41 protein-coding genes and 2 tRNA genes are annotated in these 55,171 nt (G+C 72.5%); 11 read left to right on the top strand and 32 right to left on the bottom strand.

The features are described 5' to 3' along the window. Positions 1-476 precede the first annotated feature (476 nt). The 3 genes from HCJ92_RS02825 (at position 477) to era (ending at position 3,516) form a co-directional block, all read left to right on the top strand. The gene (locus HCJ92_RS02825) at positions 477-1,196 is read left to right on the top strand and encodes a hypothetical protein (RefSeq protein ID WP_167931774.1); all 720 of its coding nucleotides are present in this window, start codon (positions 477-479) and stop codon (positions 1,194-1,196) included. 500 nt (positions 1,197-1,696) lie between these two features. Further along, on the top strand, positions 1,697-2,044 hold the full coding sequence (locus HCJ92_RS02830; protein WP_209310658.1) for a cytidine deaminase: 348 nt from the start codon (positions 1,697-1,699) through the stop codon (positions 2,042-2,044). 518 nt (positions 2,045-2,562) lie between these two features. Continuing rightward, positions 2,563-3,516 carry a GTPase Era gene (era, locus tag HCJ92_RS02835; RefSeq protein ID WP_420824661.1) on the top strand — a complete coding sequence of 318 codons (954 nt, stop codon included), beginning with the start codon at positions 2,563-2,565 and terminating at the stop codon, positions 3,514-3,516. A 365-nt stretch (positions 3,517-3,881) separates the two neighbouring features. On the opposite strand, the gene HCJ92_RS25740 is transcribed toward era, so the two are convergent. The 3 genes from HCJ92_RS25740 to HCJ92_RS02855 form a co-directional block, all read right to left on the bottom strand. Beyond that, positions 3,882-4,922: a ribonuclease Z gene (locus HCJ92_RS25740; RefSeq protein WP_420824662.1), complete on the bottom strand. Its 1,041-nt coding sequence runs from the start codon at positions 4,920-4,922 to the stop codon at positions 3,882-3,884. A 9-nt stretch (positions 4,923-4,931) separates the two neighbouring features. Beyond that, positions 4,932-5,291 (bottom strand): histidine triad nucleotide-binding protein, encoded by a 360-nt coding sequence (locus HCJ92_RS02850; protein WP_167931776.1) that lies wholly within the window; start codon positions 5,289-5,291, stop codon positions 4,932-4,934. A gap of 268 nt (positions 5,292-5,559) precedes the next feature. Next, the gene (locus HCJ92_RS02855; RefSeq protein WP_167931777.1) at positions 5,560-8,874 is read right to left on the bottom strand and encodes a S41 family peptidase; all 3,315 of its coding nucleotides are present in this window, start codon (positions 8,872-8,874) and stop codon (positions 5,560-5,562) included. A 183-nt stretch (positions 8,875-9,057) separates the two neighbouring features. Here HCJ92_RS02855 and HCJ92_RS02860 point away from each other — a divergent pair, with 183 nt between their 5' ends. Next, entirely contained in the window at positions 9,058-10,728 is a 1,671-nt protein-coding gene (locus tag HCJ92_RS02860) for a sodium-dependent transporter (RefSeq protein ID WP_167931778.1), read from the top strand. Next, positions 10,728-10,880, top strand: coding sequence for a methionine/alanine import family NSS transporter small subunit (locus tag HCJ92_RS02865; protein WP_167931779.1), 153 nt, complete (start codon positions 10,728-10,730; stop codon positions 10,878-10,880). Before HCJ92_RS02860 ends, HCJ92_RS02865 begins: the two co-directional genes overlap by 1 nt. 277 nt (positions 10,881-11,157) lie before the next feature. On the opposite strand, the gene HCJ92_RS02870 is transcribed toward HCJ92_RS02865, so the two are convergent. The 3 genes from HCJ92_RS02870 to hrcA form a co-directional block, all read right to left on the bottom strand. Next, the gene (locus HCJ92_RS02870; RefSeq protein ID WP_167931780.1) at positions 11,158-11,901 is read right to left on the bottom strand and encodes a 16S rRNA (uracil(1498)-N(3))-methyltransferase; all 744 of its coding nucleotides are present in this window, start codon (positions 11,899-11,901) and stop codon (positions 11,158-11,160) included. 197 nt (positions 11,902-12,098) lie between these two features. Beyond that, positions 12,099-13,226, bottom strand: a complete 1,128-nt coding sequence (gene dnaJ / locus HCJ92_RS02875) for a molecular chaperone DnaJ (RefSeq protein ID WP_167931781.1) — start codon at positions 13,224-13,226, stop codon at positions 12,099-12,101. Then, positions 13,227-14,243, bottom strand: a complete 1,017-nt coding sequence (hrcA, locus tag HCJ92_RS02880) for a heat-inducible transcriptional repressor HrcA (protein ID WP_167931782.1) — start codon at positions 14,241-14,243, stop codon at positions 13,227-13,229. Between the two features lie 221 nt (positions 14,244-14,464). Between hrcA and HCJ92_RS02885 the strand changes: the two genes are divergently transcribed. Both HCJ92_RS02885 and HCJ92_RS02890 read left to right on the top strand, forming a co-directional pair. Next, positions 14,465-15,220: an MBL fold metallo-hydrolase gene (locus tag HCJ92_RS02885; protein WP_167931783.1), complete on the top strand. Its 756-nt coding sequence runs from the start codon at positions 14,465-14,467 to the stop codon at positions 15,218-15,220. Between the two features lie 10 nt (positions 15,221-15,230). Further along, entirely contained in the window at positions 15,231-16,058 is an 828-nt protein-coding gene (locus HCJ92_RS02890; RefSeq protein ID WP_167931784.1) for a DUF3097 family protein, read from the top strand. A gap of 107 nt (positions 16,059-16,165) precedes the next feature. Here the strand turns inward: HCJ92_RS02890 and hemW are convergent, their stop codons facing one another. From hemW to lepA, 3 genes are all read right to left on the bottom strand, one after another. Further along, on the bottom strand, positions 16,166-17,407 hold the full coding sequence (gene hemW, locus HCJ92_RS02895) for a radical SAM family heme chaperone HemW (protein WP_167931785.1): 1,242 nt from the start codon (positions 17,405-17,407) through the stop codon (positions 16,166-16,168). Positions 17,408-17,542: 135 nt separating this feature from the next. Continuing rightward, positions 17,543-19,429 (bottom strand): AMP-binding protein, encoded by a 1,887-nt coding sequence (locus HCJ92_RS02900; RefSeq protein WP_167931786.1) that lies wholly within the window; start codon positions 19,427-19,429, stop codon positions 17,543-17,545. Positions 19,430-20,065: 636 nt separating this feature from the next. Next, a complete protein-coding gene (gene lepA, locus HCJ92_RS02905) occupies positions 20,066-21,931 on the bottom strand; it encodes a translation elongation factor 4 (protein ID WP_167931787.1) in 1,866 nt (621 codons plus the stop codon). A 285-nt stretch (positions 21,932-22,216) separates the two neighbouring features. Between lepA and rpsT the strand changes: the two genes are divergently transcribed. Then, positions 22,217-22,483, top strand: a complete 267-nt coding sequence (gene rpsT, locus HCJ92_RS24625) for a 30S ribosomal protein S20 (protein WP_167931788.1) — start codon at positions 22,217-22,219, stop codon at positions 22,481-22,483. Positions 22,484-22,803: 320 nt separating this feature from the next. Here the strand turns inward: rpsT and holA are convergent, their stop codons facing one another. Continuing rightward, positions 22,804-23,811 carry a DNA polymerase III subunit delta gene (gene holA, locus HCJ92_RS02915; protein WP_167931789.1) on the bottom strand — a complete coding sequence of 336 codons (1,008 nt, stop codon included), beginning with the start codon at positions 23,809-23,811 and terminating at the stop codon, positions 22,804-22,806. A gap of 46 nt (positions 23,812-23,857) precedes the next feature. Here holA and HCJ92_RS02920 point away from each other — a divergent pair, with 46 nt between their 5' ends. Further along, positions 23,858-24,106, top strand: a complete 249-nt coding sequence (locus HCJ92_RS02920) for a hypothetical protein (protein WP_167931790.1) — start codon at positions 23,858-23,860, stop codon at positions 24,104-24,106. A 275-nt stretch (positions 24,107-24,381) separates the two neighbouring features. Here the strand turns inward: HCJ92_RS02920 and HCJ92_RS02925 are convergent, their stop codons facing one another. The 13 genes from HCJ92_RS02925 to HCJ92_RS02985 all read right to left on the bottom strand — a co-directional run bounded on the left by HCJ92_RS02925 (position 24,382) and on the right by HCJ92_RS02985 (position 39,195). Beyond that, positions 24,382-26,823: a ComEC/Rec2 family competence protein gene (locus HCJ92_RS02925; protein WP_245240527.1), complete on the bottom strand. Its 2,442-nt coding sequence runs from the start codon at positions 26,821-26,823 to the stop codon at positions 24,382-24,384. A gap of 327 nt (positions 26,824-27,150) precedes the next feature. Next, positions 27,151-27,570 (bottom strand): ComEA family DNA-binding protein, encoded by a 420-nt coding sequence (locus tag HCJ92_RS25500; RefSeq protein WP_338053987.1) that lies wholly within the window; start codon positions 27,568-27,570, stop codon positions 27,151-27,153. Between the two features lie 823 nt (positions 27,571-28,393). Beyond that, positions 28,394-29,239: a DegV family protein gene (locus HCJ92_RS02935; RefSeq protein WP_167931793.1), complete on the bottom strand. Its 846-nt coding sequence runs from the start codon at positions 29,237-29,239 to the stop codon at positions 28,394-28,396. 29 nt (positions 29,240-29,268) lie between these two features. Next, positions 29,269-29,907: a hypothetical protein gene (locus tag HCJ92_RS02940; RefSeq protein ID WP_209310660.1), complete on the bottom strand. Its 639-nt coding sequence runs from the start codon at positions 29,905-29,907 to the stop codon at positions 29,269-29,271. Positions 29,908-30,256: 349 nt separating this feature from the next. Beyond that, positions 30,257-33,103 carry a leucine--tRNA ligase gene (leuS, locus tag HCJ92_RS02945; RefSeq protein ID WP_167931794.1) on the bottom strand — a complete coding sequence of 949 codons (2,847 nt, stop codon included), beginning with the start codon at positions 33,101-33,103 and terminating at the stop codon, positions 30,257-30,259. Positions 33,104-33,342: 239 nt separating this feature from the next. Continuing rightward, positions 33,343-33,415: transfer RNA gene (locus tag HCJ92_RS02950), tRNA-Ala, on the bottom strand. Between the two features lie 38 nt (positions 33,416-33,453). Further along, positions 33,454-33,526: transfer RNA gene (locus tag HCJ92_RS02955), tRNA-Ala, on the bottom strand. 542 nt (positions 33,527-34,068) lie between these two features. Further along, on the bottom strand, positions 34,069-34,302 hold the full coding sequence (locus HCJ92_RS02960; protein ID WP_167931795.1) for a hypothetical protein: 234 nt from the start codon (positions 34,300-34,302) through the stop codon (positions 34,069-34,071). A gap of 508 nt (positions 34,303-34,810) precedes the next feature. Next, positions 34,811-35,458, bottom strand: coding sequence for a histidine phosphatase family protein (locus HCJ92_RS02965; RefSeq protein ID WP_167931811.1), 648 nt, complete (start codon positions 35,456-35,458; stop codon positions 34,811-34,813). Then, a complete protein-coding gene (gene rsfS, locus HCJ92_RS02970; RefSeq protein ID WP_167931796.1) occupies positions 35,455-35,907 on the bottom strand; it encodes a ribosome silencing factor in 453 nt (150 codons plus the stop codon). The genes HCJ92_RS02965 and rsfS overlap by 4 nt, the downstream gene beginning before the upstream one ends. 428 nt (positions 35,908-36,335) lie before the next feature. Then, the gene (locus HCJ92_RS25505; protein WP_167931797.1) at positions 36,336-38,345 is read right to left on the bottom strand and encodes an LCP family glycopolymer transferase; all 2,010 of its coding nucleotides are present in this window, start codon (positions 38,343-38,345) and stop codon (positions 36,336-36,338) included. A gap of 29 nt (positions 38,346-38,374) precedes the next feature. Next, positions 38,375-39,013, bottom strand: a complete 639-nt coding sequence (gene nadD, locus HCJ92_RS02980) for a nicotinate-nucleotide adenylyltransferase (RefSeq protein ID WP_167931798.1) — start codon at positions 39,011-39,013, stop codon at positions 38,375-38,377. A gap of 29 nt (positions 39,014-39,042) precedes the next feature. Continuing rightward, positions 39,043-39,195 carry a hypothetical protein gene (locus tag HCJ92_RS02985; RefSeq protein ID WP_167931799.1) on the bottom strand — a complete coding sequence of 51 codons (153 nt, stop codon included), beginning with the start codon at positions 39,193-39,195 and terminating at the stop codon, positions 39,043-39,045. A 131-nt stretch (positions 39,196-39,326) separates the two neighbouring features. Here HCJ92_RS02985 and HCJ92_RS02990 point away from each other — a divergent pair, with 131 nt between their 5' ends. Continuing rightward, the gene (locus HCJ92_RS02990; protein ID WP_167931800.1) at positions 39,327-40,556 is read left to right on the top strand and encodes a M48 family metallopeptidase; all 1,230 of its coding nucleotides are present in this window, start codon (positions 39,327-39,329) and stop codon (positions 40,554-40,556) included. A 252-nt stretch (positions 40,557-40,808) separates the two neighbouring features. Here HCJ92_RS02990 and HCJ92_RS02995 read toward each other — a convergent pair whose 3' ends face one another. The 9 genes from HCJ92_RS02995 to HCJ92_RS03035 form a co-directional block, all read right to left on the bottom strand. Beyond that, positions 40,809-42,038 (bottom strand): SCO2583 family membrane protein, encoded by a 1,230-nt coding sequence (locus HCJ92_RS02995; RefSeq protein WP_167931801.1) that lies wholly within the window; start codon positions 42,036-42,038, stop codon positions 40,809-40,811. Positions 42,039-42,663: 625 nt separating this feature from the next. Next, a complete protein-coding gene (locus HCJ92_RS03000) occupies positions 42,664-43,503 on the bottom strand; it encodes an SCO2584 family spore wall biosynthesis protein (RefSeq protein WP_167931802.1) in 840 nt (279 codons plus the stop codon). A 49-nt stretch (positions 43,504-43,552) separates the two neighbouring features. Further along, entirely contained in the window at positions 43,553-44,899 is a 1,347-nt protein-coding gene (locus HCJ92_RS03005) for a glutamate-5-semialdehyde dehydrogenase (protein WP_167931803.1), read from the bottom strand. 166 nt (positions 44,900-45,065) lie between these two features. Further along, positions 45,066-45,485: a hypothetical protein gene (locus HCJ92_RS03010; protein ID WP_420824663.1), complete on the bottom strand. Its 420-nt coding sequence runs from the start codon at positions 45,483-45,485 to the stop codon at positions 45,066-45,068. Between the two features lie 276 nt (positions 45,486-45,761). After that, positions 45,762-46,880, bottom strand: coding sequence for a glutamate 5-kinase (proB, locus tag HCJ92_RS03015; protein ID WP_167931804.1), 1,119 nt, complete (start codon positions 46,878-46,880; stop codon positions 45,762-45,764). A gap of 234 nt (positions 46,881-47,114) precedes the next feature. Beyond that, complete coding sequence (locus HCJ92_RS03020) at positions 47,115-47,657, bottom strand: hypothetical protein (RefSeq protein WP_167931805.1); 543 nt, start codon at positions 47,655-47,657, stop codon at positions 47,115-47,117. 263 nt (positions 47,658-47,920) lie between these two features. Further along, complete coding sequence (galE, locus tag HCJ92_RS03025; RefSeq protein WP_167931806.1) at positions 47,921-48,892, bottom strand: UDP-glucose 4-epimerase GalE; 972 nt, start codon at positions 48,890-48,892, stop codon at positions 47,921-47,923. A 234-nt stretch (positions 48,893-49,126) separates the two neighbouring features. Beyond that, positions 49,127-50,926: a stealth family protein gene (locus HCJ92_RS03030; RefSeq protein WP_275942238.1), complete on the bottom strand. Its 1,800-nt coding sequence runs from the start codon at positions 50,924-50,926 to the stop codon at positions 49,127-49,129. Between the two features lie 549 nt (positions 50,927-51,475). Further along, on the bottom strand, positions 51,476-53,758 hold the full coding sequence (locus HCJ92_RS03035; protein ID WP_338053989.1) for a glycosyltransferase: 2,283 nt from the start codon (positions 53,756-53,758) through the stop codon (positions 51,476-51,478). Between the two features lie 45 nt (positions 53,759-53,803). On the opposite strand from HCJ92_RS03035, the gene HCJ92_RS03040 reads away from it, so the two are divergent. Further along, a complete protein-coding gene (locus HCJ92_RS03040; protein ID WP_167931808.1) occupies positions 53,804-55,006 on the top strand; it encodes an acyltransferase family protein in 1,203 nt (400 codons plus the stop codon). Positions 55,007-55,171: the final 165 nt, after the last annotated feature.

Raw genomic sequence — 55,171 nt, forward strand, 5'->3', positions numbered from 1 at the left:
GCCGGCCCACGTCCCGGGACGTGGGCCGGCGGCCCGTGAGACGTGGGCCTGTCCGTCCCCGGCGTCGGCCGGCGTTCCTCCGTATGGGTGCCCGCCTCCCCAGGGGCCGTTCCCCCCGGGGCGAGCGCCCGTGCCCGCAGAGGCCGTTCCCGCACTGCCGACGGGACGATTGCCGCAGGCCGGCCCGCTGCCCCGGGCGGGGTGTACGGGCCGGTTCCCCGGCGCGGGGAGGCAGGCGCACCGAGACGTGCGGTACCGGTGCCCCCGAACCCGGTCCCCTCGTCAGCCCCGGCTGTGGCCGGTCCCGGGCCAGGTCTGGTCGGCACCGGCCCCCAGGGTGCTTCGGCCCTGCCCGACCTCGCCGCCGTCGAGCGGCTCCGGGGCCCGGTCGCGCGCCGAGAAGTGAGGGACTTCCCCGCACGTCACGGGTGCCGTTCCGAGTGGCGGGGTGGGGGGAGCGATGGTCCGATAGGGGGATGCGATGGCAACTGCGAGTAGTGATGGGCGCGGTCGGGGCAGCACTGCTGCTGCCGGGCGCCGGCGCCAGCGCCTCGGCGGAGTCGCTGGACGAGGAGCAGCTGCGGAGTGCGCTGCTGGACCACATGGACTTCCCCGAGGACTGGGCCCGCGACAGCGCGCAGGCGGAGGCCCAGCGCGGCATAGGCGTGCCGGCTCCACAGGAGGCGAGCTGCCGGGCGTTGTTCGACGGGGGCGCCGACACCGCTGCCTCCACCGCGTTCGCGCGGTCGTTCTCCGGCCCCTTCGTCCGCACCACCGCAGCCGCACACGGTGGTGAGGGGGCGGCGCAGGCCGCTCTGGAGGACTACCGGCGGACTGCGGAGGCCTGCAACTCGTTCGCGATCGTCGAGGGTGAGGGACACGGCCCGACCGAGATCAGCGTGACCTACAACGGCGGCGGCACCGAGGAGCCCTCGCTGAAGGACTCGATGGCGGACGAGGTCGCGGCCGTCCGGTTCGAACGGGAACCGGAGACCACCGAGGCCCCTGAGGTGGTCGCCGAAGCCGCCTTGGTCCGCGTCGGTGAGCACACCGTGCTGGTCGCCCAGGTGGGACGGGACGACGCCGGAACCGGCGACCTGGAGCCGATGCTGGAACGTGCCGCAGAGAAGCTGCACGCGGTACAGGAAGGGCGGACGCCCGAGCCGCCCGAGGACCTGGACGGGACGGAGCTCTGAGCACTCCTTCCGAACGCGGTCACCGCGTCGCCCACGCCCGAGCGTCCGTCGTCACCCGCCCCGGGCGCGGAACGGCGGAGGCCGTGAGCGCGCCCGGAGCAGCGCGGGACCGATCGCCGCGGGGCGGATGGCGGGTCGCCCCACGGCCACGCCACCGCCCCGCCCCTGCGCTCTCGGCCCCGGCTCCCACGCCGTCCGTCAGGCCCCTCTGAGCCTCACCACCCACAGGCCCAGCCGGCCGGGCACCGCCGGAGGGGCCACCGGCCGCACGGCCCGCCGGGGCCACGGCACACCGGCACACAGCGGGTGAGCAGCACAGGCGCCACGACACGGCACCGACAGCACGAGGCTCGGCACCGCCGGCCCGGCCGGGGCCGGTGTTGGGGCCGCCATCGCGTCGCGCCGCCCCTCGTCCCAGGTCGTCCCACACACGCGGGTCGCGCACGACGGCAGGGCGGAGCGGCGACGGGCGCGGGGGACGGGCGCCGTAAGCTCTGCGCATGAGCGACGCCATGGACCCTGAGGACCGCAAGATCATCACGCTGGCGCGGAGCGCTCGCGCCCGTAACGGCGTCGCCGAGGGCGCAGCAGTCAGGGACGACATGGGCCGAACCTACGTCGCCGGCACCGTGCACCTGGACTCGCTGCGTCTCAGTGCGTTGCGGACCGCGGTGGCCATGGCCGTGGCGAGCGGTGCGACCTCTCTGGAAGCCGCGGCCGTTGTCTCGGAGGCCGCGGAGCTCCCTGCGGAGGACCTCGCCGCCGTCAACGACCTCGGCGGTCCCGCCACAGCCGTCCTCCTGGCCGACACCGACGGCGAACTGCGCGACAGTCGCACCGCCGGCTGAGCGAGGAGGACACCGCCCGTGTCCCGCAGGCACGCCGGTCAGAGCCTCGGGTGCTCCTTCTGCGGCTCGGCGCCCGAGACCGTAGGGCCCCCTCTCCTCGGTCGGCAGCCCCTCTCCTGCCCCCGTCGCCCCGCCCCCGTGCCGTCCCCCGCGCGACCGACGGGGCGACGGGGCGACGGGGCGACGGGGCGAACAATAGGTCCGGACGTCCGTTGGTCCGGCTGCCGACGCCAGGCTCCGAACACCAGCATCCAGCGCTCGGCAACCGGTACCCAGCCCCAGCCTCAGCGATGACCGCGCGTCCAACGATCACGGACTGTCTCTCATCGCGCGGCAGGCGGGTATGGACTCCCCCGTCCAGTGCAGGGTGGGCCTGTCTGGCATCGCTCGGAGTACCGCGTGGGCCGCGCCCCTTCGCACCGCTCCGGCGGGGCGGTTCCCCCTTCTCCTCTCCCGAACCGTGCGCCGCCTGGCGCGCGCCCCTGCCGCCGTCCTGCGTCGGCAGAGGATCGGGGACAATGGCCCTCATGAGTGCTCCCTCCCCCGCCACCTCCGATGCCCCGCACCGCTCGGGGTTCGCCTGTTTCGTCGGCCGCCCCAACGCGGGCAAGTCGACCCTGACCAACGCGCTGGTGGGGACGAAGGTCGCGATCACCTCCAACCGCCCGCAGACCACCCGGCACACGGTGCGCGGCATCGTGCACCGCCCGGACGCGCAGCTGATCCTGGTCGACACCCCCGGCCTCCACAAGCCGCGCACGCTGCTCGGCGAGCGGCTGAACGACGTGGTCCGCACCACCTGGGCCGAGGTGGACGTCATCGGCTTCTGCCTGCCGGCCGACCAGAAGCTTGGCCCGGGCGACAAGTTCATCGCCAAGGAACTCGCCTCGATCAAGCGCACCCCCAAGGTCGCCATTGTCACCAAGACCGACCTGGTCGACCCCCAGACGCTGGCCGAGCAGCTGATCGCCGTGGATCGCCTCGGCCAGGAACTGGGGATCGACTGGGCGCAGATCGTTCCCGTCTCCGCCGTCGGCGACCAGCAGCTCTCGCTCCTCGCCGACCTACTGGTGCCGCTGCTCCCGGAAGGGCCGCTGCTCTACCCGGAGGGTGACCTGACCGACGAGCCCGAACAGGTCATGGTCGCGGAACTGATCCGGGAAGCCGCGCTGGAAGGGGTGCGGGACGAACTGCCGCACTCCATCGCCGTCGTGGTCGAGGAGATGCTCCCGAGGGAGGGCCGCCCCGCGGATCGCCCCCTGCTGGACATCCACGCGAACCTCTTCATCGAGCGCTCCAGCCAGAAGGGCATCGTCATCGGGCCGAAGGGCCGCAGGCTGAAGGAGGTCGGCACCACCTCCCGCCGCCACATCGAGGCGCTGCTCGGCACGCCGGTCTTCCTCGACCTGCACGTGAAGATCGCCAAGGACTGGCAGCGCGACCCCAAACAGCTGCGGCGGCTCGGTTTCTGACCCACTGCCCCTCGGCGGGTCCGGTCGCCTTCGCGCGGCCCGGCTCGCCGGCGCATCCTGCGCACTCCTTCGTTGCCCGCCCGCAGTCATAGACCGGCGGCCTCCGCCACGACCTCCGCTCGGTGACCGGGTCCGGGCCGATCCCGCGTTCGTCCTCGGGGGCCGCCCCCCCGCTCGAGCGACCTACCGGCGCTGCGCGCCTTGACCTGGGCCGGCCCGTTCCCGCCCGCCGGTGCCCCCAGGGGCGACCCACCACCACAGCCATGACCACACCGCGTTCCACACAGCCACGCTCCTCGACCCACCACCACGCAACACAGAGCGTAGCCATCGTTACGTGGTGTAGTCAAGTGGTGGTACGGTCGTCATCGTCGGGGCGGCAACTCCACCCGTTCCAGGTCGCGGGCCACGGTGAGTTCGCCCGTGAAACCGGCGGCACGGGCCTGCCGCCCGAACTGCTCCGCGTCGGGGTAACGCTGACTGAAATGGGTCAGCACGAGATGCCGCACCCCGCACGACGCGGCGACCCGGCCCGCCTGGCCGGCGGTCAAGTGGCCGTGTTCGTCGGCAAGTCCCGCGTCCTCGTCGAGAAAGGTCGACTCGATGACCAGCATGTCGCACCGCTCGGCCAGGGCGTACACGCCCTCGCACATGCGCGTGTCCATGACGAAGGCGAAACTCTGGCCGGGGCGACGCTCGCTGACCTCCGTGAGATCGACACCCCGCAGCGTCCCCTCCCGCTGCAACCGGCCGACATCCGGACCGCGGATACCGACGGCGGCGAGCCGCTCCGGAAGCATGCGGACGCCGTCCGGCTCGTCGAGCCGGTAGCCAACGGCGTCCACCGGGTGGGAGAGCCGTGCCGCGCTCAGCACGAAGCCGTCACCCGCCGCGGACCACGCGAGGCCGGGCCCGCTCCCCGACCTCGCCCCCTCGGCCTCCGGTGGCACGGTGGATCCCGGCACCGGAGTGTCGAGGTTCTCGGTGGCCGACGGGGCGAGGTCGCCACGCTCCGGCTGCCGGGTCCCGGGGGCTGTGGCGAGGTCCACGGGGTGCTCGGCGATCCGCACGGTGGTGCGGTAGGCGGTGGACTGACGGAGCCTGTCGTAGAAGCGCTGCCCGGAGGCAGGGTAGTGCGCCGTGACCTGGTGCGGCACCCGGTCGAGATTGATGCGCTGGATGACTCCCGCCAGGCCCAGCGAATGGTCCCCGTGGAAGTGGGTGACGCACAGCCTAGTCAGATCGTGGGCGCTGACACCGGCGAGCAGCATCTGACGCTGCGTTCCCTCACCCGGGTCGAAGAGGAGCCCCTCCCGGTCCCACCGCAGGAAGTAGCCGTTGTGGTTCCGGTGACGGGTGGGGACCTGGCCGGCCGTGCCGAGGACGACCAGTTCGCGCGGTGACACGGTGCCCGCTCAGCCGGGAGGCCAGTTGAGGCCCCGGCCGGCGAGCAGGTGGGCGTGCGCGTGGAAGACCGTCTGCCCCGCTCCGGCGCCGGTGTTGAAGACGACGCGGTAGCCGCTGTCGCCCGCGCCCTCCTGCTCGGCGACCCGACCGGCGACCGTCACGACATCCGCGGCGACATCGGGTTCGGCCTCAGCCAGCGAGGCCGCGTCGGCGTAGTGCGCGCGGGGGATGACCAGAACGTGGGTGGGCGCCTGCGGGTTGATGTCCCGGAAGGCGAGGGTCGTCTCCGTCTCGTGCACCACCGTGGCGGGCACATCACCGGCGACGATCTTGCAGAACAGGCAGTCCGCCTGGGGTTCTCCAGCCATGGACGGATCGTACCCGCAGACCCCCGAGCGCCCCGGCCCGGTCACGCGCCACGGGCCGCGCACCCGGCGGGCGGCAACGACCTGCGGCTGGGCCCGTTGCGCGCCGACAGCGGACGCCCCCCTGCTCAGGCACGGCTTCCGGACGGCGTGGCGCCGTCCGGAACGCGCCGCGGGCGCCCGGGCCCGCTACGGGGCCCACGGCCGGCCGAACGTCCCGGCACAGCAGCGGGCCCGGGCCGGGGAGGGGCAGCCCTCCCCGGCGCTGTCCTCAGCCGATCTCGGGTGGCGACGGCGGCGTCATGGGGCCGACCCGCTCCAGCTCCGCCAGGACCGTCCGCAGCGCCTCCTCCAGCTGCGGGTCACGGCCGGCCACCCAGTCCTGCGGGGACACGGGGACCTCGACATCGGGTTCGACGCCGTAGTTCTCCACCTCCCAACCGGGACCGTCCAACCAGATCGCGTACTTGGGCTGCGTGGTGTGCGTACCGTCGACCAGCGAGTACCGGCCGTCGATCCCGACCACGCCGCCCCAGGTGCGGGTGCCGATCACGGGAGCCAGGCCGAGCCGCTTGATGGACGCGGTCACGATGTCGCCGTCGGAGCCGGAGAACTCGTCGCACAACGCCACCATCGGGCCTCGCGGGGCCTCCGCGGGAAAGGTGACCGGACGGGCGCCGCGGATGAGGTCCCAGCCGATGACGCGCCGGGACAGCTTCTCGATCACCAACTGCGAGGTGTGGCCGCCACGGTTCTCGCGAACGTCCACGACGAGGCCGTCCCGGCCGATCTCGGTCCGCAGGTCCCGGTGGAGCTGTGCCCAGCCGACCCCCATCATGTCGGGGACGTGCAGGTAGCCGAGCCGGCCTCCGGAGCTGCGACGCACCTCCTCCCGGCGCGCGCGCACCAGGTCCTGGTAGCGCAGGGCCTCCTCGCTCGGCACCGGCACCACGACGACCTGCCGACGCGGGCCGCCCCCAGCGGGCTCGACCGTCAGCTCCACGGCCTGGTCCGCCGTCCCGGCCAGCAGCGGAGCGACGCCCGTGACCGGGTCCACGGGACGGCCGTCGACCGCGACGAGGGCGTCCCCGGGGCGAACGGCGACCCCCGGGGCTGTCAGCGGTGAGCGTGCGTGCGGGTCGGAGCTCTCCGTCGGCAGGACGCGGTCCACCCGCCAGGTGCCGTCCTCGTGCCGGGAGATGTCCGCGCCGAGGAGCCCCTGCCGGCGCGCCGCGGGGGTGTGGCGGCCCGCCGGAACGATGTACGCGTGCGAGGTGTACAGCTCGCCGACGACCTCCCACAGCAGGTCGGTGAGGTCGTCATGGGTACCGACGGCCTCCACGAGGGGGCGGTACTCCGCGAGCACCGCTTCCCAGTCGACGCCGCCCATGTCCGCGCGCCAGAAGTTGTCGCGCATCAGCCGACCGCACTCGTCGAACATCTGCCGCCACTCCGCGGCGGGGTCGACGGTGATGCGGACACGGCCGAGATCGATGCGCTGGTTGCGGTCGTCGTCGCCGTCCAGCTTGTCCGCGTCCGAGTCGGCGGGGACGGCCCGCAGCTTTCCGCCCGCCCGCAGCACGACCTGGAGCCCGTCACCGGTCATCTCGTAGGCGTCGGCGCGCTCCGTGAGGGTGCCGGCCCGTCGTCGGGTGAGGTCGTAGCGCCGGAGCCGGGACTCCGGCGGGTCCTCGGTTCCGGTGCCGAGAACACCGGAGACCGGGTGTTCGAGCCACAGCACGCCGGTGGCGGAGGCACGCAGCTCCGAGCAGCTGGCCGCGTCCACCGGGAACGGCACGACCCGGTCGGCGAGTCCGTCGAGATCGACCCGGGTGGTGGGCGGCGCGGTCCGGGAGGGCGCCGCCGCAGCCCCTTCGGCGTTGTCGGCCGCCGTCGCCGCGTCGGCGGCGTCAGCGCCCGAGGTGCCCTGGATGTTCGTCGCGCCGGGCTCGCGCTCTCCGGCTTCGTCGTCGGCACCGTTGGGGCGGCCGTGACGCTGCGGGCCGAACGGGGAGAGCGCGTCGGCGGCCAGTGTGAGGAGATGCGGCCGTCCTCCCGCGGAGAACCCGAGGTCGAAGACGTGCGCGTCGTAGACCGGGTCGAAGGTCCGCTCGGAGAGAAAGGCCAGGTGCTTTCCGTCCCGGGTGAACGCGGGTGAGAAGTCCTTGAACCGCGCGGGCGTCACCTCGTGCACGGTGCGCTGCGCGAGCTCGGCGAGCCGGATCTGCCGGAGCGGCTGCACATCGGGGTGGGACCAGGCCAGCCAGCGGGAGTCGGGCGAGAAGGTCAGTCCGTCCACGTCACCGTCGCCGGAACGGTCGAGCTCGTGGACCTCGCCGCTCGGGAGGTCGACCAGCAGCAGGCGCCCGTCGTGCGAGGCGACGGCGGCGGTGCTCCCGTCGGGCGAGACCCGGAGTTCGAGCACCCGTCCGAGGGCACCGGCAGCCAGCAGCCGGGGGCCGGCGTGGTCGACCGGGGGCGCCGCGGGTGCCAGCGCCAGCGCGTCGTCGCCCTGGGCGTCGGTCACCCACAGCACCTGGTCGGTGTCCTCGGAGCGGAAGGCCTGGGGCAGGCGGGCGCGGACGCCGGCGTCGGTGGCGACCGACCGGACCGGACCGTCGCGGTGGGTGACCCAGTGCACCGTGCCGCGCGCCTCGACGGCGGTGGCGCGGCCGGTGTGGTCGGGGGCGAAGGACCCCAGGTTGTGCGCGGCGCTGACGGGGCGCGGCTGGCGTTCGGTACGGGGCCCCGCGAAGCGGAAGTCCGCCCGGGTCGGCGCGGCACCGGCCAGGTCGTCGAGGATCCACAGCTCGCCGCGTCGCGCGTGGACGACGCGCCTGCCGTCGGTCGCCGCCTGGCGCGCGTAACCGCTGTCCAGGGGTGTGTGGCGGCGCAGGTCCGTGCCGTCGGGGCGCGAGGAGTACACCGCACCCGTGCCCTCGTGGTCGGAGAGGAAGGCGATGCGGTCACCGACCCACATCGGGCATTCCAGGTTGCCGTCGAGATCTTGGTGGACGCGGCCGAACTCACCGTCCCCGTCCGTGTCGATCCACAGCTTCCCGGCGGTGCCGCCGCGGTAGCGCTTCCAGCGTGCGGCGTCCCGGCCGCGGCTCTGCCCGGCGGAGACGAGCAGCGCGGCGCCGCCGGGGCCGAGGGCCACGCCGCCGGTCTGGCCGTACGGCAGGATCCGTGCCGGGGAGCCGTCGATGGGGACGGCGTGCGCCCAGGGCCTGAGCACCGAAGGGCGGCCGTACGCGGTGAGGGCGATGATCTCGTCGGGGTCGCCGCCCTCACCGGGCAGCCAGTCGACGACGCGCGTGGCGGGGTTGCCCCAGTAGGTCAGTCGGCGGGCCGGCCCGCCGTCGACCGAGGCGACGTGGACCTCGGGTTCACCGTCCCTGGTCGATGTCCACGCGACCTGTGTGCCGTCGGGCGAGATCCGGGGGTTGCCGGCCGGCGCCCGGTCCGCGCTGATCCGCCAGGCGCGGCCACCGTCGAGCGGAGCGGCCCAGACGTCGTCCTCGGCGACAAAGGTGATCACGTCACCCCGCAGGTGGGGGTGCCGAAGGTAGGAAGGTGAGTTCATCCACCGACCCTATGAGTGCGACACGCCGGAACCAAGGGGCTTTCGGCGATCCGGCCGGACGTTCGGTTCATCATGCGGAAAGACGAAGGATTCGCGCCTCCGCGCTGCCGGCGCGCGCGGGTCGCACGGCGAGGGCGTCGCCGTGTGTCTGCTCATCGCAAGAACCATGAAGGGTCTGGTGTCATGTCCGCACAGCCCCGGGAGCAGTGGAGCACCCGCGCGGGCTTCCTGTTCGCCGCGATCGGGTCGGCCGTCGGCCTGGGGAACATCTGGCGTTTCCCGGCCGTCGCCTACGAGGCCGGGGGCGGCGCGTTCCTGCTGCCGTACCTCATCGCGCTGCTCACGGCCGGTATCCCGCTGCTGATCCTGGAGTACACGATCGGCCGCCGGTACCGAGCCTCGGCGCCCGGATCCTTCCGACGGATGTGGCGGCCCGCCGAGGCGCTCGGCTGGTGGCAGGTGGCGATCTGCTTCGTCATCGCCGCCTACTACGCGGTGATCCTCGCGTGGGCGGTGCGCTACGTCGGCTTCTCCGTCAACCTCAGTTGGGGAGATGACCCGGACGGGTACTTCTACAACGACTTCCTGCAGGTCGGCGACGAACCCGGCGCCATCACGTCCTTCGTGCCGGGGGTCGCCTGGACCCTGCTGGCCGTCTGGCTCCTGACGCTCGTCGTCCTCTGGCTCGGGGTCCGGCGCGGCATCGAATGGTGCAACCGCATCTTCATCCCGCTCCTGGTCGTCTTCTTCCTGATCCTCGTCGTCCGCGCCCTGACGCTGGACGGCGCGTTCGACGGTCTCGACGCCTTCTTCAGCCCCGACTGGAACGCGCTGACCGACAGCAGTGTCTGGATCGCCGCCTACGGGCAGATCTTCTTCTCGCTCTCGGTCGGCTTCGGCGTCATGATCACCTACGCCTCGTACCTGAAGCGCCGCGCGGACCTCTCCGGTTCGGCACTGGCGGTCAGCTTCTCCAACTGCTCGTTCGAGCTGCTCGCCGGGATCGGCGTCTTCGCTGTCCTCGGGTTCATGGCGGCGCAGGCCGGCGTCCCGGTCGACGAGGTGGTCAGTGAGGGCATCGGGCTCGCCTTTGTGGCGTTCCCGCAGATCGTCTCCCAGATGCCCGCCGGGGCCTTCTTCGGCGTGCTGTTCTTCGTCTCGCTGGTGGCCGCGGGCCTGACCTCGCTCATCAGCATCGTGCAGGTCATCGTGTCCGCGGTGCAGGAGCACACCGGCATCAGCCGCACCCGAGCCGTGCTCATCATCGGCGGCGCCCTGACCGTGACCTCCACGGGCCTGTTCGCCACCGACGGCGGCCTCTACCTGCTCGACGCGGCCGACCACTTCATCAACAGCTACGGGGTCACCCTCGCGGCGCTGGCCGTCCTGATCGTCGTCTCCTGGTACCTGCGCAAGCTGCCGCAACAGCAGGCCGAGGCGGACAGCAGCTCCAGCGTCCGTCTGGGCGTGTGGTGGCGACTCTGCCTCGGAGTGATCACGCCGGTGGTCCTCGGCTGGATGATGGTGGACAGCCTCACCGGAGAGTTCTCCGACAACTACAGCGACTACCCGACGTCGTTCCTGCTGTGGGGCGGATGGGGCGTCGCGGTCGGCGCGCTGATCGTCGGCGTCGTCATGTCGCTGCTCCCCTGGCGCCGGGACGACCCGCCCTCGCCGGAGCGCGAGCCACTGCCGGCCACCGCTGCGGGCGGGGCGGCGGGCGCCACCGGCGCCACACCGCCTGGTACCGGCGCGAGGCCCGTCGATCCCCCGGCCGGGGCAGCCTTCGGGCCGGACCCCGGGAGGCCACCACGCAGCTCGGATGACGAGGGCACCACGGAAGGGAACCACTGATGTCCACCAGCGCCGTCGTCATGATGGTCGTCTCGATGACCCTGCTCTGGGGCGGCATGATCGCCGCGATGATCAACGTGCACCGCCGGCCCGACATGCAGCGCGAACCCGATACCGGACGTGACCCCGCCGAGGGAACGACGCAGGACTGACCGCCCGCTCCACCGTGCCCCTCCGCACGGTGCGGGGCCGGGAGGGATCGGCGGTGCCCGGAACCCCTGCAGAGGTTCCGGGCACCGCCGTCTCCTGAACCCTCTGCCTCCGCACGGACCACCGCGGCGCGGCTCTCGCTCCCAGGACACCGGCGGCCCCAGGACACCGGCGGCGACCGAAGGACGAGCTCACCGGCCGGAGCGGTCGGAGAACCGCCGGGGGGGCGGCCGGGCCACGGGTACCGGCGGGCCGTGCGCCCGGCAGCTGCGGGCGGGTTCAGCCCCAGCGTCCGGTACGCGCCAGCAGCACCGCCGCAGCCGCGGTGCCGGCCGTCGAGGTGCGGAGCACGCTGCGGCCCAGCCGGCAGGGAGACGCGCCCGCGGCAGTCAGCTCAGCCAGCTCCTCCGCACCGATGCCCCCTTCGGGACCGACGACGAGCACGATCCGACCGGAGGCCGGCAACCCGATCCCGGCCAGCGGAACGTCACCCTCCTCGTGCAGCACCACTGCGAGGTCGGCCGCGGCCAGCAGCGGAAGCAGCTGCCGCGTCGTGACCGGCTCTGCGACCTCCGGGAACCGCATGCGTCGCGACTGCTTGCCGGCCTCGCGCGCGGTGGAACGCCACTTCGCCAGCGCCTTCGCCCCACGCTCCTCCCGCCACCGGGTCACGCAGCGAGCGGCGGCCCACGGGACGACGGCGTCGACACCCGTCTCGGTCATCGTCTCCACGGCTACCTCGCCCCGGTCGCCCTTGGGAAGCGCCTGGACCACGGTGAGCCAGGGCTCGGGCGGCGGCTCCCACCGCGTCTCCCGCACCTCCGCGAGCAGCCGGTCCTTGCCCGAGGTCTCCACCACGGCGGCGACCGCACCGGCGCCCGCCCCGTCCGTCAGCGTCAGCTCCTCACCGGGGCGCAGCCGCTTCACCGACACCGCGTGACGCCCCTCCGGGCCGTCCAGCGCGAGGCGGGCGCCCGGGGTCGCCGCGCCGACATCGGGGTGGAGAAAGACCGGTGCCGTCATGAGCGGAGGACCCTCCGTGGGGTCGGGTGCGAGGTCGGCACCGGCCGACCTCGCAGCTGCGGGCGCGCGTGCCACCGGTACGCGACGCGGAACAGAAGGGGCGCTTCAGGACACCCGCGCGCCGGCCGAGCAAGGAAGCGCCCACGACATGCGTGGGCACGCCCCGGCCCGACCACCGGAACCGGTCGGCAGAGCCGTCACCGGCCGTTGAAGGCGTCCTTCAGCCTGCTGAAGAGGCCCTGCTGACCGGGCTGGAACTGCCCGGAGGGCCGCTCCTCGCCGCGCAGCTCGGCGAACTTCTGGAGAAGTTCCTCCTGCTCGGTGTCGAGCTTCTGCGGTGTCTGCACCTCGACGTGCACGATGAGGTCGCCCCGCCCGTTGCCCCGGAGGTGGGTGACACCGTGGCCGTGCAGCGGGATCGACTGCCCGGACTGGGTCCCCGGCCGGATGTCGACCTCCTGCATGCCGTCCAGGGTCTCCAGCGGCACCTGCGTGCCGAGCGCCGCCGCGGTCATCGGGATCGTCACCGTGCAGTGCAGGTCGTCCCCGCGCCGCTGGAACATCTCGTGCGGCTTCTCGCGGATCTCGACGAAGAGATCGCCGGGCGGGCCACCGCCGGGGCCGACCTCGCCCTCGCCTGCGAGCTGGATCCGGGTGCCGTTGTCCACACCGGCGGGGATCTTCACCGTGAGCGTCCGCCTGGAGCGGACCCGGCCGTCGCCCGCGCACTCCGGGCAGGGCGTCGGCACCACAGTGCCGAAACCCTGGCACTGCGGGCAGGGCCGCGAGGTCATGACCTGCCCCAGGAAGGACCGCGTGACCTGCGAGACCTCCCCGCGTCCGCGGCACATGTCGCAGGTCTGCGCGGAGGTGCCCGGCGCGGCTCCCTCGCCGTCGCACGTCTTGCAGATCGTCGCCGTGTCGACCTGGATCTCCTTCGTCGTTCCGAAGGTGGCCTCCTTGAGGTCGATCTCCAGGCGGATCATCGCGTCCTGGCCGCGGCGGGTCCGCGACTTCGGACCGCGCTGCGCGGCGGTCCCGAAGAACGCGTCCATGATGTCGGAGAAGTTCCCGAAGCCACCACCGAACCCGGCCTGCCCGGCCGCGCCCCCCATGGGGTCGCCGCCGAGGTCGTACATCTGCTTCTTCTGCGGGTCGGAGAGCACCTCGTACGCGGTGTTGATCTCCTTGAAGCGCTCCTGCGTCTTCGGGTCGGGGTTCACGTCCGGGTGCAGCTCACGCGCCAACCGGCGGAACGCCTTCTTGATCTCGTCCTGCGAGGCGTCCCGCTGCACGCCAAGGACCGCGTAGTAGTCAGTCGCCACTTATTTCTCCGCGAGAATCTGTCCGACGTACCGTGCCACCGCGCGCACGGCTCCCATCGTTCCGGGGTAATCCATCCTGGTCGGTCCGACCACACCGAGCTTCGCCACGGCCTCGTCCCCAGAACCGTAGCCGACGGTCACGATCGACGTGGAGGTCAGCCCCTCGTGGGCGTTCTCACGACCGATGCTCACCGTCATCTCGGGGTCGTTGGCCTCACCCATGAGCTTGAGCATCACCACCTGCTCCTCCAGCGCCTCCAGCACCGGCCGGATCGTCAGCGGGAAGTCGTGGCCGAACCGCGTCAGGTTGGCGGTACCGCCGATCATCAGCCGCTCCTCCGTCTCCTCCACCAGCGTCTCCAGCAGCGTGGACAGCACCGTCTGGACCAGTCCGCGGTCGTCGGTGTCGAACGACTCCGGAAGGTCCTGCACCAGGCGCGGGACCTCGGTGAAGCGCTGCCCCGCAATCCGGGCGTTCAACCTCGCCCGCAGCTCCGCGAGCGAGGTCTCGCCGAACGGCGCCGGGCAGTCCATCACGCGCTGCTCCACCCGACCGGTGTCGGTGATGAGCACCAGCATCACACGCGCCGGCGCCAACGAGAGCAGCTCGACGTGCCGCACCGTCGAGCGGGACAGCGACGGGTACTGGACGACGGCGACCTGACGCGTCAACTGCGCGAGCAGCCGCACGGTCCTGCCTACTACGTCGTCCAGGTCGACCGCGCCGTCCAGGAAGTTCTGGATCGCGCGACGCTCCGGCACCGACAGCGGCTTGACGTCGGCCAGCTTGTCGACGAACAGCCGGTAGCCCTTGTCGGTGGGCACCCGGCCGGCGCTGGTGTGGGGCTGCGCGATGTAGCCCTCGTCCTCCAGCACCGCCATGTCGTTGCGCACCGTCGCGGGCGAGACTCGCAGGTCGTGCCGTTGCGTGAGGGCCTTGGACCCCACCGGCTCCTCGGTGCCCACGTAGTCCTGGACGATCGCCCGCAGCACCTCAAGCCTGCGTTCACTCAGCATGCCGCGCACCTCCCGTCCGGCGTCTCCGCTCGAATCCCTGGCACTCGCAGGGCACGAGTGCCAGTTCTCTGGATCAGTGTACGGCCGGGCGGCGCCTTCGGGTGAAGGGCTGCCCGGGGAACGGGCAGGAACGCCGACCGTGACGACCCGCCGCGCGCCGTGACCCGGGGCGGGCGCGACGCGAGACCCGTCCACCGCGCCCATGAGGCTACTGTCCCGGCATGGAGCGCACTTGGGAAGAGCTGGCGCCGGGAGTCGTACGGTGCAGACTCGCGGGCTGGGACGAGACCGTCGGCGCGGTGGCGGGCGACGAGTCGGTGCTGATGATCGACGCGGGGCCGGACACGGCTACGTCGGCCGCCCTGCTGCGCGAGCTGCGGGCACTGTTCACCCGGCCGGTCCGGCACCTCGCCCTCACCCACCTGCACTTCGACCACGTCCTGGGAGCCCCGGCCGTGCTCGGCGCGACCCGGTACGCCGCGACAGGCGCGCGGGCGCTCCTCACCCCGGAGGGCCGGAGCGGCCTCGTGTCCGACGCGACCGCGCACGGCGCCGAGGGCGACGGCGCACGCAGGGACGCGGCTGCCCTCACTGCTCCCGACATCGAGGTCGACACCTCGCTGACCGTCGAGCTCGGCGGGCGCTCCGTCGTGCTGGCCTCGGCCGGCCCCGGCCACACCGGCGCCGACCTCGTCGTCCACGTGCCCGACGCCGCAGTCGTGTTCTGCGGCGACCTCGTCGAGGAGTCGGGGGAGCCGCAGGCCGGCCCGGACGCCCACCCCTCGCGCTGGGCGGCGGCGCTGGACGGGGTACTCACCCTCGGCGGCCCCTCGGCGCGCTACGTCCCCGGGCACGGGGCGGTCGTGGACGCCGCGTTCGTCCGCTCCCAACGGGACTCCCTCGCGCGGCGATTCGGGAACGACACGCCGACAGGCCCGGGGGCGCGGCAGTGCCCCGACACGGATGGCGGCGCGTAAGCTCGGGCCGGTGCGCAGCAGACAGTACGGACCGGACCTGACACCGCCGTGGAAGCGGAAGCGGCCACCGGCCCCCGAGGTCTCCGCGGACCCCGACCTCGTGGTGGAGGAGATCGTGACAGGTTTCTGCGGTGCGGTGGTGCGGTGCGAGAAGACCGCGCAGGGGCCGACCGTCACGCTGGAGGACCGTTTCGGCAAGCTCCGCGCGTTCCCCATGGAGCCCGGCGGCTTCCTGCTCGACGGCCGCCCGGTGACCCTGGTGCGGCCCCTGGCACGACCGGCCGCCGCCGTGCCGGCGCGCACCGCCTCGGGTTCGGTCGCCGTGCCCGGGGCCCGGGCCCGCGTCGCCCGTGAGGGCCGCATCTACGTCGAGGGCCGCCACGACGCCGAGCTCGTCGAACGGGTCTGGGGCGACGACCTCCGCATCGAGGGCGTGGTCGTGGAGTACCTCGAAGGTGTGGACGACCTGCCCGCCATCGTCGACGCGTTCGGGCCCGGCCCGGACGCCCGCCTCGGTGTCCTCGTCGACCACCTGGTGCCCGGATCGAAGGAGTCACGCATCGCCGGGCAGGTCACCGACGCCCACACCCTCGTCGTGGGACACCCCTACATCGACATCTGGGAGGCGGTGAAGCCCGCGTCGGTCGGCATCGACGCGTGGCCCCACGTCCCCCGCGGCCAGGACTGGAAGCGCGGAGTCTGCCGCGCCCTCGGCTGGCCCGACAACACCGGCGCCGCCTGGCAACGCATCCTGGGGTGCGTCCACTCCTACAAGGACCTGGAACCGGCGCTCCTGGGACGGGTCGAGGAGCTCATCGACCACGTGACCGCGCCCTGAAGCGCGGGCGGCCGTGCCGGGACCGGGATCCGTGGCGGCAGGGTTCCGTTGGCGGGCGGGTTCCGTTGGCGGGCGGAGCCGGTTCCGGCTGCGACGGGACGCGACGGTCAGTCGACCATGTCGCGCACCAGAGCGTCGGCGAGCAGACGGCCCCGTAGCGTCAGCACCGCCCTGCCACGACGGTGAGCTGCCCGCTCCAGCAGGCCCTCCTCCACCGCGCGGCTCGCGACCAGTGCCCCGGCGGGCGTCAACAGGTCGAGCGGGCAACCGTCCGAGAGCCGCAGTTCGAGCATGATCCGCTCGACGCGGCGGTCCTCCGCGGACAGCACCTCCCGTCCCACCCCCGGCGACGTCCCCTCCCCCAGGGAGCGGGCATAGGCCGCCGGGTGCTTGCCGTTCCACCACCGCACCCCGCCGACGTGGCTGTGCGCGCCGGGCCCGGCGCCCCACCAGTCGGCGCCCCGCCAGTACAGGTCGTTGTGCCGGCAGCGGGCAGCCTCGGAGGTGGCCCAGTTCGACACCTCGTACCAGGAGAAGCCCGCGGCGGAGAGCGCCTCCTCGGTCATCAGGTAGCGGTCGGCGTGCTGGTCGTCATCGGTCGGCGCGATCTCGCCGCGGCGGATACGGCGCGCCAGGCCGGTGCCGTCCTCCACGATCAGGGCGTACGCCGACACGTGGTCCGGTCCGGCACCGAGCGCCGCGTCCAGGGTCGCGCGCCAGTCGTCGTCGCTCTCACCGGGCGTGCCGTAGATGAGGTCCAGGTTGACGTGCTCGAACCCCGCGGCGTGCGCCTCTGCCACGCATGCCTCGGGCCGGCCCGGCGTATGGGTCCTGTCGAGGATCCGCAGGACGTGCGGACGGGCGGACTGCATCCCGAACGACACACGGGTGAAACCCCCGGCGCGCAGCTCGGCGAGGTAGGCCGGGTCGACGGAGTCCGGGTTCGCCTCGGTGGTCACCTCGGCCCCGTCGGCGAGCCCGAACTCCTCCCGGATCGCGGCAACCGCCCTGACCAGGTCGGCGGCGGGCAGGAGAGTGGGAGTGCCGCCGCCCACGAAGACGGTCTCGACCGGCCTCTGGTCGTCACCGAGCACGGCACGAGCCAGGCGGACCTCGGCGACCAGGTTGTCGGCGTAGCTGTCACGCGAGGCGAGCACGGTGTCGGGGCCGGAGCCGACCCGGAGCTCGGCAGCCGTGTAGGTGTTGAAGTCGCAGTACCCGCAGCGGCTGGCGCAGTACGGGACGTGCAGGTAGAACCCGAGGGGCCGCCCCGCGGTGTCCTGGAGGGCGTGGGACGGGAGTGAACCGTCGACGGGCACGGCTTCGCCGTCGGGCAGTGCGGAGGGCATGGGGCCCATTGTCCCGCATCGCGCCCCGCGCGTTACCGGGGGCGCACACCGGCCGGAAGGCTCCGGGCCCGTGCGGGCCCGGAGCGCGGAGCCGAGTGCGGACGTCGAGCCTGCCGCCCCCGCCCGCGGCAGCCCTCAGGCAGCCCGACTGCCCTCGTACATGCCGTCGATCAGGTCGCGGTACTCGCGCTCGACCACCGGACGCTTGAGCTTGAGGCTCGCGGTCAGCTCACCGTGCTCCACGTCGAGGTCACGGGGCAGCAACCGGAACTGCTTGATCGTCTGCCACTTCTGCAGTCCCGCGTTGAGCTGTGACACATAGCCGTCGACCATGGCGACGGTGCGGGGATCGGTCACGATCTCCTCGTAGGAACCGCCGGCCATACCGTTCTCCGCGGCCCAAGCCGAGATCGACGGTTCGTCCAGAGCAATCAGCGCCGAACAGAAGTTCCTGCTCGCCCCGATCACCAGCACGTTCGACACGTACGGGCAGACGGCCTTGAAGCGGCCCTCGATGGCCGTCGGCGCTATGTACTTCCCGCCGGACGTCTTGAACAGGTCCTTCTTGCGGTCCGTGATGCGCAGATACCCGTCGTCGGAGAGTTCGCCGATGTCCCCGGTGTGGAGCCAGCCGTCCTCCTCGAGTACCTCCGCCGTCCGATCGGGGAGGTTGTGGTAGCCCTCCATGACGCCGGGCCCCCGCAGCAGCACCTCGCCGTCCTCCGCGATCCGCACCTCCAGGCCGGGCAGCGCCTTCCCGACGGTACCCGTACGGTAGGCCTCCATGGGGTTGACGAAGTTCGCCGCGCTGGACTCCGTGAGCCCGTACCCCTCGAGGATGTGGATGCCCGCGCCGGAGAAGAAGTACCCGATCTCCGGCGCCAGCGCCGCCGAACCGGAGATGCAGCCCCGCATCCGCCCACCGAAACGCTCCCGCAGCTTGGTGTAGACCAGCCGGTCGGCGACAGCGTGCTTCAGGCGCAGCCCTGTGGGCGCCTGGGCGGTTCCGGTACGCCGCAGGTTGTCCTGGGTGACGCGGGCGTACTCCTTCGCCACTCCCGCCGCCCACAGGAAGATCTTGTACTTGGCCCCGCCTGCGTCCTTCGCCTTGTTGGCGGCACCGTTGTAGACCTTCTCGAAGATGCGCGGGACCGCCGCCATGTACGTGGGGCGCACGACCGGGAGGTTCTCGACGATCTTGTCGACCCGACCGTCGACGGCCGCCACGTGCCCGACCTTGAGCTGCCCGGCCAGCAGCGCCTTGCCGAAGACGTGGGCCAACGGCAGCCACAGGTACTGGATGTCGTCGGCGCGCAGCAGGTGCACACCGTCGATGGCGTGGCCCATGTAGGACCACGCGTCGTGGCGCAACCGCACTCCCTTCGGCCGACCCGTCGTGCCCGAGGTGTAGATGAGCGTCGCGAGCTGGTCGGGCGCCAGCGAGGCGACCGAGTCCCGGACGCTCGCCGGGTGGTCGGCCAGGTGACGCCGGCCCCGGCCGAGCAGGTCCTCCAGCGAGAGCACCCAGCCCTCCGGATCCCCTGCCACCGCGACCGCGTCGTCGGCCTCGATCACCACCACGTGGGCGAGCCCGGGCAACTCACCCCGACGCGCGCGGACCTTGGCGAGCTGGGAGGCGTCCTCGGCTATCAGGACACGGCTGTCGGAGTCGCCGAGGATGAAGGCCGCTTCCTCCTCGTTGGTCTGCGGGTAGATCGTGGTCGTCGCGCCCCCGGCGCAGAGCACCCCGAGGTCGCACAGGATCCAGTCCACTCGGGTGTTCGAGGCGATGGCGACTCGCTCCTCGGAGCGCAGCCCCAGCGCCATCAGTCCTGCCGCGACGGCGTGGACCCGGTCGGCGGCCTCGGCCCAGTTGTAGCTGCGCCACTCGTCGGGGCCCCCGTCCCGCGACGGCACGGGGTAGCGGTAGGCCTCCTTCTCAGGCGTCGCCTCGACCCGTTCCAGGAACAGATGCGCCATTGAGGGCGGTCGGTTCTCGATCGGGTTCTGCTTGTCGCTCACGACATCCTCCGGCTCCGCGCTCCACAGGTGCAACCCGCGGGTAACTCCAAGTGGCGCTCACCATAGAGCGCTCCGGCGTCAGGCGTAAGGGTGTGAACTTCGCGAGATCATGTTGTGCCCGACGGGTGTCGCACGGGCCCCTCCGCACTCGGCATCGACCGCGGCGGACACGTCGGCGCGTCGGCGATCGGAGATGCCGGCGCGGGGCGAACGCTGCCGACGCGGTGGATGTCGGCGACGACGCAGCGGGTGCTGCCGACAGCGGCCCGGCGCGACGGAGACGGGGGGCAACGGGCCCTGCTCGGTGGGCCCCGGCTCGACGGGCCGCGGAGGGGCGCGCCGACGCGGAGACTCTGCCCGGAGACCGCTCGTGTTCGCCGAGCGGCTGGTGCCCACGGCTCAGGAGGCCCCGGCGTGCTGGAGCGCGCGCCTCCAGGTAGCCGGGCCCCTGGCGCGGCTCGGAGGCACGGCGCCCAGGCGTGCGCGGGCGCGCCACCCCGGCATGGCGCAGCTACCGTAATCAGGCGTACGGGTGGTCGGAGCCGGGCCGACTGCCCGCAGTTCGTGGTGGTGCGGGGCACGGCGACCGGCAGGGTGACGGCCTCCCCCGCGTGCCGGAGGCCGCCACCCGCGCCGCTACTTCTTGCCCTTGGCGTCGGCCGGTGCGTCCGAGTCCGAGGACAGCGCGGCGATGAACGCCTCCTGGGGAACCTCGACGCGGCCCACGACCTTCATCCGCTTCTTGCCTTCCTTCTGCTTCTCCAGCAGCTTCCGCTTGCGGGAGATGTCACCGCCGTAGCACTTGGAGAGGACGTCCTTACGAATGGCGCGCACCGTCTCCCTGGCGATGACGCGCGAACCGACCGCCGCCTGGATCGGCACCTCGAACTGCTGCCGCGGAATGAGCTCGCGCAGCTTGCTCGCCATGCGAACCCCGTAGGCGTAGGCCTTGTCCTTGTGGACGATCGCGGAGAACGCGTCGACCTTGTCCCCGTGGAGCAGGATGTCCACCTTCACCAGGGCCGCGGCCTGCTCCCCCGTGGGCTCGTAGTCGAGCGAGGCGTAACCGCGGGTCTTGGACTTCAGGGCATCGAAGAAGTCGAAGACGATCTCCGCGAGAGGGAGGCTGTAACGCAGCTCGACCCGGTCCTCGGAGAGGTAGTCCATACCCTGCAGCGTGCCCCGGCGCGTCTGGCAGAGTTCCATGATCGCGCCGATGAACTCACTCGGAGCGAGGAGCGTGGCGCGGACCACCGGCTCCCGGACCTCGTCGATCTTCCCCGTCGGGAACTCACTCGGGTTGGTGACGGTGTACTCGGTACCGTCCTCCATCGTCACGCCGTAGACGACGTTCGGTGCGGTCGCGATGAGGTCGAGGCCGAACTCCCGCTCCAACCGCTCCCGCACGACCTCCAGGTGCAGCAGCCCGAGGAAGCCGACGCGGAACCCGAAGCCCAACGCCGCGGAGGTCTCCGGCTCGTAGGTGAGCGCGGCGTCGTTGAGCTGCAGCTTGTCGAGGGCCTCCCGCAGGTCCGGGTAGTCCGAGCCGTCCAGCGGGTACAGCCCGGAGAAGACCATGGGCTTGGGGTCCTTGTAGCCGCCGAGCGCCTCGGTGGCCCCACCCTTCAGCAGGGTGATGGTGTCGCCGACCCGGGACTGCCGCACGTCCTTCACGCCGGTGATCAGGTAGCCCACCTCGCCCACGGCGAGACCGGCGGCGGCGGTCATCTCCGGCGAATTGGTGCCGATCTCCAGCAGCTCGTGCGTCGCACCGGTGGACATCATCTGGATGCGTTCCCGCTTGCCCAGACGGCCGTCGACGACCTTCACGTACGTGACGACACCGCGGTACGAGTCGTAGACGGAGTCGAAGATCATCGCGCGGGCGGGCGCCTCCGCGACACCGACGGGCGCCGGTACCTTGCGGACCACCTCGTCCAGCAGCTCCGCCACGCCCTCGCCGGTCTTCGCGGAGACCTTCAGCACGTCCGACACGTCGCAGCCGATGAGGTGAGCGAGCTCGGCGGCGAACTTCTCCGGCTGCGCCGCCGGAAGATCGATCTTGTTGAGCACCGGGATGATGGTGAGGTCGTTCTCCATCGCCAGGTAGAGGTTGGCGAGAGTCTGCGCCTCGATTCCCTGCGCGGCGTCGACCAGAAGGACACATCCCTCGCAGGCGGCCAATGACCGCGAGACCTCGTAGGTGAAGTCGACGTGCCCCGGGGTGTCGATCATGTTGAGGATGTGCGAGGTGTCGTCGAGGTCCCACGGCAGCCGGACAGCCTGCGACTTGATCGTGATACCGCGTTCCCGCTCGATGTCCATCCGGTCGAGGTACTGGGCACGCATCTGGCGCTGCTCGACCACCTCGGTCAGTTGCAGCATCCGGTCGGCAAGCGTGGACTTGCCGTGGTCGATGTGCGCGATGATGCAGAAGTTACGGATAACGGCCGGGTCGGTGCGGCTCGGCTCCGGCGCATTCGAAAGGGTCGTCGCGGGCACGCGGGGTCCTGTCCGGTGAAGGCTCGATGAATCGGGGCACTGGCGTTGGATGGCCCCATCGTCCCATGCCGCACGGGTAACGGTCCGCCGGGGAAGCAACGCCCGCACGGGTCGGCCGGCCTCTCGGCCGCCGATTGTGACCGGCACCCGGCCCGCTGGTAGTCTGACCGACTGTGCTGCCCACCATCTCGGCCGGGCACACGGGCGGACCGCGAGCCGGAGAGATCGACACCGACACGCACGTCCACCACACCGTGACTCTTCCGAACCTGAAAAGGCTCATTCGTGGCGAACATCAAGTCCCAGATCAAGCGGATCAAGACCAACGAGAAGGCCCGCCTGCGCAACAAGGCGGTCAAGTCCGAGCTGAAGACCGCTGTCCGCGCCACCCGTGAGGCGATCGCCTCCGGTGACGCCGACAAGGCTGCCGCGGCTGCGCGCGTCGCCGGCCAGAAGCTCGACAAGGCCGTCAGCAAGGGCGTTCTGCACAAGAACAACGCCGCCAACAAGAAGTCGGCGCTGGACTCGCAGGTCGCCGCGCTCAAGGCCTGAACCACCGCTTGACCCGCCGGTCCGGGCCATGCGGCCCCTCTCTCCGCACCGGTCGGCGGCCCACGCACCGCACACGCCCGACGTTCGCCACGTGGGTGCGGTGCGACATATCAGCACTGTTCCGGGCCCCGTGTCGCTCCACCCCGAGCGGCACGGGGCTTTCGGTTGCCCCAGCGCCCCGGCCGGCAAGCGTGCGAGGGCGCCCGCTGCGTGCCGTCCCGGGCACGCGCTGCGCCGTGGCCCGACGGGAGCGGCCTTCGAGTGGCCGGCACCGCGGCAGTCGGACCAGAGGTGTCCAGGAGCGGCGGCCCCGGCCGGGCTCAGCTCCGGACCGGCCTCGCCGCCCGGGCGGTGGCAATGGTCACCACGGCCTTCTCCAGGGCATAGGCGGGGTCGTCACCGCCGCCTTTGACGGCGGCGTCTGCCTCAGCGACGGCTTGGACGGCGACGGCAACGCCGTCAGGTGTCCAGCCACGCAACTGCTGGCGCACTCTGTCGATCTTCCACGGCGGCATGCCGAGGTCGCGGGCGAGTTCCCCGGGGGAGAGTCTCGGTGCGGCAGCGAGCTTTCCGATGGCTCGGACACCTTGAGAGAGCGCGCTCGTGACCAGGACGGGCGCCACCCCGGTGGCCAGTGACCAACGCAGCGCTTCGAGGGCCTCCGCAGTCTTCCCCTCCACCGCGCGGTCGGCGACGGTGAAACTGGACGCCTCGGCCCGACCGGTGTAGTAGCGGGCCACCACCGCCTCGTCGATCGTCCCCTCGATGTCGGCGGCGAGCTGACCGCACGCGGAGGCGAGCTCACGGAGATCACTGCCGATGGCGTCCACCAACGCCTGGCACGCTCCGGGCGTCGCGCTGCGTCCGGCGCTCCTGAACTCGTTCCGGACGAACGCCAGGCGATCGGCCGGCTTGGTCATCTTCGGGCAGGCAACCTCACGCGCACCGGCTTTGCGGGCCGCATCGAGAAGCCCCTTGCCTTTTGCGCCGCCCGCGTGCAGCAGAACCAGGGAGATCTCCTCGATCGGTGAGGAGAGGTAGCTCTTGAGCTCTTTGACGCTGTCCGCGCCGAGATCCTGCGACTGGCGCACCACCACGACCTTGCGCTCCGCGAAGAGGGAAGGGCTGGTCACCTCGCCCAGCACACCGGGTTGCAGTGCGCCGGGGGCCAGATCCCTCACGTCGGTGTCGGGGTCGGCGGCGCGGGCCGCCTCGACGACCTCTCGTACCGCGCGGTCCAGGAGCAGCTCCTCCTGACCGACCGCCACCGTCACGGGAGCGAGAGGGTCGTCACCGTGTCCGCCTGAGGTCTGCTTCTTGGCTGCCATCAGGGCCAGCATCCCATGCGGCTACGACAGCGGGGACAATGAGCGTGTGACCGACGTACGACACATCCTGGTACTGCCGGACCGGGACTCCGCTGAAGCCGTCGCCGAGCTGTGCTCGGAACTCCCCGCCGGCGAGAGTGCACCCGAGGTACACCGTGAGGCGCTGGCCGGTGAGGACGACGCCGAGGACGCCCAGTGGCTCGTGGTGCTGGACGGGTGCTCCGACGATGACCTCGACCTGACCGCCCTCGCGGAGCTCGCAGAGACACACGGCGGGTGGCTGGAGCGGGACTGAGCTCGGTGCGGTGCCGGCCTCAGGGGGCGGTGCCGCGGCACGTGGTGTGTCCGCGTCTCGCCGTTCGGCGTTGATGTTCGCCGCGAGCCGGGCAGCGCGCTCAAGAGGTAGGCCGGCACGGGCCCGCCGAACTCCCTTCTCCACCGCGCCACGCTCGAAGGCCTGGTGCCGACAGTGGTCCCGAATCCCGGCGCGCGCCCAGCGGCCGGTCACGACGCGCCCTGCTGCCGTCTCTCGGGCTCGCGACCGGGCGGTACGGATTCGGGAGCCCCCCTTCACGGTGGAGGTCGCCTGGTCGGGATCGCGGTGGCCCCGCGGGTCGTCAGAGCGAGAGAGCCGTGCAGGTCCGTCCGGAGAACGGTGGCGCCCATCTCTTCCAGCGTGGCCAGCGTTGCCGGGTCGGGGTGACCGTAGGAGTTGTCCGCCCCCGCGGAAACGATCGCCCACCGGGGACTGAGCCGGCGAAGAAGCGCTTCCTCCTGGTAGGCGGACCCGTGGTGGGGGACCTTGAGGATGTCGACCACGGACAGCGCGGGCTGCGACACGAGCAGTCGTTGTTGCGCGGTCGGTTCCAGGTCGCCGGGCAGGAACACAGTCATGCCCGCGGTCCGAACGAGCAGCGTGACGCTCGCGTCGTTGGCGTCCGGGATCACCTCTGCGACCGGTGGCCACAGCACTTCCCAGCTCAGCTCGTGGCCCACGACTCCCCGATCCCCGGCCGCCGCCGGTTCCACGGGGACGCCGAACTCCGCGGCCACTGACTCGACCTCGCGCACCTGGGACTCCGGCAGCCGGGTCGCCGTCGTTCGGATGGCTCCGACCGACCGGCCCTCCAGCACTCCCGACAGTCCCGCGACGTGGTCGGCGTGGAAGTGGCTCAGGACGACCAGGGGAACGTGACGCACTCCCAGGGCTCGCAGACAGTCGTCCACCGCCCTCGGGTCGGGTCCCGCGTCGACCACCACGGCGCTCCCCGGCCCCGCCGCCAGCACTGTGGCGTCGCCCTGGCCCACGTCGCAGGCCGCCACTCTCCACCCCGGGGGAGGCCACCCCGAGATCCACTGCTCCAGTGGTTGTGGCCGTAGCGCCGCCAGCAGCAGGAGCAGGGAGCAGGCTGCGGCGGTCCACGGGCGGCGCCGCAACCTGCGGGCGAGAACGATGAGGGCGACGCTCAGGCCCGCGAGCAGCGCCGCGCCCCACCATCCGTCCGGCCAGCCGAATTCCGCGCCAGGCAGCGACGCCCCCGTCCGAGCTACGGTGGCGATCCATCGTGCGGGCCAGGAGGCCAGCCACGCGAGCGCCTGGGCGAGCGGCAGGGCGACGGGCGCCGCCATCATCGCTGCCCATCCGAGCACCAGCACCGGAGCGAAGGCCAACTCGGCCAGCAGGTTCGCCGGAACAGCAACCAGACTGACCCGCGCGGAGAAGACCGCCACCACCGGCGCACAGACAAGCTGCGCGGCCAGTGCTACCGCCAGCCCTTCGGCGAGCCGGGGAGGCAGGCCCTTGCGACGCAACGCGAGGCTCCACGGCGGCGCGATGACCAGGAGAGCCGCGGTCGCCAGCACCGACAACAGGAAGCCGAAGGACACGGCGTGCGTCGGGTCGTGGAGGATCAGCAGGAGAGCCGCCGCCGCGAGAGCCGGCAGCAGGGACCGGCGACGCCCGGTTGCGATCGCCAGGAGGGCGATCGCTCCGCAGACCGCGGCTCGCAGCACGCTCGGGCCCGGGCGGCAGAGGATGACGAACCCGATCACCACTGCGCCGCCGAGCAACGCCGTGGCTCGCAGCGGGAGGCCGAGCCTCGCCGCGAGCCCGCCACGCTCGGCTCGCGAAGCGGTCGTCGGTGTGCCGATCACCACCGCCAACAGCAACGAGAGGTGCGCTCCCGACACGACGATCGTGTGGGTCAGGTCGGTCGCCCGCACTGCTTCGTCGAGGTCGTCCGGGACCTGTGACGCGTCCCCGACGATCAGGGCCGGGAGCAGTCCCTTCGGGTCGGCCGGCAGGTCGGCGACGGCCTCGCGAAGTCTCTCGCGGAGTGCTCCTGCCAGGCGCTGCACGGTCGTCGGGTCGTCGACCGTTTCGGGTGGCGCCGCGCCTCGGACGAAGAGCACCGCCGCGATGTCCGCCCCGCTGCCCGTCGGCTGGGCGGCGCGCGCGGTGATCCTCAGCCTCGTCGTCGGGAGGAGTTGCTTCCAGGCTTCGTGCGGCTGGGAAACGATCAACAGGATCGGGGTACGGATTTCCGTGGAACCCCCCTCGGCGGTGATCAGGCGGTCCGCCGTGGCTGTGATCAGGAGAGGTCTGGTCCATGCACCCGGCTTGGGTCGAGCCATCCGCGGGTCGCCCGTGACCGTCACGTCGACCTCGACCAGGGCTTCGCGCTCCGCGAGCTGCGGGAGGGGGCCCGAGCGGGCTGCCGCCGCGTGCAGTCCGGCGGATGTCCCCGCCGCCGCTGCCGCCAGCAGTGCCAGCGTCGCCGTGACGGTCAGTGCACGACGTCGCCTCAGCGCTGGTGCCAGGAGCGCCAGCGCCGCCAGCCAGGCCACGACTACGAGGGGGACGACTGTTCCGGTCGGCAGCTGGAGGCACAGCGCGGCCGCCGCCCAGGCCGCGATCGCCGGAGGCACCAGACGGAGATCGAGTGGTTCCGGTTCCGGGTGCCCCGAGGGTGTGTCCTGCTCGTCGTGGGCATGGGTTCTGGGCTCGTGCATGCGTGGGTGTCCCGGTCGGGCTCGTGGCGCCTTCTGTGTCGGTCGAGCCATGTCGCTGCGCTCCGAGGCCCTGGCTCCTCCGGCTGCGGCCCCGTGACCTGCGCCGCCCCGGAGGTCGCGTGGGTGCATCGGGGCGGGTGAGAGTGACGACCACGGAGACGACGATGCTCAGAGTGGCCGCGAAGCCGGTGGGGGGCAGTGGGACCTCGGTCGACCCGACGCCGGCCGGACGGCCCGCCGCGCGCCGGTCCGGGCGGGGTCGGCGGTCCCGGGACAGCCGCTCGCTCCCTGGGGCGGTCGACCGGCAGCCCGTAGCCGGTGGCGAGGTCACAGGACCATCCGTTCCCGAAGATCCGCCAGGCGGGTCTCGCCGATCCCGGAGACCGCGATCAGCTGGTCGACGGAGGTGAACTGTCCGTGCTGCTCGCGGTGAGCGATGATGCTGCCCGCCAGGACCGGGCCGACGCCTGGGAGTTCCTCCAGATCGTCGGCGGTCGCCGTGTTGAGCCGGACTTTCCCCTGGCTGTCGAACCCCTGCCGCACGGGTGCCGGGGCGTCCCCGGGCTGGTGGGCGTCGCCGCCCACGACGATGTGCTCTCCGTCCGTGAGTGGGCGTGCCCGGTTGATGAGATCGGTTTCGGCACCCGGAACAGGTCCGCCTGCGGCGTCGATGGCGTCGCCGACCCGGGACCCCGGCGGCAGCGTCCGTAGCCCCGGATCGACGACCTCCCCGGCGACGTCGACCACCAATGAGGTGGCGGCGGCCGGGTCTTCAGGGCTCAGGTGATGATCGGCAGGTGTCGGAGGCCCGGAAGGGGCGGGTGGAGAGACGGGCTCGGGGGCGGCGGCGACGACTTTGCCGTCTCCAGGGTCGAAGTCCTGTGGCCGCCCGGTCCAGTAGTGGTGCACAGCGAAGCCCACGGCGACAGCGAGGACCACTCCCGCCGCGGCCAGGGTGCGCGGCTCGATGCCGCACCGCGGCAGGATCCAACCGCTCAGAGCGTCTTGACACGCCAGCCGGGCGCGCAGCGCGAAGGGGAGTCTCCCCTGGTGCGGCGTCCCGCCGTCCTCACTCGGGGCCCGGCGTCGGTCTGCGGCCGGAATAGGCTGTTCGTCGCGATCCGGACGCTCCGGGGCAGGCGGGACCGCCCGCTCGATGGCCGCCGGGGCCGTGGGGTGCTCTTCCGAACCGATGGTTGCGCCGCCTGCGGGCGCTGGAACGCCCACGGCGGCGGCGTCGGCACTGTCGGGCTTGCCCAGGAGCGCCGCTGCGCGGACACGAGTGCGGGCCAGGTCCGTCTCGGCGCGACGGCGACCGCCGCGGCCCGGCCCCCGGGTCTCGGAGATGGTGCGAGATGTCATGGCGCGAGACTCTAGGAACGCCCGCCCCACAGATGTTGATCATGGGTTGTTCCTGTGGACAAGTCAGCGCATGTGGATAACTCGGCCACTCCTGCGAGTGACCGTCGTAGCAGCACGTTTGGGTTCGTGCAGCATGAGCAACAACGCTGTCAGGAGCTGCACTGCCGGCGGTCCGTCGCACCGACCGACGGCAGCTCGGCACCGATCGTCACCGCGGCGCCGTGATGACTCCCAGCAGCCCGGGGCCCGTGTGCGCTCCCAACACCGCGCCCACCTCACCCACGTGGAGTGCCGCCAGCCCTGGCAGTCGTCCCCGGAGCCGGTCGGCCAGCTCCCCCGCACGCTCGTCGGCCGCGAGGTGCTGTACCGCCACATCCACCTTCGCCACGCCGGCGTGCTCGACGACCAGCTCCTCCAGGCGGGCCAGCGCCCTGCCCGCCGTCCTCACCTTCTCGAGCAGCTCGATCCGCCCGTCCCTCATCTCCAACAGTGGCTTGACCGCAAGGGCGGACCCGAAGATCGCCTGCGCCGTGTTGATGCGGCCACCGCGTCGGAGGTGGTCGAGTGTGTCGACGTAGAAGTAGGCCCTCGTGGCGGCCGTCCGGCTGCGCGCAGCCTCTGCGACGTCGCCGGCTTCCGCCCCGGCGGCGGCGGCGTGGGCTGCGGCGAGCACGCCGAAGCCGAGTGCGGCGGCGATGGTCCCGCTGTCGACCACGTGCACCGGGATCGGCGCTCGATCCGCGGCCACCATGGCGGCGTCCCACGTTCCGGAGATCTCCGACGACAGGTGCACCGACACCACGGCGGACGCCCCGCTCTCGGCCGCGGCACGATAGGCGCGGACGAACATCTCCGGTCCCGGCCGGGACGTGGTCACCGCGAGCCGCGAACGGAGCGCCGGCACCAGCGCCGCCGCGGCCTCAGGTGTGCCGTCCTGCAACGGCAGACCGTCCACCACCACGGTCAACGGAACCGAGACGATCCCGTGGCGCTCCACGTCCGCCCGTGCCAGATAAGCGGTGGAATCGGTGACGACGGCAACAGAACGGGGCATGAAAACGGAGGATACGGCAGGGCCGAACGTCACTCCGACCCGGTCTCGCGTCCCGTTCCGCGACGGCGGAAGAGCTGGCGGCGTTCCGGTTCGGGATCGAGCTCTCGCTCGGGCTCGGCCTCGGTCTCCGGCCCGGCGGGCGACCAGTGGCGCAGCGCGCTCGCCTCGATCTCGATCTGCTGGTGCAGTGCGTCGAGTTCGCCGTGGTCGTAGTGGTGGGCGCGATCCAGCGCGGCGTGACGGAGGGCGTCGGCGGAACCCCTGATTCGCGCGCTCCGCTCTCGCAGGTCAGGCAGTCGAACGCCGATGCGGGCCCTGTCATGTTCCCCCTGCATGAGGTCACCCAGTTCCGCGTCGAGCCGGCGGGCGTGCCCGTGCAGCTGGTCCAGGAGGTCCAGCGCCTCCCTCAGCGAGGGATCGTCCCGGGAACCGGACTCCAGCGCGCCACGGGTCGTGTCGATCGAGACTCGTAGCTCCCGGCGGAGACGCGCGAGCTCCCCGATGGCGCCTGGCTGGGCTGCGCGGGCTTTGAGCGTGGCGTCCCCCAGGGTCCGGCGCGCCTGAGCGCCCGCGCGCTCGATACCTCGCTTCGCGGCACGCACTGCGGCCACCGCCAGGAACACGAACAGCAGAAAGGACACCACCAGCACACCGAGCACGATCTCCATGACTGCCCCTCCCGGACCTTCTCCGCTGTGTCGCGAACCGGCACATCCCGACGACGTGGTCCCGCGGGATGCGCAGCCGGCCTTCACGACCCGGCTCGCGTGCTGTCCAGGGTAGGCGCACCGGGGCCCGTCCCCGCCCGGACGGCACGTGAGGATCGTCGAGCTGCCCGCGGAGCGCCCTCGCCGAGCCTCCGGCGTTCCCCTGTCCTCGGCGGGGCTCCGGCTCAGCCGGATGCCTCGGCGGCGATTCCCGGACGAGCCGGGCCGGGCGGTGCTGCATGGGGCGCCGGGCGGTCGGCGCACGCCCTGGCCCCGCCACGCGGCCGGGTGGCGGGACCAGGGCGCGCCGTCAGCCGGTCACGAGGTTGACCAGCTTGGGTGCCCGCACGATCACCTTACGTACGGGCGCTCCGTCGAGTGCGCGGAGCACCGCGGGCTCGGCCAGGGCGAGGGCTTCCAGGTCCGCGTCGCTGATGGACGGCGCGACTTCGAGGCGCGCCTTGACCTTGCCCTTGATCTGGACGACGCAGGTGACGCTCTCGTCGACGGCCAGAGCCGGGTCGGCGACCGGGAACGGGTGGTACACGACGGAGTCGCTGTGACCCAAACGCTGCCAGAGCTCCTCCGCGACGTGCGGCGCGAGCGGCGCGATGAGCAGCACCATGGTCTCGGCGGTCTCCCTCGACACGGGGGTGCCCGAGACGGCTGCTTTGGTGACGAGGTTGTTGAGCTCGGTGATCTTCGCGATGGCCGTGTTGAACCGCAGAGCGTCGAGGTCGCGGGTCACGCCGTCGATCGCCTTGTGCAGGGCCCGGAGCGTCGGCTGGTCCGGAGCGCTGTCCACGACCGTGACCTCGCCGGTCTCCTCGTCCAGGACGTTGCGCCACAGCCGCTGGAGCAGGCGGAACTGTCCCACGACGGCGCGTGTGTCCCAGGGCCTGGAGACGTCCAGCGGCCCCATCGCCATCTCGTAGAGACGGAGGGTGTCCGCGCCGTACTCGGCGCACACCTCGTCGGGTGAGACCGCGTTCTTCAGGGACTTGCCCATCTTGCCCAGCTCGCGGCGGACCGGCAGACCGTCGTGGAAGTAGCCGCCGTCTCGCTCCTCGATCTCGGCCGCCGGCACCGGAAACCCACGTGCGTCGCGGTACACGTAGGCCTGGATCATGCCCTGGTTGTACAGCTTGTGGAACGGCTCGGTCGCGGAGACGTGTCCGAGGTCGAAGAGGACCTTGGACCAGAAGCGGGCGTACAGGAGGTGGAGGACGGCGTGCTCCGCGCCACCGATGTACAGGTCGACGCCGCCGTGCGGCCTGTCGGCGCGGGGGCCCATCCAGTGCTGCTCGATGCGGGGGTCGACCGGGGCGCTGTCGTTGTGCGGGTCCAGGTACCGCATCTCGTACCAGCAGCTGCCGGCCCAGTTGGGCATGGTGTTGGTCTCGCGGCGGTACCGGCGGACACCTCGGCCGTCCCCGAGGTCGAGGTCGACGTGCACCCATGCCTCGTTGCGGGACAGCGGGGTCTCGGGCTCGGTGTCGGCGTCGTCGGGGTCGAAGGTCCGCGGGGTGTAGTCGTCGACTTCCGGGAGTTCGAGCGGCAGCATCGACTCCGGGAGCGCGTGGGCGATGCCGTCCTCGTCGTAGACGATCGGGAACGGCTCGCCCCAGTAGCGCTGACGGCTGAACAGCCAGTCGCGCAGTCGGTAGTTGATGGTCCCCTCGCCGAGCCCGGCGGTCTCGAGGTGGGCGATGACCGTGCGCTTGGCGTCGTCCACCCCCATGCCGTTGAGGTCGATCCCGGCGCCGGCGGAGTTGATGGCCGGTCCGTCACCGGTGTAGGCCTCGCCGTCGAAGTCGGCCGGAGGCTGGACGGTCCGCACGATCGGCAGGTCGAAGACGGTGGCGAACTCCCAGTCACGGGGGTCCTGACCCGGCACGGCCATGATGGCGCCGGTCCCGTAGCCCATCAGCACGTAGTCGGCGACGAAGACCGGGACCGATTCGCCGTTCACGGGGTTGACGGCGTAGGCGCCGGTGAAGACGCCGGTCTTCTCCCGGGACTCGGCCTGGCGCTCCACGTCCGACTTGGCCGCGGACTGGGCACGATACGCGGCGACGGCCTCGGCGGGCGTCGCGTGTCCGCCGGTCCACGGCTCGCGGGTGGTCCGGGGCCACGCGGCGGGGACGATCCGGTCGACCAGGGGATGCTCGGGGGCCAGCACCATGTAGGTCGCGCCGAAGAGGGTGTCCGGCCGGGTGGTGAAGACCGTCACGGTCTCCTCGCCGCCATCGGCGGCGGTGGTCGGGAAGTCGACGCGGGCGCCTTCGCTGCGGCCGATCCAGTTCCGCTGCTGGAGCTTGATCGCCTCCGGCCAGTCCAGCGCGTCCAGGTCGTCGATGAGGCGGTCGGCGTAGGCGGTGATCCGCATGTTCCACTGCCGGAGCTTCGCCTTGAAGACAGGGAAGTTGCCCCGCTCGGACCGCCCGTCCGCGGTGACCTCCTCGTTGGCCAGCACGGTCCCCAGCCCCGGGCACCAGTTGACGGGGGCATCGGAGGCGTATGCCAGGCGGTACCCGCCGAGGACGTCGGCACGCTCCTGTTCCGTCAGCTCGCCCCAGGGCCGGTCGCCGGGCAGCGCGCGACGGCCCTGCTCGAACTCCTCGACGAGTTCGGCGATCGGGCGCGCCCGCCGGGCCTCGTCGTCGTACCAGGAGTTGAAGGTCTGCAGGAAGATCCACTGGGTCCACTTGTAGTAGCCCGGATCGATCGTCTCGAACGAGCGGCGCTTGTCGTGGCCGAGGCCGAGCCGCCGCAGCTGCGACTTCATATTGGCGATGTTCGCCTCGGTCGAGACGCGGGGGTGGGTGCCGGTCTGGACTGCGTACTGCTCGGCGGGCAGACCGAAGGCGTCGAAACCGAGCGTGTACAGCACGTTGTGCCCGGTCATCCGCATGAACCGGGAGTAGACGTCGGTGGCGATGTACCCGAGCGGGTGGCCGACGTGCAGCCCCGCACCCGAGGGGTACGGGAACATGTCCATCACGAACTTGGTGGGGCGCGACGCCAGTTCCTCGTCACCGGTGAGGTCGCCGACCGGGTTGGGCGTCTCGTAGGTGCCGTGCTTCTCCCAGTAGTCCTGCCAGCGTGCCTCGATGTCCGCCGCCAGCTCGGCTCCGTACTTGTGGATCTGGGTCATGGTTGTGTGGCTCCATCGTTGTGTCTGCCCCGGACAGCAAAAAGCCCCCCGCTCAGGAGGGGACGCCGCGCTGATGCCGCTGTTGCGCCGGCCTCGCGGCGGCGTTCACGGTGCTATGTCAGCGCGGCCCGGTAAGCAGGAGGCGTACGGCACGCATGACGTCAGCCTAACGCACCACCCATCGCGCCCGGCACAGCGAGGCGGGCCGCCCGGTCTCCGGACGGCCCGCCTCGATACTGTGGAGCTAAGGAGAATCGAACTCCTGACCTCTTGCATGCCATGCAAGCGCTCTACCAACTGAGCTATAGCCCCTCGCGTGACTCACCACGTCGTTCCTTGTGGGAAGTCCGTGGAGCTAAGGAGAATCGAACTCCTGACCTCTTGCATGCCATGCAAGCGCTCTACCAACTGAGCTATAGCCCCGAACTTGGTCCGCCTCGCTGACCTCTGGTTTCCCGGGGTCCGCGCTGCGGCGTCGCCTACTGTACACGGCTCTCGGGGTCCCGCGCCAAATCGTTGATCTCCCTCGGCCCGTGGCCCGGTGGGCACCACAGGCCTTCACGTACCGCGGGTTCCGTACGGGCGGGCTCGGCGCTTCTCCCGCATCCGAGCAGCAGCGCCGGGACAGGTCCGACACGGGGTCAGTGCCCGGACAGGACGGGACGGCGGAGGAAGTTCAGCGGCGCGGGCGTCGCGGGCGAGCGACGTTCCCCGCGGCGGGCGGAACCGCCGGAGCGGTCCGTGGATCGGGCGACAGAGACCGCGGTGCGCCACGACGGACCGCGGGCCGGCCGCTCTCGACCGCTGCCGCCTCGACCCGTCACCGTCCGACTCCCGTCGAGGGCCGGCGGACAGCACCGCCCGCCGGCCCCGGAAACGGGAGCGGCGGGCGGACGCACGGAGCGGAACAGGACGGCCCGGACAGCTCGACCGGGGGCACCCCGGACGGGCAGGACTGGGTCAGGTCAGGCACTGGCGAACGAGTAGAAGCGCTTGAGCGCGCAGTGTTCGTCGAGCAGTCGCCCGTAGATCGGCTCACCCTCGAGTTCGCGGTAGACCTCGATGGGGTCACCCTTGATGATCAGTGCGCGCGCGCACTCGACGCACCAGTACTGGTAGGAGTCGTTCACGGGTTCGAGGTCGCGGACGATCGGGGTCCCGCTGCCGCACCAATCACACTTCCGGCTGTGTGCACCCATGTCACCGATCAGCTCCGGACTCGGTCGCGGACCATGCGCACGTGGCAGCCTCCGTCATCGTCGTGAGGTCGTCGCGAGGCGTCGCCGGGTCCCCCTCCCGGTCTGCCTGGTGGAGCCTTTGCGATTCTGCCATGGCAAGCGCCGCCCGATAAGCCGGGAATCCCGCGCGAGTTGCATGGAGACGCGATCGATACAACGCCCGACGTCGCCACGAAGGCGCCGCGCACCGCGGTCCGGGCCCTCCGCCGCCGCCCCGTCGGCCACGGCGTGGGCCCGGGCGGAACCGATACCCACGGGGTCGATCGCAAGGGCGCCCGCGGAGCCGAGCGCCACGGCCACGCCCGGCCAACCTGCCGACGGCGAGGCACCGAAGCCGCTCCCTCCGTCACCGCCCCGTCGCTATTTCACTCTTTCAGGGGCGCGCCGCACTCTCCGTTGACGGTCGAGGGTCCGGCTCGCCGCGCCGGCGGCTGCCGTGCCGCCGGGTCCGGCGACGGCCCACCGGCCGTCAGGTGTCGTCGCCGATGACGGGTTCGGGAAGGCTGCCGGCATTGTGCTCCAGCAACCGCCATCCGCGCCCGTGCTCGCCGAGCACCGACCAGCTGCAGTTGGCGAGGCCGCCGAGAGCTTCCCAGCTGTGGGGGGCGAGACCGATCATCCGGCCGATCGTGGTGCGGATGGTCCCACCGTGGCTGACGACGATCAGAGTGCCGTTCTCCGGCAGACCGGACACCGCGCGGTCCACAGCCGGCGCAGCGCGGTCGGCCACTTCGGTCTCCAGCTCACCACCGCCGCGCCGAACCGGCTCCCCGCGCCTCCAGGCGGCGTACTGCTCGCCGTGCTTCGCGAGGATCTCCTCGTGCGTCAGCCCCTGCCACACGCCGGCGTAGGTCTCACGGAGCGCCTGGTCATGGGTGACCTCCAGGCCGGTGACGGCCGCCAGCTCGGCGGCGGTGTCGGCTGCGCGGCACAGGTCCGAGGCGATGACGGCGTCGGGCCCGAGCCGCGCCAGGATGGCCGCGGCGCGTCTGGCCTGTGCCACGCCTTCCGCCGTCAGCGCGATGTCCGTGGTGCCCTGGAATCGGCGCTCGAGGTTCCACGCGGTCTGGCCGTGGCGCCAGAGGACGACGCGACGGCCGCCGGGTTCGCTGCTCAGCTCAGCTCACCGCCCGGCCGCGCCTCGTCGTCCTCGGCGGTTGCCGCGGCCTTCTCTGCATCGGCCCCCCGACCTCGGGTGGCGATGGCGTCCGCCGGCAGCGGCAGCTCGGGGCAGTCCTTCCACAGCCGTTCGAGGGCGTAGAAGACCCGCTCCTCGGAGTGCTGCACGTGCACGACGATGTCGGAGTAGTCGAGCAGTACCCAGCGGCCCTCGCGCTCCCCCTCCCGCCGCAGGGGCTTCACACCGAGCTGCTCCTGGAGCTGCTGCTCGATGCCGTCGATGATCGACTTGACCTGTCGGTCGTTGGGGGCGGACGCCAGCAGGAAGGCGTCGGTGATCGCCAGGACGTCACTGACGTCGTAGGCGATGATGTCGTGCGCCAGCTTGTCCGCTGCCGCTTGGGCGGCGACGGAGATCAGCTCGGTGGCGTGGTCGGTGGCGGTCACGGGTCAGCAGTCTCCACGGTTGGTCGGATACCGATCCAGGGTCTCATGCCCTCCCGGGCCCGTACCGGCCGCTCCGGTCGGTACGGGCCGTCCCGGGCCACCGCGCCGAGGGCACAGCGCCTGTGGCCGCGGCATCGACGGCACAGCCCCGACGTGCTCCCAGCGGGATCAGGCAGCGTGTTCGGCCGCCCGGCCGGGAGAGAAGAGGTGATGCGACCGACGTCCCTGCGCGCCAGGACCGCGGGCAGCGGTCGGCCCGACCGGCGCCCCGGGCCCGTTCGGGCCCGGCCGGAACCCACCACGCACGTCGGCCGGCCGGAGGCCACGACGGCGCAGTGGGCGTCGGCGGCGGGCCGCGGCCTCCGTGCCCAGGCGCCCGGAGGCACCGCCCGCACCCGTCTCGCCCGTGACCGGGTCGCGACTCGGGGTCAGCCGGTGAAGTCCTCACCGATGATGACCAGCACGTCCGCGTTGCCGGGTGTGTCCGCCTCGCCGACCTGATCCTCGGGGATGCCCAGGGTGCGTGCCACCTCCAGGGCGGCCTCGGCAGCGGCTTCCGAGCCGTAGCGGACCTCGCTCTGCTCCACCGGGTCGGCGGCCTTCGTGTCGACGATGACCCAGCCGCCGTTGACGAGCTTGACCGTCGCGCTCTCGCCCGCTCCGTCGCCACCGGCCGCGTCCCGAAGGGCGACCCGCGGGCTGTCGGAGATGTCCGCGTTGCTGACGGAGCCGCCCAGCACGGTGGATACGACGGCGTCGGCGACCTCGTCGCTGATGGTTCCGTCCTCCTCCACGACAAGGAGGGTCGCCGTGTGGTCGCCGGCCTGCGCCATCTCCGCGAGCTGCGCGAGGCTGGCGCCGAGTTCGCCTTCCGACAGCGAGGGGTCGGCGATCTGGGCGAGGTTCTCCACGACCTGCCGGGCGCCGTGCTCACCGCTGGGCAGTTTCTGCAGCACACCGGCCATGATCTGCCCGAATCGCTGGAGCTGGGCGTCCTGGGGCTCCTCGTCCGCCCGGTGGACCGCGTAGGTGACGGCGCTGCGGCCGTCGAGGGTCTGCTCGCCCTCCCCCACCGTCGGTTCCTCGGCGTCGGCGGGCACGGGCGTGGGCGAGTCCACCGGGACACCGCCGACGAGGTCGACGAGGTTCTCCAGGTAGGGGGTGTCGAGCCGCCAGGTCCCCTTGATGTCCGCTCCCAGCAGCGCGCCGACCGCGTCACGGACGGAGGCTGCGCCTTCGTCCAGCACGGCCTGCCCGAGAGTGGTGGTCCCCGCGTCGGGTGAGACCGAGAGCGCGTTGGGCAGCAGGAGGGTGGTCGCCTCACCGGTGGTCTCGTTGGCGACGAGCAGCACGGTGGACGTGGTCTCGCCCCCGGTCTCCCGCAGGTGGAGGATGATGACGTCCCGGGACTCGGCGATGTCGGCGGCGCCCTCCTCGGCTGCCGGGCCCGTGAGGAACGGCACGCGGTCGGTGGCCCACAGGAATCCGGCGCCCCCGATGACCGCGAGGACAAGGCCGATCACCAGAAGGTTGCGGCGGCTGCGTCCGCGGCGTTTGGTCTCCTCCCGGCGCTCCGTGCGGCTCTCGGTGAACTTGAGCCAGTCGATGACTTCTTCGGAGTCGTCGTCGTTCTCCTCCACGAAGGCGAACTCGTTGCTCTCGTCCCCCGCCGGGTCGTCCTGCGGCCGGCCGCGGCGGCGGCCCTTGTCGGGCGCGGCGGTCCGGGGGCCGGGGACGGATCCGGCGGGTGCGTCGACCGCCGGCTGCTCGGCGGTACCGCCGGCGGGTGCCGGCTCGCCGCGCACCGCGTCCGGGTCGGCGACGGGGGTCTCGCGGCCGGCCCCCGGGGAGTCTCCCGCGTGGGTCCGGCCCGTGGCCCGCCCGTAGTCGTACTGCTCGGGCACGGCCGGGCCGCCCGAGCGGTGGGCTCCGCCGTCCTGCCCGGGTGCCTGCACGGTGCCCGGGTGGCGGGCGGCGTCCTCGTAGCCCTGTGGCGGGCCGTAGCCGCCGGTCGGGTCGGTGTGACCGGTGGTGTACCGGGCGGGGTCGTAGCCGCCCGCCTGCTGGTAGTACCCCTGGTCCTGCGGCGGCCCGAAGGTGTCCGCGTGCCCGCCGTAGCCGCCGGGACCGTCGGCGGATGTCCCGTAGCCGGCGTGACCCGGCTGCGGCGCGCCGTAGGCCCCGGGATCGTCGTACCCCTCCCCCGGGCTGCCGTATCCCGTGCCGTCGGTCGCGTAGGGGTTCTGTCCGGCGTGCGGCGGCTGTTGTGCGCCCCCGTGGTGTCCGGTGGGGTCACCGGGAGCCGCGGGGGGCTCCGACTGCCCTTGGGCGGCGTAGGAACCGTAGTCGTACCCGGCTCCGTCGGGCTGCCGGTACAGCGGGCGCCCGTACTCGTCGTAGCCGTACACCTCGCCGTACGGGTGCTGTCGGTCGTTCACCGCTTCGCCCTCTCGCCCTCGCGGCCGGGTCAGCTCGTCTGGACCGGCGGGGTCCGGTAGAGCTCACGCTTGTTGATGTAGCGCACCACTCCGTCGGGCACCAGGTACCAGACCGGTTCGCCGGCGGCGACACGGTCACGGCAGTCGGTGGAGGAGATGGCGAGAGCGGGCACCTCCACGAGGGAGACCCCGCCGTCGGGAAGTCCCGGGTCGGTGAGGGGGTGCCCGGGCCGGGTGACGCCGATGAAGTGCGCCAGGGCGAAGAGTTCGCCCGCGTCACGCCATGTCAGGATCTGGCCCAGAGCGTCGGCACCGGTGATGAAGAAGAGGTCCGCGTCCGGGTGCTGCTGGCGCAGCTCCCGGAGTGTGTCGGTGGTGTAGGTCTGGCCCGGGCGGTCGATGTCGGCACGGCTCACCGAGAACTGCGGGTTGGACGCAGTCGCGATGACCGTCATCAGGTAGCGGTCCTCGGGCGGTGTCACATCGCGGTGGCTCTTCTGCCACGGCTGACCGGTCGGGACGAACACCACCTCGTCGAGGTGGAAGCGCGACGCCACCTCGCTGGCGGCGACCAGGTGGCCGTGGTGGATGGGATCGAAGGTTCCGCCCATCACCCCGAGCCGGCGCCTACGGTGCACCGACGCTATGTGGTCCGTGTGCTCTCCCATGCGCAGACCCTAGCCGTTCCCGACGGGTTTCAGCGGTCCCGGTTGAGCAGCATGGTGATGAACAGCAGCACGAGGAGCGCGACGAGGACGAGCCCACCGACCATGTACGGGTTGAGCGAGCTGTTCGCGCCGTCACCTTCCGCGAGGGTGGTGGCGGCGACGACGGCACTGCTGAGGATCATGCGACGACCAATCGGGATGAGGGTGGCCAGGAACGTAGGGTCATCGTAAGCGCAGCCGATCTCGGCGACCTCTTGCCCCCACCGCTGCGGATGGGGTGCAGTGGGCGTGACGGACGAACGAGGGGGACCCGATGAGCGAGCAGGAACCCACAGGGGGCGGCGTGGACGACAAGGGCCAGGGCGAGGGGACCGGCGGCAGCGGCCCGGCGGGGCCCTCGAACGGCGACGGCCCCGCCGACGACACGGCGAGGGTCCGCCGCCGCTACCCCGGTATCTCCTCCCGGGCCTACGAGCATCCGGCGGACCGGCCCGCTCTCGTCTCCCTGCGGAAACTGACCGGATTCGAGACGGTCTTCAAGGTCCTCAGCGGGATGATCCCGGAACGCAGCCTGCGGCTGCTGTTCCTCTCCGACTCGGTCCGGGTGGACGAGAACCAGTTCGTGCACCTGCACCACATGATGGTCGACGCCTGCGAGATCCTGGACCTGGAGCGGGTCCCGCCGTTCTACGTCACGCAGGACCCGCGGCCCAACGCGATGTGCATCGGGCTGGACCAGCCGATCATCGTGGTGACCACCGGTCTCGTCGAGCTGCTGGACGAGGAGGAGATGCGGGCTGTCATAGGACACGAGGTCGGCCACGCCCTGTCGGGCCACGCCGTGTACCGCACCATCCTGCTGTTCCTCACCAGCATGGCGGTCCGGGTCGCTTGGATCCCGCTGGGCAACATAGCGATCATGGCCATCGTCTCGGCGCTGCGTGAGTGGTTCCGCAAGTCGGAGCTCTCCGCGGACCGGGCGGGGCTGCTGGTGGGCCAGGACCTGGACGCTTCGCTGCGCGGGCTGATGAAGCTGGCCGGCGGCAACAACCTGCACCACATGAACGTGGACGCCTTCCTCAAGCAGGCCGAGGAGTACGAGGCCGGCGGAGATGTGCGCGACTCGGTCCTGAAGATCCTCACCGTGCTGCCCCGGACCCACCCGTTCGCCGCCGTACGTGCGGCGGAGCTGAACCGCTGGGCTCGTACCCGCGACTACCAGCGGCTGTCGCACGGGCACTACCCGCGTCGCGACGACGACCCGGAGTCCCGCATCACGGACTCGGTGAAGGAGTCGGCCGCGCACTACGCCGGCGCCGTCCGCAACAGCAAGGATCCGTTGATGCGGCTCGTCAACGACGTGGCGTCCGGCGCCGGTGAGTTCGGGGGCAAGCTGCGCGACTTCGCGAGAGGGACCGGTCGGCCGCGCCCCGGCGACGCCGGAGGCGGCGACGGCGCGGGCGACGGCGGCCGGAACGGCGATCCGCGCCCCGGCGGTGAACAGCCGGGTGGGGGCGGCCCCGGCTCCGGTTCGGGGGCCTGACCCCGGCACGCGGGCGCGCGCCTCGCTCCGCCGCGCGGGCGCCGCACCCGGCAGGGTGAGCGACGGCGGCACGCGCCGGTCCACTGCGGGCGTCGGGCGGCTCGGGTTCGCCGGGCGTCGGGGCCGAGGCACGGGACGCCGGCGGATGGCCGGCGGTCCGTACGCGCCGTGACCGCACCGACCGCCCGGGCGGAGCCTTCGGACTCGGTGGGCGCGGTCGGCGGGTGGGCGTCGTGCACCGCTGACGGCCGGTCAGCTCCCGGCGAGGGTGCCGCACAGCGGCGACCCGGTAGCGGGCAGCTCCAGGGGGTCGAGCCCGCCGCGGGCCACCGGCTCCCCGTCGCCCGTGGTCGACGCCCGGGTGTCGCCGTCGCCGGCACGGGCCCGGAGCGGCCCGTCCTCCTCCCGCGGAGCGTCGCCGCTCGGTGCCGCACCCGTCCGCGGCGGCTCGTCGCCGTCAGCGGCGGGCGGGCCCGCGCCGCCCGTCGGGCCGTCCGCAGTGGCCGCGACTCGCTGGCCGGCGAGGAGCGGTCGAAGGGCGGTGGCATCGGCGGGATCGGCGCAGTCGAGCGGCCCTGCGGTCGTGGTGGCGCTCTCCAGGGCCACCTGGCCGGTTCTCAGCTCTTCCTCACCGAAGCTGAGGACCACTTCCCGCTGGAGGAGGAAGAGCGACGGGGCGGCGAGGGGATCGCCGGTGGGGACGAGCGCGTAGGCGAAGCGGTGCCGCGCGGAGATGCTCAGCCGTCCCTGCGTCTGCTCGACGGCGAACGCCCCTTCGACCCGGGTGCCGTCGTCGGTCAGTTCGACCGTTCCCGGTTCGAACCGGACCAGGAAGGTGGAGGCGCGGACCGGTCCGGGGCCACTGCGCAGCGCGCGGTCCAGGCGGTGCTGCTGGAAGGGGGTGAGCAGCGCGCGCACCGGCGCGACGGCGCCGCCGACCAGCACGTCGGGGGTGAGGCTGCTGGCCGTCACGTAGCGGCGGGCGAGAACCAAGGCGTCGATCACCTGGTCTCGGTCCCAGTCGCCGACCGACCGGGCCTCGGGCAGCACCAGTTCGGTGCCGAAGTCGTCTGCGGCCGTGTCGGCGTAGGGGTCCGCCGTGGCCACGGAGGGGACGGCGCCGTGGGGCGCGAGCGGCAGCAGGCTGCCGGCGGGCACGATGTCCGGTCCCGGGCGGGCCGCGGGGCGGAGTCCGCTGTTGCCGAGGAAGACGGCGATGAGAACGGCGGTGACCAGTACGGCCGCCACCGCGAGGCCGTTGCGGGGCAGCAGCCCGCCCGCGCGGGCGGGCGCCGACGGTTCCGTGACCCGCGGGCGCACGGGGAAGGTGCCCGGTTCCAACCGCTGCGCGGCGCTGTGCTCCTGGAGGGAGGCAGCACGGACGAACGACTCGTCGAAGACGGTCGCACGGAACTCGTCGTCCCCGTGGTCGGGGACCTCCCCGGCGGCCCCTCCTGGAGGGTCCGAACGCCCTGCCGTCACCGTTTCAGAGTAGGGCGAGCGGCGCTCCGGTGACAGTCCCGTCGCTCGTCGGAGCACGACCGGGTGGCGCACGCGGCACGAACCGGACACGCCGGTGCGCTTTCCGGCCAGGAGAACGCGCCGGAGTCCGACCGCGCGGCCCGCGTTGGCCCGTCAGGGGCAGGGACTCCGCCGTCCGAGGCGGATCTCCCCGCGGAGCGGGCCCGCCGAGGGCGAGCCGGGCCGGGCTGGACTGCCGACGGAGGGCGGGCTTCCGACGGAGGGCGGGCTTCCGACGGGGGCCGGGGCTCCGGACGCGCCCGGCCGTCGCCGCACGACCGCCCGGCGGCTCCCACCGACGGAACGGGAAGTCCACCGGCGGAACGAGGAGGGCACCGGGCTCCCGTCCGGGGAGGCGCGGGCCGCCAAGGGCAGGGAGGGGCGGCCACGGCAGGGACGGGCGGCCGAGCGGCCGGGCCGCCGCGAGGCTGCACAGCGGCCGTCCGGTCCGGGCTCTCGCTCCGCGGCGAGGGGCTCGACACCGGCCGCCCGGGGCGCGCCGGCGGCGGCCCCGTCCGAACGGGCCCGCCCAACGCATGGGACGCAACGGTGCCCGCACGTGCCGCGGTGCACCCGGGAAGGGGCCTCAGCCGGCCCCGGCCGGTCCGGCAACGGCGTCGGGCCCTGCCACGCCGTCGGCACCGGCGCCCGGGGCGACCTCCTGCGAGTTGGCGGGGAGCGGGCCGGTGTCCTCCGCCCCGTGGACCGGGCGGGAGCCGGAGTCGCCGCCCTGGAGTGTCGAGCTGCCGGTGGTCCGGGTGGTGTCGCCCGGTCCGCCCAGGTCGGCGCCGTCGTCGCCCGGGTCGCTGACCGGGGGTGTCACCGGCGGGTCGACGCGCTGCGCCGAACCGGACCGCTGCACGGCGATCAGCGCGAACGCGACGACGCTGAGGCCCATCACCATCGCCAGCACGCAGGCCATCGGGCGTTGCCACCGGCCGGGGCCGCGCCCGGCCGTACCGGCGGCCCAACCGCCACCGGGGCCACTGCCCGGCCGGCCACCGGGCGCGCGTCCTCGCGCGGGGGTCGGCGTCTCACGTCGGGCGGTGGCACCGGCCGTGGGAGAGGAGCCGGACCCGCGGGTCGTCGGGGCGCCCACCCCTCTGCGGCGACCAACGGGGGCGCTCCAGAGCCCCGACGGCACCGAGGGTCCGGCGACGCCGGTCACGTCCGGGCCGGGCGAGGCACCCGGCGGGTACCCGCCCGTCAGGGTGCCCGGCGGCTGGTCGCCGTCGTCGGGGTCGGCCGCCGGATCGCGTCCGGCGTACAGCAGGCGCTCCCGCGCCGAGGGTTCATGGATCCGCGCGGCCTCCACGAAGGCATCGTCGAAGACCACGTCGGCGAACGCCTCGTCGGCTGCCCCGCGGTCACGGCTCTCGGGCCCTTCCCCGTCCGGGTACGGCGGGCCCCCCACGTCGTCCGGCACGGGACCAGCCTAGGACGTGCGGGCGCCGAACGGGGGGCTCGGCGGAAAATCACCCACGCGTGTGACCGTCCCCGGTCACCACGTACTTGGTGGACGTGAGCTCCGGCAGGCCCATCGGCCCACGGGCGTGGAGCTTCTGGGTGGAGATGCCGATCTCGGCCCCGAATCCGAACTGACCGCCGTCGGTGAACCGGGTCGAGGCGTTGACCATCACGGCGGCGGAGTCCACGAGCGAGACGAAGCGGCGGGCCGCGGCGGTGTCGGCGGTGAGGATGGCCTCGGTGTGCCCGGAACTCCAGCGGCGGATGTGTCCGACGGCGGCGTCGAGGTCGGGGACGACAGCAGCGGCGATGTGGAGCCCGAGGTACTCGGTCGCCCAGTCCTCGTCGGTGGCCTCGGGCACCGTGACGCCGGCGGTGGCGCCGGCCCGCTGCCAGTCGGCGTCACCGTGCACGGTGACGCCGGCCTCGGTCAGGGCGGCGAGCAGCTTCGGCAGGAGGGCGTCGGCGACACCGCGGTGGACGAGCACCGTCTCGACCGAGTTGCAGACGCTGGGACGCTGCGCCTTCGCGGTGACGACGATGTCGACGGCCCGGTCGATGTCGGCCCGTTCGTCGACGTAGATGTGGCAGTTGCCGACGCCGGTCTCGATCACGGGCACCGAGGAGTTCTCCACCACGGTGCGGATCAGGGCGGCACCGCCGCGCGGGATGAGCACGTCCACCAGCCCGCGGGCGCGCATCAGCTCGTGCACGGAGTCCCGGCTCTCCCCGGGGACGAGCTGGACGGCGTCGGCCGGCAGACCGGACCCGGCGACGGCGTCGCGCAGGACCGCGACCAGCGCGGTGTTGGAGCGGTGCGCGGAGGAGGAGCCCCGGAGGAGTACGGCGTTCCCGGACTTCAGACAGAGCGCGGCGGCGTCCACCGTGACGTTGGGGCGCGCCTCGTAGATGATGCCGACGACGCCGAGGGGCACGCGCACCTGCCGCAGGTCGAGCCCGTTGGGCAGGGTGCCGCCACGGACGACCTCCCCGACGGGGTCGGGGAGCGCGACGACGTCCCGGACGTCGGACGCGATGGCCGCGACCCGGGCCGGTGTGAGGGTGAGCCGGTCCACGATCGACTCCGAGGTACCGGCCTCTCGGGCACGGGAGACGTCCTCGGCGTTGGCCGCGACGATCTCGTCCACGCGGGCCTCCAGGGCGTCCGCGATGGCCAGGAGCGCCGTGTCGCGGGCGGTGCGCGGCAGTGGCGCGAGCTCGGTGGCCGCGGTCCGCGCGCGGCGGGCGGTGGCCCGCACCGGGGAGTCGGCGGCGGTCGGGGCCGGCGCGGGGTCGGTGGTCCCGGCGGCGGTGGCGTCGGCGCGGAGCTGGGCTGATTCGGCTGCGGGGCTCATGCCCGCCAAGGTTAGCTCTGCCGGGCGGAGCGCCCGCCCCGGTCCGCATGCCGGGCGGCGGCCGACAGCGGGGCGCGTCCAGATGCCGGGCGGCGGTCGGCGTCTGGGGGCGTCCAGCGGGCGTACGCTGCCGTGCGGGTCACGGCCCGGGCGGACGCGCCGCACGTCAGAAGGGGTGCACGCCGACGGGTGAGGCCGGTGCAGGGCCGTGGCCCTCGGCGAGCCGTTGGTGGTAGGTATCGCGGCCGATGACCTCCAGGCCGACGATCTCCCACGGCGGCAACTGCGCGGTGCGGCGGTGCTCGCCCCACAGCCGCAGGGCGACGGCGGCTGCGTCCCGCAGGTCCAGCGCCTCCTCCCAGTAGCGGATCTCCGCGTGATCGGCGGCGTACCGGCTGGTCAGGAGGAAGGGGTGGTCGTGCGCCAGCTGTTCGAGGGCGCGCCGGACGTCCCCCGGTGGCGCGGGGTCGCCGGAGACGCTGAGGGTCACGTGCCAGAGGCGGGACTCCGGCTGCTCCTCCCCGTCGTCGTCGGTCGGACCGGCGGCGGGTCCCTTGCCTCCTTCGACGCTGGCCAGTCGTCTCACCGGCAGCCTCCCGAACTGGAACTCGTCTGGTGGGCCCCGGCGCCCGCCGTGGCGGCGCTGCCCCGTCTCCTGCACCGGGCGGCCAGGCTCCAAGCTGCCAGGTCCCGGGCGGTCGTGCGGGCCGTTTGCCGGAACCTCCGGCGGATGGCGCCGACATTGGCCGATCCCGGGCTGTGTCCTCCGGCGCACGCGGCGCACGGACCGGCGCCACCGTGCGGTCTCGGGCCCGGAGGCGCGACCGGCGACAAAGCATCACACACCACGGCACAAGACCCTTCAGGCCCGGGTGAGCACCAGGTCGTCGCGGTGGACGACCTCGCGCTCGTAGTCCGGACCGAGTTCCCGGGCGAGGTCACGCGTCGAACGTCCGATCAGTCGGGGGATCTCGCGGGCGTCGAAGTTGACGAGACCGCGGGCGACCGTCCGTCCGGCCTCGTCGCGGAGGAGAATCGGCTCGCCGGCCGAGAAGTCGCCGTCGACCGCGGTGATACCGGCCGGGAGCAGCGAACTGCCCCGTTCGGTGATGGCTTCGACGGCCCCGGGGTCCAGGGTCACGCCGCCGCGCGGCACGGAGGCGTGGGCCAGCCAGAGCAGCCTGCCGGCGGAACGGCGGCCGGTGGCGCGGAACAGGGTCCCGGTGAGCGCGCCGGAGAGGGCGTCGGCGGCGTGGACCGCGGAGGTGAGCACGACCGGGATGCCGCCTCCGGTGGCGATCCCGGCGGCCTCCACCTTGGTGACCATGCCACCGGTGCCCACACCGGCGCTGCCGGCGGAGCCGATCTCGACGCCTGCGAGGTCCGCCGGGCCGGTCACTTCGCCGATGCGCCGGGCGCCGGGGCGGCGGGGGTCCCCGTCGTAGAGGCCGTCGATGTCGGAGAGGAGGACGAGCAGGTCGGCGCGGACGAGGTGCGCCACGAGGGCGGCGAGCCGGTCGTTGTCGCCGAACCGGATCTCGTCGGTGGCGACGGTGTCGTTCTCGTTGACGACGGGCACCGCCCCCATGGTGAGGAGCTGCTCCAGCGTCCGGTAGGCGTTGCGGTAGTGGACGCGGTGGCTGGTGTCGTAGGTGGTCAGCAGGACCTGGCCCACGCGTCGGCCGTGCCGGGCGAAGGAGGCGGTGTAGCGGGCGAGGAGCAGGCCCTGGCCGACGCTGGCGGCGGCCTGCTGGCGGGCGAGGTCGGTGGGGCGGCGGGTGAAGCCCAGAGGCGCGAGGCCGGCGGCGATGGCGCCGGAGGAGACGAGGACGATCTCCCGTTCCGGGTATCTGGCGAGGACGTCGACGAGCGCGTCGACCCGGTCGGCGTCGAGGCCGCCGGCCGCGGTGGTCAGCGACGAAGAGCCGATCTTCACCACGATCCTGCGGGCGTCCGCCACGTCCTGCCGTGCCGCTGTCACTGCTGCCGCGCCCCTGTCCCGTCCGTTCGCCGTCCGGTTCCCGATCGGCCCGGCTCAATCTACGGCACGGTGCGGCGGGGGCCCCGGGGTCCTCGTACCGCGGACACCCGAGGTCGGCGGCGCCGTCCCGGCGGGTTCTCCCGGGACGGGTGGACGGGTTCGCGGGCGCGCGCCGCCGGGGGACGGACAGCGTGGTCCGTCCCCCGGCGGGCGGCTTCGCTGCGACGCAGCCCGTCAGGCCAGGTCGGCGAGGCGCCAGGCGGTGACGGTGGAGGCCGGCGGTCCCGGGACCTCCAGGTGGAAGGAGGTCCCCCACGCGACGCGGAGCCCCCCGTCCGCAAGCACGGTGACCTCGCGGACGACGGGTCGGACCGCGGAGAGCACGGCGTTCAGCGCGAGGGCGCGGGCGTCGTACCGGGTCTCGCACTCCTCGAAGGGGCCGGCCGGCTGGTGTTCGCGGGGCGCGGTGAGGTCCGAGTCTGCGAGCAGGGTGCGCTCGCCCCGCGCGAGGCGGAACACGGCGGGGAGCAGCAGGCGCAGCGCCGGTCCTTCGTCGGGATCGAAGGTGAGGAGGGCGGCGTCACCGTCCCGCGCCACGCCGGCGACGCGTGCGCCGAGGAGCGTGGCGGTTTCGGGCGCGGGACGTGCTGTGGCGCGGGACGGATCGCCGGCGGTCTCCCCGGTGGTTCCCGTGCTGCCGCGGGCGGCCTTCTCGGTGGCGCCCCCGGCGGGCGCCGCGGGTGTGGCGGTGGCCACCCCGGCGTTCTGTGGCGGCATCTCCGCTTCACCCCTCACATCGACCTCGCATTCTCTGCACGAACAGCACACAGAGAGAAGCCCTGACAGTGATCATCTTTGTTACGGTCAGGTGTCGGAACGACAATTCCACGCATAGCCGGAGCGGTTGAGGGCAGTGGAGACCCCTCGCGTGTACGGCTCGTCGGGCGACGGTCCGCCGGGAGCGTGCGGCACCGCGCCGGGGAGGCCGCGGCGGGACGCACCACGGGCCGGGCCACCGGCAGCCGGGTCCCGGAGGGTGGTCAGCCGTGGGTGTGCCGCCGGCCCGCCACGGCGGAGGTGATCATCTGGTCGACGTCGTGGGCGGCGCTCCAGCCGAGTTCGGCGCGGATGCGGTCGGCGGAGGCGACGATGCGTGCGGGGTCCCCCGGGCGGCGTTCCACGGTCTCGGGGTGGAGGTCGGTGCGTCCGGTGGCGGCCAGCAGCCGGTCGATCATCTCGCGGACCGACACCCCTTCACCGCGCCCGATGTTGAGGGTGAGTTCGGTCGCGGCGGGCGCGGTTTCGAGGTGTTCGGCGGCGGCGAGGTGCGCGTCGGCGATGTCCGAGACGTGGATGTAGTCCCGCACGCAGGTGCCGTCCTCGGTGGGGTAGTCGTCACCGAAGACCAGTGGGGGCAGCCCGGCCTCGATCCGCTCCAGGACCATCGGAACCAGGTTGTAGGCGCCCGGGTCGCCGAGTTCGGGGGTGGCGGCGCCGGCGACGTTGAAGTACCGCAGCGAGGCGACGCGCAGGCCGTGCGCCCGTGCCGCGGCGCGCACCAGCCACTCCCCCGCCAGTTTGGTCTCGCCGTACGGGCTCATCGGCGCGCAGGGGGTGTCCTCGGTGACGGTCTCCACGTCGGGCATGCCGTAGACCGCGGCCGAGGAGGAGAACACCAGCCGCTCGGTGCCGGCGTCGACCATCGCGCCGAGCAGCGTCTGCAGACCGGTGACGTTCTCCCGGTAGTAGAGCAGGGGGCGCTCGACGGACTCACCGACCTGCTTCTTGGCGGCGATGTGCACCACGCCGCGGACCCGGTGCTCGGCGAGGGCGGCGTCCAGCCGGGCCCGGTCGAGGACGCTGGCGGTGACGAGCGGCACGCCGTCGGGCAGCCGTGCGGCGTCGCCGGTGGAGAGGTCGTCGTAGACGACGACGGACTGCCCGGCGGCGCGCATGGCGCGCACCACATGGGCCCCGATGTACCCGGCACCACCGGTGATCATCCAGCTCACGTCCACCCACTCCTCACGCTGACTTCGGCACCCGGGCCCCGGCCGCCGCCCGGTGGGCGGCGCAGCGCCGCAGTGTGGCCGTGAGCGGCGCCCGGGCAGCAACGTACACCCGGCGCCGGGGCCCGTAGGGGAACGGGGCGCGGGCGCGGCGGACGCGGCTGTGGCGCGGCCCGGTGGTGACACGGACGTGCGCCCGCCTCGGCGCCCGGTCGCGGGGAGGCGGGCAGCGGTCGGTCAGCGCTTCTCGAAGCTGCTGGGGAACGGGAAGTACTCGTCGAGGAACCGGTTCAGCAGCCGCCCGACCTGTTCGCGGTCCTCGTCGGCGGTGGCCACGTCGTTGAGGCAGATGAAGTCGTGGCCACGTTCGGCGAGCAGCCGACCGAGCCTGATCTCGGCTTCCTCGGGGCGGCTGATGTCGACGTAGCAGAGGCGGTAGCGGCCGGGGACGGCCCGGCCGGTCAGCAGCGCCTGGTGGTGGTGGAGGGAGGCGCCGGGGGCGATGTCGGTGACGGAGCGGAACCGTGAGGCGGCGGTGCGCTCGAACTCGTCCGGGAACAGCTCCTCCAGCTCGGTCATGACCGACTTCAGCTGGGGGTGGGCGACGTGCATGAACTTCTGGGTGATGTTGCGCTTGTGGGTCTCCCAGATGAGGCGGCGCACGTTGCGGCCGGCGGCGCTCGGGGCGGCCTCCAGGGGGTGCGGTTCACCGAGGCCGAACTGGGCGGAGGAGAACGGCACCTGGGCGAGGCCGTTGGCGTGGAAGAACTGGTCGGGACCGATGGGACGGCCCAGCATGACGTCGTCGTTGAAGTAGACGTAGTGCTCGGAGAGGCCCTCGATGTGGTGGAGCTGGGTCTCGATGGCGTGGGAGTTGAAGACGGGCAGCACGCCGGGGTCGCGGAAGATGTCGCTGTGGTCGACGACAGTCAGGCCGGGGGCGTCGGTGTCGAGCCACTCGGGGACCTGGCGGTCGGTGACGAGGTAGATGTGGCGGACGAACCCGGCGTACATCTCCAGTGAGCGCAGCGAGTACCGGAGTTCGTCGTGGCTGACGAAGCGGGACGACTCGGAGCCGGGGTCCTTGCGGACGCCCGGGCGGTGCTCGTCGCGCCGGGCCTGCCAGGCGGGGTCGTCGCCGTCGACCCAGGTGTAGACGATGTCGACGGGGAACTGGACCTCGTTGACCCGGGGCAGGGTGAAGGACTGGTAGGTGGGGTAGTCCCGCTCGCGGACGGTGAGCAGCGCGGGGACCTGCTCGCCGCGGGGCAGGAAGTCCGAGACGGCGTTGCGGCGCGGGGCGATCAGCGATTCGGCGAGGACGTCCTCGGGCAGCCCCTTGGGGAGCTGCTCCTCCGGGTCGCCGGCGGCGAGGAGTTCGGCTCCGTCGGCCCAGAACTCGACGTCGCAGCCGGACCGGGTGTGGGCGAGCAGTTGGTTGCGGGGCCCGATGAGGAACTCGCCGAACCGCAGTACGCCGGCGGTGGCCAGGGCCTCGGGGAGGCGGCCGTCCACACGGAACTGGAACTGCGTGACGCCTCCGGAGCGCTGGGGCAGGCCGACGTAGATCGGTCGGGAGCCGTGCACTTCGTCCATGGCGGCGAGGAAGGCGGCGCGGTCGGCGACGCGGATGCCGAGCTGGTGCCGGATGCCGGAGGCGCCGGGGACCATGAAGTAGGTGATCCCGGCGTGGTCGAGGGCGCGGACCACGAGGTCGAGGTTGTGGGCGCCGGCGCCGGCGCTGGAGAAGGAGGTGACCTCCCGGCCGAGGAGGACACGGCCGCGGTGCAGGAACTCGCGGACGGAGGGGTCCGCGGCGAGCAGGGGCCGACGCAGGTGGCGGGCGCGGCGGTGCCGGAGGCGCTCACCGGGGGTGAGCTGGGTGGCGAGCCAGCCCTTGGCGCGGCGGCGTGCGGCCTCGGGGGTGGCGCGGTTCAGCATCCGGCGGACCGGCAGTGGCACCTTGTTGTATCGACGGACGAGGGAACCAGCCGGAGCGGGTCCCGAGTGGTCTCCGGCGGTAAACGGTGCGTTCATCTCGTCCTGTCCTGGTCGGGCGTCGGTACCGCCGCGTGCGGTGCTGCGGATCCCGATGGTTCACCGCTGGGGGGCGTCGCGGGCGCACACGTGCCACCAAAGCGTAACCTTCGGGACCTGCCGGCCCGGACGGTCGGCACCTCCATTCTCCGGGCGGGTCGCGGCGGTCCGGGGAACTCGGGCCACTCTGCGTACCGGCCTTCCAAGAGCTTCACACCGCCCCCATATCCACAGGTGCCGGGTCTTCTTCCCGAGTGCGCCGTCGACTTGTCGCGGGGCGACGTGGCGTGGTTCGGCCTGGCGGGTCGGACGGGCACTCCCGCACCCGTCGGTGTGGGGGATATCTCCCGGCGTCACCGATGGCGGGGTGTGCCGCGCCGCGGAGGTCGCGGGGCGACGGCCGGGAGGTGTGACGGCGGGAATGCGGCGTGTGCGTGGCGCTTTTCGTTCGGGTCGCGGCGAGGCGTGGAGGGTTTCGGTCCGTGGGAATCGCCGTGTGGTTCCCACGGACCGCGCGCTCAGCACAGCTGAGCGAATGGGTCGGGCGGTTCAGTTCTTCGGCGGGAAGTGCTCACCGGACCCGTCGAGCGCGAGGTAACCGCCCTTCGTGGTGTAGAGCGTCATTTCCGTGCGGCTGTTTCGCGGCCGGTGGTGGATCTCCGGGGGTGCTGCGAATGCGGGCGCGGGGGCGGGGGCGAGCCTGACGTCACAGCGCTGCCCGCCCTGCTCGACAGTGAGCCAGAGGTCCCACACGGCCCGGGTGAGGGTCTCCGTGGTCCCGTTCGCCGCGAGGTCGAGTTCGGCGGTGAACCCCCGGGGTCGGGCAGCGGCCGGGGCACCGGCGGGTGGTTCGGCGACGGTCCGATCGCTCAGCGTCGGCTCGATCGGCTCCGTGGGCGGCTGCGGGGACCGCCCGCCGAGGAGCCGTCGCAGCGCCCCGAAGCCGCCCGACGGTGCGGGGGGTGCCTCACGCGGCCGGAGCGCGAGGGAGAGGCGCAGCAGCTCGGCGGGGACCTCGGTGAGCCACGCCGCGCCGTGGACGGTGAGTCGGTCGCCGTCCCAGGAGAGGTCGGTGACGGTGGCACCCGCGGTCACGGGGTGGTGGGTGCCGCCGACGTCCAGGGAGTAGCGCCGGGTCTTGGTCGCATAGGGGACGACGCCGGTGGCGCCGGCGGGGGTTGCGAGGAGTCGGCCGGCGGGCTGCGCGAGGCCGGCCGCGTCGGAGGGGACGGGGAGTCGGACGGTGCGTTCCAGGCCGTGGAAGGCGACGGTCAGCCGGGCGTCCCAGACGCCCGGGGTCAGCGGCGCGCCGTTGTCCGCGGTGGCGGGGTCGAGGGTGACGCCCCAGTGGGTGGGTGCCCCCGCGTCGCCGGCAGTGGCATCTGCGGCGGCGCCGGGACGGGCGGGGAGTCGGAGCTCGCGGTCGTCCTGGCGGTGCCGCAGCAGGAGGGAGACCGCGGCGGTGTCGAGGTCGGTGCCGGCGACCCGGCAGTCGCCGGTGAGCTCCAGTCGGCCACCGTCCCAATCGGAGGAGAGCAGGCGCGCCTTGAGCCGGAGGCGGTCGGTCACGTCGAAGTACTCGTCGGGCAGGGCCTGCTCGTCGGTGCGGAAGTAGGGGTAGCGGCGGTAGGCGCGGCCGGCGTCGAACAGCAGCGGGGCGTCGGCGGCTTCGGCCGCGCGGCGGGCCACCTCGGTGGACCGCTCGATGTCGCCGTCGGCGAGCAGGCGCAGTTGCAGGCTCTCGTAGGCGGTGAGTTCGCCGCGGATGGCGGGTGTCCAGTGGCGTTCGTACAGGGCGACGGCTCGTTCCCAGACCTGCGCGCGGAACTCGGTGTCGGGGTGGGCGAGGCCGACCGGGAGCATGTCGTCGGCGACGGTGCGGAAGTGGCGGCCGAGGAGCCGCGTGCGGCCGTTCTCGTCCTCGACGCCTTCGGCGACGAGGTCCATGAGTATCTCGACGTATCGGACGACTTCCTCGACATTGCGACTGCGCTGCATGATGTTGCCGCCGTCGTCGCGCTGCCGGAGGTAATAGCAGTCGTAGTCGCCGACGACGGAGGTCCCTGCGGAAGCGAGGTGGAACTCGGTGACGAACACCTGGTCCTCGCCCCACCAGAGGGATTCGTCGAAGCGGATTCCGTTGTCCACGACGACGGACCTCCGGTAGAGCTTCTGAGGGCTCAGCGCGCGGTAGATCTCGGAGGTGTAGAGGTCCACCTTCCCGCTCTTTCCGTACGCCTTCACCGAGGTGCTCCGCCCCACCCCGACAAGCTTTCCGAGCACCATGTCGGAGTTGTCGCGATCGGCGGCCTCCACCATGAGTTCGAGGGCTTTCTCCCCGAGAATGTCGTCGGCGTCCATGAGGAAGAGGTAACGCCCCGTGGCGAGTTCCATCCCCTGGTTGCGCGGGGCGCTCGGGCCGCCGGATCCGACCTCACGGCGCACGAGCCGCATCGAGGGGTGGGCCTCGGCGCGACGTCGCAGCTCATCCTCGCTGCCGTCGTCGGAGGCGTCATCCACCACGATCACCTCGAAACGCGACGATCCGAGCGACTGCGCAAATACCGAGTCGAGGCATTCGACGAGGTACGGCATGGAATTGTAGACGGGAACGACAACGGAAACATCGGGTCGCACGAAGTACCTCCGGTAGCCCTGCACAGCGTGCAACCAGCCTACCGGCCGCGGGAGTTTGCGGTCCGGGTATCGCCTCCCGGGGGACGCGAACGGGCCGGTGCGGGTTACGAATCCGTTAGCTGCCGACGCTTCGGCTACCGGTATGATCAGCCGGATGTCCACACGCGTGAGCCGCACCTGTGGTCGACGACACACCTGATGGGCATTTCATCACCGACTCGTAACGACTTCGGAGCCTACGTGGCGCGCATCATGAAGGGGCTTTTCACGAGAAGAGCCCGCAGCAAGTCCCGCGACCCCTGGTGGGACAATGTCCGGTACACCTCCGGGACGCTGGTGGTCGTGGGGCACACGATCGAACCGCTCCGCGACATGGAGGGGCCGCTCTGGCTCTGGTTGGTCACCTGGGCGCTGCGGCTCCCGGTGTTCGTGATGGTGTGCGGCTACTTCAGCAGCGCCGGTCCGCTCAACCTCCGCGAGGCGCGGCGAATAATCGAGTCCATCGCGCTGCCGTACGTCTTCTTCACCGCACTCCAGACTCTCCAGGTGAGATGGCTGGAAGGCGAGTGGAAGATCTATCTGGGGCTTCCCAAGTGGACGCTGTGGTTCCTCCTCTCGCTCATCGTGTGGCGTGTGGCGCTGCCGTATGTCGTCGCGTTGCGGTTCCCGTTCACGCTGACCGTGCTGGCGTCGTTGTCCATCGGTTACTTCAACGAGTTCGGCTCCGAGTTCTCGGCCTCGCGGACGGTCGCCCTCTTCCCCTTCTTCGTACTGGGTTGGAAGATCCGACAGGGGCTCTTCGCGGACCTGTTCAGCCGGGGGTGGACCCGCTGGCTGAGTCTCGGACTGCTGCTGGGCTCCGGGGTCGTGGCGTGGCTGGTCCGCGAGGAGGTGCGGATCGGGTGGACCACGCTGGCCGCGCCGTACGTCTCGCAGGTCGAGACCTTCGGCCTGGCCTGGGCGTGGGTGTTCCGCGCGGCCCTGCTGACCTGGGGTGTCGTCCTGGGTCTGTGTCTGATCAACCTGGTGCCCCGGCGACGCATCCCGGTGGTGACCTACCTCGGGGCCGGCGGCATGTACATCTATCTGCTGCATCCGCTGGTGCTCCGGCCGCTGCGCGAGACGGGGATCTTCGAGCGGATCGACAGCCGCGAGGAGCAGGTCCTGGCGGTCCTGGCGGCGGTGGCGCTGGCCGCGATGCTGGCGTCTCCCCCGGTCCGGGCCGTGATGAAGCCGCTGGTCCAGCCCAGCGTGCCGTGGTTGTTCTCGCGGGAGGTGCGGGACGCCTCGGTACGGCGGAAGCCGAAGCCGGTCGAGGCCGAGGGACCGACGGAGGCGGAGGGGGCGACGGGACCGGCGGACCCCGCGGAGGACGGACCGCGGGCGGCGACCCCGACTGCGGGTGGGCAGGAGCAGCAGCCGGCCGGGGCCGGCAACCGCTGACCCGCTGACCTGGCCGGACCGACCGGCGGTCGAGACCGGTGACGGGCCGTCGCCCCCCCTGGGGGCGGCGGCCTCTCCGTTTCGCCCCGGGGCCCCGGAGTCACCAGCGGGGTGCGGAAACCACCGGCGCGGTCCGGGGGTTCGACGGAACGCGCCGTGGCCCCC

This window comes from Streptomyces spiramenti, assembly GCF_012034385.1.
GTDB classification, from domain to species: domain Bacteria; phylum Actinomycetota; class Actinomycetes; order Streptomycetales; family Streptomycetaceae; genus Streptomyces; species Streptomyces spiramenti.

Excerpts from the sequence above, each read along its gene's own strand:
- HCJ92_RS02855 (WP_167931777.1), bottom strand. The coding sequence starts at position 8,874 with ATGAACTCACCTTCCTACCTTCGGCACCCCCACCTGCGGGGTGACGTG.
- HCJ92_RS02885 (WP_167931783.1), top strand. The coding sequence starts at position 14,465 with ATGGAGCGCACTTGGGAAGAGCTGGCGCCGGGAGTCGTACGGTGCAGA.
- HCJ92_RS02960 (WP_167931795.1), bottom strand. The coding sequence starts at position 34,302 with ATGGGTGCACACAGCCGGAAGTGTGATTGGTGCGGCAGCGGGACCCCG.
- HCJ92_RS02990 (WP_167931800.1), top strand. The coding sequence starts at position 39,327 with ATGAGCGAGCAGGAACCCACAGGGGGCGGCGTGGACGACAAGGGCCAG.
- HCJ92_RS02940 (WP_209310660.1), bottom strand. The coding sequence starts at position 29,907 with ATGGAGATCGTGCTCGGTGTGCTGGTGGTGTCCTTTCTGCTGTTCGTG.
- HCJ92_RS02935 (WP_167931793.1), bottom strand. The coding sequence starts at position 29,239 with ATGCCCCGTTCTGTTGCCGTCGTCACCGATTCCACCGCTTATCTGGCA.
- HCJ92_RS03005 (WP_167931803.1), bottom strand. The coding sequence starts at position 44,899 with ATGAGCCCCGCAGCCGAATCAGCCCAGCTCCGCGCCGACGCCACCGCC.
- HCJ92_RS02830 (WP_209310658.1), top strand. The coding sequence starts at position 1,697 with ATGAGCGACGCCATGGACCCTGAGGACCGCAAGATCATCACGCTGGCG.
- HCJ92_RS03030 (WP_275942238.1), bottom strand. The coding sequence starts at position 50,926 with ATGAACGCACCGTTTACCGCCGGAGACCACTCGGGACCCGCTCCGGCT.
- era (WP_420824661.1), top strand. The coding sequence starts at position 2,563 with ATGGCCCTCATGAGTGCTCCCTCCCCCGCCACCTCCGATGCCCCGCAC.
- leuS (WP_167931794.1), bottom strand. The coding sequence starts at position 33,103 with ATGACCCAGATCCACAAGTACGGAGCCGAGCTGGCGGCGGACATCGAG.
- holA (WP_167931789.1), bottom strand. The coding sequence starts at position 23,811 with ATGGCAGCCAAGAAGCAGACCTCAGGCGGACACGGTGACGACCCTCTC.
- hemW (WP_167931785.1), bottom strand. The coding sequence starts at position 17,407 with ATGCCCTCCGCACTGCCCGACGGCGAAGCCGTGCCCGTCGACGGTTCA.
- HCJ92_RS02850 (WP_167931776.1), bottom strand. The coding sequence starts at position 5,291 with ATGGCTGGAGAACCCCAGGCGGACTGCCTGTTCTGCAAGATCGTCGCC.
- HCJ92_RS02870 (WP_167931780.1), bottom strand. The coding sequence starts at position 11,901 with ATGACGGCACCGGTCTTTCTCCACCCCGATGTCGGCGCGGCGACCCCG.
- HCJ92_RS03020 (WP_167931805.1), bottom strand. The coding sequence starts at position 47,657 with ATGCCGCCACAGAACGCCGGGGTGGCCACCGCCACACCCGCGGCGCCC.
- HCJ92_RS02865 (WP_167931779.1), top strand. The coding sequence starts at position 10,728 with ATGTCCACCAGCGCCGTCGTCATGATGGTCGTCTCGATGACCCTGCTC.
- HCJ92_RS02985 (WP_167931799.1), bottom strand. The coding sequence starts at position 39,195 with ATGATCCTCAGCAGTGCCGTCGTCGCCGCCACCACCCTCGCGGAAGGT.
- HCJ92_RS02825 (WP_167931774.1), top strand. The coding sequence starts at position 477 with ATGCGATGGCAACTGCGAGTAGTGATGGGCGCGGTCGGGGCAGCACTG.
- HCJ92_RS02925 (WP_245240527.1), bottom strand. The coding sequence starts at position 26,823 with ATGCACGAGCCCAGAACCCATGCCCACGACGAGCAGGACACACCCTCG.
- HCJ92_RS02860 (WP_167931778.1), top strand. The coding sequence starts at position 9,058 with ATGTCCGCACAGCCCCGGGAGCAGTGGAGCACCCGCGCGGGCTTCCTG.
- hrcA (WP_167931782.1), bottom strand. The coding sequence starts at position 14,243 with ATGCTGAGTGAACGCAGGCTTGAGGTGCTGCGGGCGATCGTCCAGGAC.
- nadD (WP_167931798.1), bottom strand. The coding sequence starts at position 39,013 with ATGGGAGAGCACACGGACCACATAGCGTCGGTGCACCGTAGGCGCCGG.